This is a genomic window from Sediminispirochaeta bajacaliforniensis DSM 16054 (assembly GCF_000378205.1).
GTDB lineage: Bacteria > Spirochaetota > Spirochaetia > DSM-16054 > Sediminispirochaetaceae > Sediminispirochaeta > Sediminispirochaeta bajacaliforniensis.
Genome location: NZ_KB899420.1, coordinates 1 through 57671, shown reverse-complemented (window position 1 = coordinate 57671; position 57671 = coordinate 1). Strand labels below are relative to the sequence as shown.

56 protein-coding genes (1 of these 56 running past the window's edge) are annotated in these 57671 nt (G+C 46.6%); 35 read left to right on the top strand and 21 right to left on the bottom strand.

The features are described 5' to 3' along the window. Positions 1–852 carry the 3' portion of an FAD-binding protein gene (locus F459_RS0114775; protein ID WP_020613493.1) on the top strand. Its footprint begins 1482 nt before the window's first position, so only the last 852 of its 2334 coding nucleotides appear in the window; its start codon lies off the left edge, out of view; its stop codon occupies positions 850–852. Positions 853–949: 97 nt separating this feature from the next. Beyond that, entirely contained in the window at positions 950–2482 is a 1533-nt protein-coding gene (locus F459_RS0114770; protein WP_020613492.1) for a phage tail sheath family protein, read from the top strand. Here F459_RS0114770 and F459_RS23265 read toward each other — a convergent pair. Then, on the bottom strand, positions 2479–3258 hold the full coding sequence (locus F459_RS23265; RefSeq protein WP_020613491.1) for a GNAT family N-acetyltransferase: 780 nt from the start codon (positions 3256–3258) through the stop codon (positions 2479–2481). The two genes, F459_RS0114770 and F459_RS23265, sit on opposite strands and share 4 nt — an antisense overlap. 386 nt (positions 3259–3644) lie before the next feature. On the opposite strand from F459_RS23265, the gene F459_RS0114760 reads away from it, so the two are divergent. From F459_RS0114760 to F459_RS0114735, 6 genes are all read left to right on the top strand, one after another. Further along, positions 3645–4862: an ABC transporter substrate-binding protein gene (locus F459_RS0114760; RefSeq protein ID WP_020613490.1), complete on the top strand. Its 1218-nt coding sequence runs from the start codon at positions 3645–3647 to the stop codon at positions 4860–4862. Between the two features lie 215 nt (positions 4863–5077). After that, positions 5078–5866, top strand: a complete 789-nt coding sequence (locus tag F459_RS0114755) for a carbohydrate ABC transporter permease (RefSeq protein WP_211214015.1) — start codon at positions 5078–5080, stop codon at positions 5864–5866. Between the two features lie 267 nt (positions 5867–6133). After that, complete coding sequence (locus F459_RS0114750; protein WP_211214014.1) at positions 6134–6724, top strand: carbohydrate ABC transporter permease; 591 nt, start codon at positions 6134–6136, stop codon at positions 6722–6724. A 30-nt stretch (positions 6725–6754) separates the two neighbouring features. Continuing rightward, positions 6755–7606, top strand: coding sequence for an amidohydrolase family protein (locus F459_RS0114745; RefSeq protein WP_020613487.1), 852 nt, complete (start codon positions 6755–6757; stop codon positions 7604–7606). Between the two features lie 4 nt (positions 7607–7610). Continuing rightward, on the top strand, positions 7611–8039 hold the full coding sequence (locus F459_RS0114740) for a secondary thiamine-phosphate synthase enzyme YjbQ (protein ID WP_020613486.1): 429 nt from the start codon (positions 7611–7613) through the stop codon (positions 8037–8039). Between the two features lie 29 nt (positions 8040–8068). Next, positions 8069–8854, top strand: coding sequence for a PfkB family carbohydrate kinase (locus tag F459_RS0114735; protein WP_020613485.1), 786 nt, complete (start codon positions 8069–8071; stop codon positions 8852–8854). A gap of 42 nt (positions 8855–8896) precedes the next feature. Here the strand turns inward: F459_RS0114735 and F459_RS0114730 are convergent, their stop codons facing one another. The 4 genes from F459_RS0114730 to F459_RS0114715 form a co-directional block, all read right to left on the bottom strand. After that, the gene (locus F459_RS0114730) at positions 8897–9460 is read right to left on the bottom strand and encodes a class I SAM-dependent methyltransferase (RefSeq protein ID WP_020613484.1); all 564 of its coding nucleotides are present in this window, start codon (positions 9458–9460) and stop codon (positions 8897–8899) included. Next, complete coding sequence (locus F459_RS0114725; RefSeq protein WP_020613483.1) at positions 9447–9803, bottom strand: hypothetical protein; 357 nt, start codon at positions 9801–9803, stop codon at positions 9447–9449. The genes F459_RS0114730 and F459_RS0114725 overlap by 14 nt, the downstream gene beginning before the upstream one ends. After that, positions 9790–10335: an RNA polymerase sigma factor gene (locus F459_RS0114720; RefSeq protein WP_020613482.1), complete on the bottom strand. Its 546-nt coding sequence runs from the start codon at positions 10333–10335 to the stop codon at positions 9790–9792. Before F459_RS0114720 ends, F459_RS0114725 begins: the two co-directional genes overlap by 14 nt. A gap of 202 nt (positions 10336–10537) precedes the next feature. Next, positions 10538–11470: a dihydrodipicolinate synthase family protein gene (locus tag F459_RS0114715; protein ID WP_020613481.1), complete on the bottom strand. Its 933-nt coding sequence runs from the start codon at positions 11468–11470 to the stop codon at positions 10538–10540. A gap of 272 nt (positions 11471–11742) precedes the next feature. On the opposite strand from F459_RS0114715, the gene F459_RS0114710 reads away from it, so the two are divergent. The 11 genes from F459_RS0114710 to F459_RS0114660 all read left to right on the top strand — a co-directional run bounded on the left by F459_RS0114710 (position 11743) and on the right by F459_RS0114660 (position 21819). Further along, on the top strand, positions 11743–12486 hold the full coding sequence (locus tag F459_RS0114710) for a glucose 1-dehydrogenase (protein ID WP_281167848.1): 744 nt from the start codon (positions 11743–11745) through the stop codon (positions 12484–12486). Between the two features lie 18 nt (positions 12487–12504). Further along, complete coding sequence (locus F459_RS0114705; protein ID WP_026295047.1) at positions 12505–13449, top strand: Gfo/Idh/MocA family protein; 945 nt, start codon at positions 12505–12507, stop codon at positions 13447–13449. A 4-nt stretch (positions 13450–13453) separates the two neighbouring features. Further along, on the top strand, positions 13454–14344 hold the full coding sequence (locus tag F459_RS0114700) for a sugar phosphate isomerase/epimerase family protein (protein WP_020613478.1): 891 nt from the start codon (positions 13454–13456) through the stop codon (positions 14342–14344). A 40-nt stretch (positions 14345–14384) separates the two neighbouring features. After that, positions 14385–15356 carry a tripartite tricarboxylate transporter substrate binding protein gene (locus tag F459_RS0114695; RefSeq protein ID WP_020613477.1) on the top strand — a complete coding sequence of 324 codons (972 nt, stop codon included), beginning with the start codon at positions 14385–14387 and terminating at the stop codon, positions 15354–15356. 62 nt (positions 15357–15418) lie between these two features. Continuing rightward, the gene (locus tag F459_RS0114690) at positions 15419–15877 is read left to right on the top strand and encodes a tripartite tricarboxylate transporter TctB family protein (protein WP_013253375.1); all 459 of its coding nucleotides are present in this window, start codon (positions 15419–15421) and stop codon (positions 15875–15877) included. Between the two features lie 21 nt (positions 15878–15898). Next, complete coding sequence (locus F459_RS0114685; protein ID WP_026295046.1) at positions 15899–17416, top strand: tripartite tricarboxylate transporter permease; 1518 nt, start codon at positions 15899–15901, stop codon at positions 17414–17416. Then, positions 17416–17847 carry an HIT family protein gene (locus F459_RS0114680; RefSeq protein WP_020613474.1) on the top strand — a complete coding sequence of 144 codons (432 nt, stop codon included), beginning with the start codon at positions 17416–17418 and terminating at the stop codon, positions 17845–17847. Before F459_RS0114685 ends, F459_RS0114680 begins: the two co-directional genes overlap by 1 nt. A 3-nt stretch (positions 17848–17850) precedes the next feature. Beyond that, positions 17851–18810: a phosphoglycerate dehydrogenase gene (locus F459_RS0114675; protein WP_020613473.1), complete on the top strand. Its 960-nt coding sequence runs from the start codon at positions 17851–17853 to the stop codon at positions 18808–18810. A 175-nt stretch (positions 18811–18985) separates the two neighbouring features. Continuing rightward, positions 18986–19948 carry a LacI family DNA-binding transcriptional regulator gene (locus tag F459_RS0114670; protein ID WP_020613472.1) on the top strand — a complete coding sequence of 321 codons (963 nt, stop codon included), beginning with the start codon at positions 18986–18988 and terminating at the stop codon, positions 19946–19948. A 3-nt stretch (positions 19949–19951) separates the two neighbouring features. Then, positions 19952–20857 carry a PfkB family carbohydrate kinase gene (locus tag F459_RS0114665; protein ID WP_020613471.1) on the top strand — a complete coding sequence of 302 codons (906 nt, stop codon included), beginning with the start codon at positions 19952–19954 and terminating at the stop codon, positions 20855–20857. Next, positions 20854–21819, top strand: coding sequence for a LacI family DNA-binding transcriptional regulator (locus F459_RS0114660; RefSeq protein ID WP_020613470.1), 966 nt, complete (start codon positions 20854–20856; stop codon positions 21817–21819). Before F459_RS0114665 ends, F459_RS0114660 begins: the two co-directional genes overlap by 4 nt. Positions 21820–21977: 158 nt before the next feature. Here the strand turns inward: F459_RS0114660 and F459_RS0114655 are convergent, their stop codons facing one another. The 6 genes from F459_RS0114655 to F459_RS0114630 form a co-directional block, all read right to left on the bottom strand. Further along, on the bottom strand, positions 21978–22814 hold the full coding sequence (locus tag F459_RS0114655) for a carbohydrate ABC transporter permease (protein ID WP_020613469.1): 837 nt from the start codon (positions 22812–22814) through the stop codon (positions 21978–21980). Further along, positions 22807–23697: a carbohydrate ABC transporter permease gene (locus F459_RS0114650; RefSeq protein ID WP_020613468.1), complete on the bottom strand. Its 891-nt coding sequence runs from the start codon at positions 23695–23697 to the stop codon at positions 22807–22809. Before F459_RS0114650 ends, F459_RS0114655 begins: the two co-directional genes overlap by 8 nt. Then, positions 23690–25045, bottom strand: coding sequence for a family 4 glycosyl hydrolase (locus F459_RS0114645; protein WP_020613467.1), 1356 nt, complete (start codon positions 25043–25045; stop codon positions 23690–23692). Before F459_RS0114645 ends, F459_RS0114650 begins: the two co-directional genes overlap by 8 nt. Further along, positions 25042–25998, bottom strand: coding sequence for a carbohydrate kinase family protein (locus tag F459_RS0114640; RefSeq protein WP_020613466.1), 957 nt, complete (start codon positions 25996–25998; stop codon positions 25042–25044). The genes F459_RS0114645 and F459_RS0114640 overlap by 4 nt, the downstream gene beginning before the upstream one ends. 66 nt (positions 25999–26064) lie before the next feature. Continuing rightward, the gene (locus F459_RS0114635) at positions 26065–27345 is read right to left on the bottom strand and encodes an extracellular solute-binding protein (RefSeq protein WP_020613465.1); all 1281 of its coding nucleotides are present in this window, start codon (positions 27343–27345) and stop codon (positions 26065–26067) included. 107 nt (positions 27346–27452) lie between these two features. Next, positions 27453–28481 (bottom strand): LacI family DNA-binding transcriptional regulator, encoded by a 1029-nt coding sequence (locus F459_RS0114630; protein ID WP_154651700.1) that lies wholly within the window; start codon positions 28479–28481, stop codon positions 27453–27455. Positions 28482–28483: 2 nt separating this feature from the next. Here F459_RS0114630 and F459_RS23975 point away from each other — a divergent pair, with 2 nt between their 5' ends. Together F459_RS23975 and F459_RS0114625 are read left to right on the top strand one after the other, a co-directional pair. Further along, a complete protein-coding gene (locus F459_RS23975; RefSeq protein ID WP_154651699.1) occupies positions 28484–28729 on the top strand; it encodes a hypothetical protein in 246 nt (81 codons plus the stop codon). Between the two features lie 11 nt (positions 28730–28740). Then, on the top strand, positions 28741–30114 hold the full coding sequence (locus F459_RS0114625; RefSeq protein ID WP_020613463.1) for an aldehyde dehydrogenase: 1374 nt from the start codon (positions 28741–28743) through the stop codon (positions 30112–30114). 5 nt (positions 30115–30119) lie between these two features. Here the strand turns inward: F459_RS0114625 and F459_RS0114620 are convergent, their stop codons facing one another. Continuing rightward, positions 30120–30788: a GntR family transcriptional regulator gene (locus F459_RS0114620; protein WP_020613462.1), complete on the bottom strand. Its 669-nt coding sequence runs from the start codon at positions 30786–30788 to the stop codon at positions 30120–30122. Positions 30789–30965: 177 nt separating this feature from the next. Between F459_RS0114620 and F459_RS0114615 the strand changes: the two genes are divergently transcribed. The 5 genes from F459_RS0114615 (at position 30966) to F459_RS0114595 (ending at position 36242) form a co-directional block, all read left to right on the top strand. Continuing rightward, complete coding sequence (locus tag F459_RS0114615) at positions 30966–31886, top strand: dihydrodipicolinate synthase family protein (protein ID WP_020613461.1); 921 nt, start codon at positions 30966–30968, stop codon at positions 31884–31886. Positions 31887–31931: 45 nt separating this feature from the next. Further along, positions 31932–33098 carry a pyridoxal phosphate-dependent aminotransferase gene (locus F459_RS0114610; RefSeq protein WP_026295044.1) on the top strand — a complete coding sequence of 389 codons (1167 nt, stop codon included), beginning with the start codon at positions 31932–31934 and terminating at the stop codon, positions 33096–33098. A gap of 40 nt (positions 33099–33138) precedes the next feature. Beyond that, complete coding sequence (locus F459_RS0114605; protein ID WP_020613459.1) at positions 33139–34413, top strand: ABC transporter substrate-binding protein; 1275 nt, start codon at positions 33139–33141, stop codon at positions 34411–34413. Between the two features lie 183 nt (positions 34414–34596). Next, on the top strand, positions 34597–35418 hold the full coding sequence (locus tag F459_RS0114600; RefSeq protein ID WP_020613458.1) for a carbohydrate ABC transporter permease: 822 nt from the start codon (positions 34597–34599) through the stop codon (positions 35416–35418). Then, positions 35415–36242 carry a carbohydrate ABC transporter permease gene (locus F459_RS0114595; RefSeq protein WP_020613457.1) on the top strand — a complete coding sequence of 276 codons (828 nt, stop codon included), beginning with the start codon at positions 35415–35417 and terminating at the stop codon, positions 36240–36242. The genes F459_RS0114600 and F459_RS0114595 overlap by 4 nt, the downstream gene beginning before the upstream one ends. 87 nt (positions 36243–36329) lie before the next feature. On the opposite strand, the gene F459_RS22415 is transcribed toward F459_RS0114595, so the two are convergent. Then, complete coding sequence (locus tag F459_RS22415; RefSeq protein WP_020613456.1) at positions 36330–38774, bottom strand: tyrosine-protein phosphatase; 2445 nt, start codon at positions 38772–38774, stop codon at positions 36330–36332. A gap of 291 nt (positions 38775–39065) precedes the next feature. Between F459_RS22415 and F459_RS0114585 the strand changes: the two genes are divergently transcribed. Continuing rightward, positions 39066–40043, top strand: a complete 978-nt coding sequence (locus F459_RS0114585; RefSeq protein ID WP_020613455.1) for a hypothetical protein — start codon at positions 39066–39068, stop codon at positions 40041–40043. A 188-nt stretch (positions 40044–40231) separates the two neighbouring features. Here F459_RS0114585 and F459_RS0114575 read toward each other — a convergent pair whose 3' ends face one another. From F459_RS0114575 to ilvC, 6 genes are all read right to left on the bottom strand, one after another. Next, the gene (locus tag F459_RS0114575; protein WP_020613453.1) at positions 40232–41422 is read right to left on the bottom strand and encodes a mandelate racemase/muconate lactonizing enzyme family protein; all 1191 of its coding nucleotides are present in this window, start codon (positions 41420–41422) and stop codon (positions 40232–40234) included. After that, positions 41419–42528, bottom strand: a complete 1110-nt coding sequence (locus F459_RS0114570) for an iron-containing alcohol dehydrogenase family protein (protein WP_020613452.1) — start codon at positions 42526–42528, stop codon at positions 41419–41421. Before F459_RS0114570 ends, F459_RS0114575 begins: the two co-directional genes overlap by 4 nt. A gap of 71 nt (positions 42529–42599) precedes the next feature. Then, positions 42600–44069: a tripartite tricarboxylate transporter permease gene (locus F459_RS22410; protein WP_020613451.1), complete on the bottom strand. Its 1470-nt coding sequence runs from the start codon at positions 44067–44069 to the stop codon at positions 42600–42602. Between the two features lie 18 nt (positions 44070–44087). Next, on the bottom strand, positions 44088–44561 hold the full coding sequence (locus tag F459_RS0114560; RefSeq protein WP_020613450.1) for a tripartite tricarboxylate transporter TctB family protein: 474 nt from the start codon (positions 44559–44561) through the stop codon (positions 44088–44090). 74 nt (positions 44562–44635) lie between these two features. Further along, positions 44636–45610: a tripartite tricarboxylate transporter substrate binding protein gene (locus F459_RS0114555; RefSeq protein WP_020613449.1), complete on the bottom strand. Its 975-nt coding sequence runs from the start codon at positions 45608–45610 to the stop codon at positions 44636–44638. After that, complete coding sequence (gene ilvC, locus F459_RS0114550; RefSeq protein ID WP_020613448.1) at positions 45607–46620, bottom strand: ketol-acid reductoisomerase; 1014 nt, start codon at positions 46618–46620, stop codon at positions 45607–45609. The genes F459_RS0114555 and ilvC overlap by 4 nt, the downstream gene beginning before the upstream one ends. A 131-nt stretch (positions 46621–46751) precedes the next feature. On the opposite strand from ilvC, the gene F459_RS0114545 reads away from it, so the two are divergent. The 7 genes from F459_RS0114545 to melA all read left to right on the top strand — a co-directional run bounded on the left by F459_RS0114545 (position 46752) and on the right by melA (position 54906). After that, positions 46752–47453: a GntR family transcriptional regulator gene (locus tag F459_RS0114545; protein ID WP_020613447.1), complete on the top strand. Its 702-nt coding sequence runs from the start codon at positions 46752–46754 to the stop codon at positions 47451–47453. Positions 47454–47554: 101 nt separating this feature from the next. Next, on the top strand, positions 47555–48637 hold the full coding sequence (locus F459_RS0114540) for a GntR family transcriptional regulator (RefSeq protein ID WP_026295042.1): 1083 nt from the start codon (positions 47555–47557) through the stop codon (positions 48635–48637). Between the two features lie 243 nt (positions 48638–48880). Then, the gene (locus F459_RS0114535; protein WP_020613445.1) at positions 48881–50014 is read left to right on the top strand and encodes a sugar ABC transporter substrate-binding protein; all 1134 of its coding nucleotides are present in this window, start codon (positions 48881–48883) and stop codon (positions 50012–50014) included. A 77-nt stretch (positions 50015–50091) separates the two neighbouring features. Next, on the top strand, positions 50092–51048 hold the full coding sequence (locus F459_RS0114530; RefSeq protein ID WP_020613444.1) for an ABC transporter permease: 957 nt from the start codon (positions 50092–50094) through the stop codon (positions 51046–51048). A gap of 19 nt (positions 51049–51067) precedes the next feature. Next, positions 51068–52570 (top strand): sugar ABC transporter ATP-binding protein, encoded by a 1503-nt coding sequence (locus F459_RS0114525; RefSeq protein WP_020613443.1) that lies wholly within the window; start codon positions 51068–51070, stop codon positions 52568–52570. Positions 52571–52582: 12 nt separating this feature from the next. Next, a complete protein-coding gene (locus F459_RS0114520; RefSeq protein ID WP_020613442.1) occupies positions 52583–53542 on the top strand; it encodes an ABC transporter permease in 960 nt (319 codons plus the stop codon). 17 nt (positions 53543–53559) lie between these two features. Further along, the gene (gene melA, locus F459_RS0114515) at positions 53560–54906 is read left to right on the top strand and encodes an alpha-galactosidase (RefSeq protein ID WP_020613441.1); all 1347 of its coding nucleotides are present in this window, start codon (positions 53560–53562) and stop codon (positions 54904–54906) included. A gap of 384 nt (positions 54907–55290) precedes the next feature. On the opposite strand, the gene F459_RS24455 is transcribed toward melA, so the two are convergent. Continuing rightward, positions 55291–56256 carry an FAD-binding protein gene (locus tag F459_RS24455; RefSeq protein ID WP_020613439.1) on the bottom strand — a complete coding sequence of 322 codons (966 nt, stop codon included), beginning with the start codon at positions 56254–56256 and terminating at the stop codon, positions 55291–55293. Beyond that, a complete protein-coding gene (locus F459_RS24570) occupies positions 56225–56881 on the bottom strand; it encodes an FMN-binding protein (protein ID WP_020613438.1) in 657 nt (218 codons plus the stop codon). Before F459_RS24570 ends, F459_RS24455 begins: the two co-directional genes overlap by 32 nt. 628 nt (positions 56882–57509) lie before the next feature. Between F459_RS24570 and F459_RS24695 the strand changes: the two genes are divergently transcribed. Continuing rightward, positions 57510–57671, top strand: a 162-nt coding sequence (locus F459_RS24695; protein WP_020613436.1) for a DUF4372 domain-containing protein, incomplete at its 3' end; no start/stop codon positions are given.

The window sequence follows — 57671 nt, the reverse complement described above, 5'->3', positions numbered from 1 at the left end:
GGTATACCCCCGGTAAGCCATATTGGTGGGGCAAAGGCGGTTATGCATGAATACGAGATCAAAACCGTCGATGGTGTAGATTTTCTGACAGGAGCTCCAGCTACCCGGTCTTTGAATGATATTCCCATGATGATGGCTGTGGCTCCCAATGCCATGGCTGTCAACAGAGAGGGGAAGCGATTCGTCGACGAAACGATGCTTAATTCGTATGGAAACTGGCGGTCCGGTCCCTATTTCTATACGATCTGGTCCAACAACATGATCGACGAGATCAAAGAAAAGGGCCTGCGATTCGATACCGTGGGTATTTTTGTCAACCAGGGGGGCTGGCCGGCCCTGAGTCCCATCGACAACATCTATGAGGTTCTGGATAAGGCCGTCGAGCATAAGATTGCCCTGAAAGGTAATAGCCTTGAAAACCTCGCGAAGGAGATACATGTCGATCAGGCCGTTCTCGCCAAGACCGTACACCAGTACAACGAATACTGTGATACAAAGAAGAATCCCGCCGACGGCGTGGAAAAGAGTCAAAAGGTTCTTGATCTTTCCGGAACGCCGATTTCAAGTGATCAGGATACCTTTGAGAAGGTGGAAGGAGAGGGACCCTATTATGCAGTTATTGGAGCTCCATGGGTCTATTCCACCACCGGCGGACTGGATGTAAATAAGCACTTCCAAGTTCTCGACAGAGAGGGCTCTGTCATCGATGGACTCTATGCGGTGGGTACCGACTGTATGGGCGTCCTTTTCACGGAAAAAAAGGAATACGTCACCTACGGAGGTGCCGACCAGGGATGGGCCTTCACCTCCGGCTATCTTGCCGGTTCATATATAGCCGATGAGCTGAAATAACGATTCATACGAAACCGAAAAAGAGCCTGCAGGGAATATTTCTTGCAGGCTTTTTCATTTCTTTATATTTCATGTTACACTCTAAAAAGAGGTTTTTATGAGCGGTTCAATGAAAACACCGGGTGCCTATATCGTAGAAAACAATGACTTTCCGAATTCTGTCGTGGAGGTTGCCACAGCCGTACCGGCTTTTATCGGGTATACCGAAAAGGCCGTGAAGGACAATCGTTCTCTATTGAGCATGCCGACGAGGATTTCGTCGCTACAAGATTTTACGGCATATTTCGGCGGCGCTCCCGATTATCAGTTTGAACTGACGGAGACGGCGGTGGAAAAAGATGTCGCTACGGCCGGGGTGGCAGGAACGGTTTCGGCCGGAAAGAAGAAGTACGCCATTATGCCGAAGTCGACGGACTATTGTCTGTTCCGAAGCCTGCTGTTCTTTTTTGCGAATGGTGGGAATACCTGCTATATCGTTTCCGTAGGTACCTATAAAGACGAAATTAATGCAGAGTCATTGAAGAATGGTATTGGTCCCCTTCTCAAAGAAGAGGAACCTACCATGGTTCTCATCCCTGAAGCAATACAATTACCGTCAAAAGAGGCCTGTTACTCCCTGCAGCAGCAGATTCTTGAGCATTGCGGCGGCAAAATGAAAAACCGCATTGCCATACTGGATGTTTATGAGGGTTACAAAGACTTTCGGGCCGCGGAAGGCGATTGCGTAAAGAATTTCCGTGAAGGCATTGGCAACACCTATCTGGATTTTGCTGCGGCCTATTATCCCTGGCTGAATACCGAACTTATATCCGGTAACGAGCTTAGTTTTAAACAGATTTCCAACCGTGATGTTCTGGCGGCATGCATTAAGGAAGAAATGGGAGTCGCTGATGCTGCAAAAATCGATGAAAAGGGGAAAAAAATTCTGGAGCTTCTGGATGAACTTTCTTCAAAAAGTTTCACCGCCGACGAAGAAGCATTGATACACAAAACCCTGGTTCCGGCCAGTCCTGTTTATAACAATATTTTAGAGAAAATCAGAGATTATCTGAACAGAATGGCTCCCTCCGCGGCGATAGCCGGAATTTACGCTATGGTCGACTCTTCGCGGGGTGTCTGGAAGGCCCCTGCCAATGTGAGCATCGCTTCCGTGGTTTCTTCAACTATCGATATTTCCCAGGACGAACAGGAATATCTGAATGTTCCTTCCGACGGCAAAGCGGTAAATGCCATTCGTTCTTTTACCGGAGAAGGTGTTTTGGTCTGGGGAGCCCGTACTCTGGACGGCAACAGTCATGATTGGCGTTATATAAACGTTCGCCGAACGGCGATTATGCTGGAAGAGTCCATCAGCCTGGCTTCGAAAGCCTATGTTTTTGAAAGTAATACAGCGTCTACCTGGGATTCGATAAAACGTATGATTTCAAATTTCCTTGAAGGTATCTGGAAACGGGGAGGATTAGCCGGAGCTACTGAGGAAGATGCTTTCAGTGTCCATGTCGGATTGGGAGAAACCATGGCTGCCAAGGATATATTGGAAAATATCTTACGTATTACAGTTATGGTGGCGTTAGTCCGTCCGAAAGAATTTATTGAAATTACCCTCCAGCAGCACATGGAGAAATCTTAGCTTCTCGATAGCATGGTGCAACTGTATTGACTCTTTTCAATGAAGCCTAGTTTCTTGGCAAGTGAAGCTGAAGCTATATTCATTGCATCCCAGTGACATGCAAGGTTTCGTCTTCCGCATTCTTCCAGCATTCGTAGTGATAGTAGCGTTGCGATACCCCGACGTCGATATTCGGCCTGGGTGTCAATCTCAATTTCTATGCCATTACGGTAAAGCGTATAGCAACCAATCCCGCCTATGATCTTGGTTCCGATACCTGCCACAAATCCAAAGCCCTGAAAATCTTTTTTATTGTTCACCATGGTATTTGCAACCACATCGGATGACCATTCCTCTTCGAGCAGGACTGGAAGTAACTTTTTTTCGATCGGTTTTATTTCTACCGGATACCCCTCTATTGATAGTTTCTTCTCTTTTTTGAAAGCCGTTGCTGCTTTTGCTGCAAAAGTTGCAACCATTGGATGAAAGGACACCCTTGTGTATTCAGAAATTTTCCCGGAAAAACGTTTCTCTAAAGCTTTTTTCCATGTTGCAGGGGGAGCCATGAGATGCACTTCCTTTGGTTCGATGATCTTCTTATAAATTTCTTCATCGAAGGATCCAATAAGTTCGACAAAATCTCCTACGGTTATTGCAGAGTTGAGGAGATGTACATATGCATCTCCGTACATTCCATCGGTAAATGATGTTGAGATCTGATGTTGCGGAAATGGTAGATTGTTATCGGAGATGTAGGAGAGATATCTATTGGCTTTGCATGATGAAAAATGTTTCATGGTTTCTCTTTGTGTCCGTCGGTGATCGCTATTTTCGTTATTATTCTATCATCGAGTATAAAGTTTAGATACTGTCCTGAATCGTGGCGGGAAATGAATAAAATCTCTTTTCTTCATTGTTTAATAACACAGACTTATGGCTATCTCATTGAAAATGTACACAACCCTTGGTAATATCTTTATTTGTAATAGACAACTAAAGGTTGTTAAAAATGCTTGCAAATACAATGCTTGCATGATAGAGTGTTTGTATTAAAGGTTATATAACGTTATATAATGAATCAGAAGATCTAATGGCGCTCAGAGCGTCGTTTGTATGCTTTTTCCTAAATTGAATGGAATGAAGCATACGACAGGTATGCGGATTTTCATTAAAGGAGGACTGTATGAAAAGGGCACTGGGAATAGTAGTTCTTATAATGGTATGTACTTGTTTTATTTTCTCACAGGGAGAGACGGAAACCGAGGGGACGGGAAAGGCCGAACTGACATTGTGGCATTATTTCAGTACCGAGAATATCCAGGTGCGATTCCAGGAATATGTTGATATGTATAATGCACAATCGAAAGGATCGCATATAACGGTGACCATCTTACCTTTTGCCGATTTCAAAACTCAATTGTCGGTCGGAGCAGCGGCAAGTACTTTACCGGATATTGTCATACTTGATAACTGCGATACCGTCTCTTATGCCGCAATGGGTATGTTTGAGGATATTACCGATTATGTTTCCGACTGGGAAAGTACGAAAAATATTTTCCCTGAAATAATGGCTACCTGTACCTACAAAAATCGTCTGTATGCTCTTCCATGCGAATCGAATAATCTGGAAATTATCTACAACGACGATATGCTAAGGGCTGCTGGTGTTACTCCACCTACATCGTTTGACGAGTTGTTCGAGGCCGCAAAAAGGCTGACAACGGAGGATCATTACGGATTTGCGATTTCAGGAATTGAGAGTGAGGAGTCTACATATCAGTTCCTGCCTTTCTTTTGGTCTGCCGGCGGACAGACGATGAAACTTAACAGTGACGCCGGTGTCAGGTCTTTGGGATTGTTTACGCGCATGGTGGAAGCAGGCTACATGCCAAAGGAGTGTATCAGCTGGAGTCAGAGTGAGCTTTCCAGCCAGTTTGTTGCGGGTAACATTGCAATGGAAGTAATGGGACCTTGGCAGATTCAAAATTATCAGAATAAAGGGATCTCCTTCGGTATCTGTAAGATTCCGGCAGACAAATATCAAAGATCGGTATATGGCGGGGAAAACATGGCTATCGTCAAGGGAAAGAATGCTGGTGAAGCCGCAAAATTCCTTGAATGGTTTTTAGACTATGACAGAAATAGCGAGTGGAATCTTTATACGGATGAATTTGTTGCAAGCAAGTCTACTCTTAGCGATCCGAGCTACATCAATAATGAGTATTGGATACCCTTTGTTGAAATGATTCCCAATACTCGGGCACGGGATGTAACGACTGTTTGGCCTGAGATTTCCTCTGCATATCAATTGGCGATTCAGGGTGCCTTATCTGGACAGATGACGGTGGAAGAAGCCTTGAAAGCCGGCCAAAAACTCATTGATAAAGCTTTGAATAACTGAGACCGGATTCTTGTTTAGATGAAATAGTGGAGGAAAGCCTCCACTATTTCGTACCGCTTTTTTTATATCCGGCGGGGGACACACATGGACACTTTTGATGGAGGGATTGCATTTTGAAATATCTGGACGGAAATCGTGTAGGGTACCTGTATATACTACCGGCATTTGCATTCATGAGTGTCCTGATCTTTTATCCACTAATATATAATTTCATATTGAGTTTTCAAAAGGTTGATGTCTTTACCCTCATGGATGATGTAAAGGATTTTGTTTTTCTGGATAACTATAAAGAAGTGTGTACATCGGATTCTTTGTATAATTCGGTAAAGCTGACATTGATATATACCTTCTTTTGTATCGTTTTCCAATTTACGATTGGCTTTTTACTTGCACTTCTTTTTAAGCAAGAGACAGCGTCATATAGATTTATGCGAGCGCTTCTTTTAATTCCATATATTATTCCGCCAACGGTTACGGCAATTGTCTTTAAATTCTTTTTCAGCGTGAAAGGCGGCATTTTGAATGAGATTCTTTTGATGACCGGTGCCGTAGATTCTCGTATCGAGTGGTTACTTGCTCCAAAGATTGCTATGGCCTCGGTAATCATCGCCAATATCTGGAGCGGAATTCCTTTTAATATGATTTTACTTTCTACCGGTTTAACGAATATTCCGGATGAACTCTACGAAAGTGCGGACATCGATGGTGCAAATACTATTCAGAAACTGGTCCATATAACAATTCCATGCCTGGAAAGTTCAATTAAAGCTGTCTTGGTTCTTGGGGTCGTTTATACGTTCAGGTGTTTTGAATTGATCTATGTCATGACTGCCGGAGGACCAGTGAATGGAACCGAAATCATGACAATTTATTCGTATAAAACCTCTTTCGTCAAATACAACTTCGCTCAAGGTGCCGTGATCTCCAATATCCTTTTTGTCATCTTATTTTTTATCGGGCTGATATATATACAAATGATTAATAAAGAAGAAGAGGTTATGTAACACATGTGTTTCCATATACAATTGAATCATAGGAAATGTAAGAAACAAATAAATTTATTCTTTTCCATCATACTGTTTGTGCTTCTGATATTTCCTCTCTATTGGATGTTTATAAGTTCGCTAAAAACCGAACCGGAAATTTTCAAAAGCCCGCCTGATTTTATTGCAATGCATCCTTCATTTGATGCGTATGTTACACAGTTTGAGTCCTTAATATTCAACATTCCAAGAGCCCTGGGTAACAGCATGATCATCGCAGGAACGTGCATGGTTATTTCTGCAACACTAGCTATCTTGGCGGCCTACGGCCTTGCTCGATTTCGTATCAAGGGGAAACGGATTATTATCTTTCTTTTTCTTATCTCTCAGATGTTACCACAAATCTCAACCTTGGTCCCCAATTTTATCATCTTTAAAAAAATTGGAATTTATAACACGCTTTTTGCTCCTATCCTGGCAACCTGTACCCTCGGTATCCCCTTCTGCATTCTCATGATGCGAACATACTTTTTAAGCATACCGAAAGAGATTGATGAAGCAGCAAGGATAGACGGATGTAGTTCGATACAATCCTTTTTGCGGGTTATTCTGCCAATGAGTTCATCGGGTGTTGTCGTTTCTTTCGTTTTTTCTTTTCTCTTTGGCTACAGCGATATGATCTATAGTTTGACCTATGTAACCGATTCAACAAAGTGGCCGGTTACCACGGGAATTTATAATACCGTAGGACGGTATGGGATTGAATGGTGCCGGTCGATGGCCTTTGGCTGTATGGTTGTCCTCCCTGTTCTTTTTGTTTTCATCTTTATGCAAAAATATATTGTACAGGGATTAACAGCCGGAGCCGTCAAAGGATAAACACGTTCTTACAACCATGAGGAGATTGCTATGGTTATTGATATTCATGTACATCCAGGTTTTTACGAAAACGTATGTGAGAATAAGGATGACGTTGATTTTCGGAAGAAAGCAATGGGGTGGGATCTCATGTCACCTTTTCCTGTTGAACTAACGAGAAAACAGATGCAATTTGCCGGTGTCGATAGACTTGTTTTGCTGCCGCTGGATTTGACGACGCAAATGGGGGGCTGTGTTATTACAAATGAGGAGATCAGAGGCTTGGTCGATAGTGCTCCCGACCTTTTTTACGGTTTTGCAAGTGTTGATCCTTTCCGGAAAAATGCCGTCGAAATCGTTGAAAAGGCTTTTGAGGAACTACACCTCATGGGGCTGAAATTACATCCATCCAAGCAGGGATTCTATCCGCAGGATCCGATCATGGATGATATCTATCAAAAATGTTTGTACTACAATAAGCCGATTTTATTTCATGCCGGTATGTCGTGGGAACCCAAGACTCCCATGAAATATTCTCATCCCTTGTATTTCGAAGAGCTTGCCATCAAATATCCGGATCTGCGTTTCTGCCTTGCCCATTTTGGCTGGCCCTGGATATATGAAACGGTCGCAATCGTTTTGAAATATCCAAATGTGTATACCGATACGGCGTTGTTGTATATGGATTCCCCTGAAGACTTTTTTGACCATCTCATGCGGCATCATATGGGACCACTTTGGATAGAAAATAATATAAGTCGCAAGGTTCTCTTTGGTTCGAATAATCCCCGATTCCGAACTGCCAGGATAAAGCGTGGAATAGAATCGCTTAATTGGCGTCCGGAAACCTTAAAGGACATATTGGGTGAAAATGCAATGACATTTTTAGGAATAGAAGGGTAGGAATATGGTAAAAATAACAGAAGTAGAATACTTAACGGATAAAGAGTTTCAGCTTATCCCTGTTACAGATAAAGTTCGTGATTTTGTCAGAGATACCGGTATACAAAACGGCGTTGTTTTTGTCATTACTTCACATACTACCTCAGGTATCATGGTCAATGAGCGACTTGACTGCCTGGCTATCGATATCGAGGAGACTTTGGAGCGTTTGATACCAACCGAACATTCCTATGCGCACTCTCATTTTCTGCCTAGTTACGGTGCCACCGGGGGGAATGCACCGGGGCATCTAAAATCAATGTTGTGCGGTAATCATGCTGTTCTGCCCATTAAAGATGGCGTTATCCAGTGTGGATTTGCGCAGGATATCTATTTTGCCGAATTCGACGGTCCGCAGAAGCGGAGGCTTTTCATTCAAGTCCAGGGAGAATAGGCAGAAACAATGTACAAGGAGTGTTTGTCATGAAAGTTGCAGCCTTCGGCTTTTCTACAATCGACGTATATGAAGATTTGGGGCTTCACTACGCTACAGGAAACGGTATCGACTGTATAATTCAGCTTGCCCGGAGGGGGATCGCAACTTCTGCCGTTACCGTTGTCGGTGATGATGAATACGGCAGGGAAATGATCGGTACGCTGAACTCTTTTTCTATCAATACCGATCATGTACAGATTCGTTCGGGGTCGACTTCCATTTTTAAAATGGGCTTGAAGAACGGAAATGATCGAGTCCATTTGGAAAATATTCCCGGTGTTATGGCTGACTACACTCCGACGCGAGAAGACATTCTGTTTGTAAAAAAACATGAATATGTGCATATGGATCTTACCGGTCATGTGCTGTATCTAATGCCTGAGCTTAAGGCATCCGGTTGTAAGATCATCATGGACTATTCGGTTCAGAAAAATGAACAAACCCTTACCGCGACCCTGCCATTTGTAGATTATGCCTTTTTTTCGTATGGGAAAAAGGATTCGTTCGTACGTGATTTTTTGATATACACGAAAGGCTTAGGACCCCGAAGCATTATCGCTACCTTTGGCCCGGAAGGTAGCATGGCGTATGATGGAAACTCCTTTTATTCCCACGGTATTATGGATGTGCCTGTGATAAATACCGTGGGAGCGGGTGATGCCTTTATTGCCGGATTCATGTATGGGGTAATGCAGAACAACGGTATCGAATCTTGTATGCATAGTGGTACGAAATTTTCTGCGGAGGTTATCCAGAAGTTTAACCCATACTAATGGAGGGGGGCGTGCCCCCTCCATAATACTTACCTTATCGAATCAAACCGACTTTCGGAAAATTTGGAATGACTTTCCCTTGAGGACTTCCTGCGAACTTTCAAAAGAGAGTCCTGCCGCTTCCATGGCACTGCATATATCCTCCGGTGATGATGAGTGGCCCCAGTGTCGTCCTCCCTTTGCCTCCTTATTCCGGTCGATCACCACAAGGCGACCTTCTGATTTCATGGCCCGGCTGGCAGATTGAAAATAAAGCTCAGGTCTGGCAATGTGATGAAAGCTATTGTGCGAAAAGATCAAATCCTGGGATGCCGCCGGAAGGAGACAGCTATTTTCTTCTCCGAGAACCGCGATGATTCGGGATTCCATCCCTTTGTCCCGTGCATAGTCCATCAAAAAGCGGAGATTTTTTCCGCTGATGTCGACTGCGTAGACCTTACCGGTGTCGCCGATTTTTCTGGCGAACTCGACGGCAAAAAAGCCACCGCCCGAACCTATGTCCGCCACTATCGATCCTTCCCGAAGGGAGAGGCAGCTGAGAATTTCAGTTACCTCCTTTTCTGCCTTCAGGTTCAAACCCTGCAGGAAAAGCTTATTGAGGATCATGTTCCGCGTCCTCAAATCGCTGTCTGAACTTTTCTCTCCAGTCATTCCGATCATGATACGAGCCTTTGTCATAATGGCCTGCGTGATGTAATCCCCCTTTGAATAAGATGTGGCTTAGCAATACCAGCCCCCAGGCCTGCCAATAGCCGATGACGGAAAGACCGAAAAGCGGGGGCATAAGCCAATTCCAAAGCAGCATGACAACAAGGCCGAGGACAAGGGCAAAGGCCGCTGTGGCAACGATTCCCAGAATAACCCAGAGCCCTATCCTTAATGGGTGAAATTTTCTGTTATGGTAAAACATCTTTTTTCCTCCTGCATAGTAAGCCTCACATTTCCTCATGTAAGAGCTCCTTGATTTCCTTTAGTCTTTGTCGTAAAAACTTCACGGCGTAACGTTTACGGGCGGTAAGGGTATTGATCGACTCCCCGGTAAGCTCGGCAATTTCTGCAAAGGTGCGTCCCTCTATCGCCTGTAATATGAAAACCTCTCGTTGGGACTCGGGCAGTTCATCAAGACTCTCATAAAGGGTGTCCGCAATAATCCTCCGTAGGTACGCATGCTCACCCCCCGGCAGTTTTAGATCGGCCAGCAGGTCAAAGCCGTCGGTGCCGTCGTCGACGATAAGCTCTGTCTCTCGCTTCCGACGAAGAGCACGGGCACGATAGTAGTCGATCACGCGATTTTTTACGGAACACCATAGCCAAGCTACCAGGTTTTCGATGGGATCGAGAACATTCATATGCTCCGTCGCCCGGGAAAAAATTTCCTGAAGCATATCTTCCGCCTCTGCAGCATCATCGATACGCCGAATAATGAAGTGGAGCATTTCGCTGTACTGATCCCGAAAAACCTGCTCAAGCCGGTGTCCCATTCATCCTCCCTACGGTAAGCATAGACGAATAGATTAAGGTTTTGGTGTATGATAAATCGTTCTTTTGCGGAATATGATGCCAATGAAGAATTACAGATTTGTTGTAGAAATACTGAGTTTGAAGAATGAATGGTCTCTACTGTCAGGAATCCTGGTGATCTCTATGCCCGAGAGGGGATAGAGATCACCAATATTCGAAACACTATCCAAGGTCAGCGATTTTCTTCCTGTAAGCCTCGGTACCTTCAATGAGTTTATCCAGTATGGCTTCGACTCCCCATACCTTTTCATGTACGTCATAAGGAAAGGTTCTGGACCCTATAGCCTTAAAATTTCCCAAACGCTTGTGGTACATCTTTGCCAGTACGGGGTAGCCGTATGCTTCGGTGCAGGCGGCAAGGACCAGAAAGGTCGCAAGCTCCTGGGCAAGGGCCGGATGATCCTGGCTTGAGCAGTAAAGCCATTTATATAGATCGGGATGAAAGTTTGTGCTGACGCCGTTGAATCCTCTGGACCCTGCCTTCATTGCATCCCAGGCGATTGCCGCATTTGCATTGAGGATTGCCATGCCACTCTTTTTTGTGATGGCCACACGGCGTTGTACGGTTGGCAGATCACAGGAGACATCCTTCATGAAGCTGAACCTCCCACTATCGGCCAGGACTTTGAGTTCTTCATCGGAGATCAGGCGCCTGTAGGGGGCCGGACACTCATAGATTCCCAGGGGCAAGTCCGAAGGAAGCCGTTCCAGTAGCCATTTTAGGTTGCCGATAAAGGTATCTGTTCCTTTGCGGCCGGGGTCGAGGTGGTTTGAGACCAGGACGATACCGTCGGCGCCTGAATCAACCGCCACCTTTAATTCTTCGAGTTGCCCATAGGGATCGTCGCTTGTGTGTCCCGAGGTGACGACGGGAACGCGCCCTTTTACCGTCCTGACGACGAATTTCGCGAGTTCTGATTTTTCCTGAAGGCTGAGGTATTGCATTTCACTGGATTGGCAGACGGCGAATAAGGCATCTGCCCCATGGCTGATGTACCATTCGATTAAAGCCTCCAGACTTTCGTAGTCGATGCTGTCGTTTTCGGTAAAGGGTGTGATCATTACCGGAACAATGCCTTCTATTTTCTTTTTCATTCTTATAGCTCCTTTTTCTGTATGTCTCTGTCTTAAAAACGATAAAATATCATGAATAACTAAATTTATCATCCAAAATTAAGTTGATGTCAAGTGAAAATGCTATATTAGGAGCGTAATTAGTGGGTAAAACAAATTAAAATTGTTTTTTGTTGACACCTCACAAAAGCCATGTTAATACTATTTTCATACTTTTGATAACGATTACATATCGTGAAAAAATAAATCACAAAGATTAAGGAACTATAATGAAGGCTTGTGAGAAATTTAGCTTGGAAGGGAAGACCGCGGTGGTGACCGGGGCCACAAGAGGACTCGGCCAGGGCATTGCATTGGGGCTTGCCGAAGCCGGGGCCAATATTGTGTGTGTTGGACGAAGCGATGATTCGGGAACTCGTGAGAAAGTAAAAGCTTTGGGGCGTGAATACCTCAATATTCGACTCGATGTAGCACTTCCTGAAAGTCCAGATCTTATCATTGATAAGGCGGTGTCGGCCTTTGGGAAAATTGATGTGCTGGTGAACGCCGCCGGAATTACAAGGAGAGCAATGGCGCTGGATGTCAGTCGTAAGGATTGGCAGGATGTCCTGAATGTAAATCTGACTGGTTTGTTTTTCCTTTGCCAGGCTGCGGCACGGCAGTTCGTCAAACAGGGACATGGAGGGAAGATCATAAACATAGGCTCCATGACCTCGTATCAGGGAGGCATCAAGGTTATTCCCTATACCGCTTCGAAGGCCGCGGTCAGGATGATTACCATGCATATGTGCAATGAGTGGGCTCCCTACGGTATTCATGTCAACTGTATTGCTCCCGGATATATGGTTACCGACATGACTGCTCCCATGCGGGGTGAGGCTTCGCGCATGGCGGAAACAAATACCAGGATTCCTATGGAGCGCTGGGGAGTTCCGGAAGACTTGGCAGGGGCTGCCATCTTCCTCGCCTCAGAGGCTTCGGACTATGTGAATGGATTCACCATCGCCGTGGACGGCGGATTTTTGGCTAAATCCTAAGGAGACATGGAGAAACGCATGAAAAGGAAATTCAGAGTCGGGCTGGTGGGATGCGGCTCGATTGCAGAGAATGCCCATCTGCCGATTCTTTCGGAGATGGATAATGTTGAACTGGTCGGTGTTATCGCAAAACGTCTTGCCAGTGCCCAAAGCGCAAAAGAGAGGTACGGCATTTCCCATGCCGTAGAAAACATCGAACAGCTGATTGAGCTTGGCCTCGATTGTGCCTTTGTCCTCTCTCCCAAGGAATGTCACCATGAGCATGTGCTTGCGTTACTCAACGCCGGCCTCGATGTGTTCAGCGAAAAACCCATGGGATGCAGCCTTTCCGAAATGGAGGAAATGGTTGAGGCCTCGGAAAAAAGCGGCAAGGCCTTGATGATCGGTTTTAACCGCCGTTATGCTCCTGTATATCGAAAGGCAAAGGAAGTATACGGAACCTTGTCTCCCGATGTCATCATAGCCCAGAAAAATAGGCCGGCATCGGAATATCGTGCAACGTTGGAGAATGCCATCCATATGGTGGATCTCCTGCGCTACTTTTGCGGTGAGTGTGAGGATGTCCAGGCAATTTCTAAATTTACGGACCCTTATTATGAAACCCTTGCGACGGCGCAAATGACTTTTTCGAACGGTACCGTCGGTATGCTTGTCGCCGATCGCGCAAGCGGGCAATGGGTGGAGACATTCCAGATGCACGGCCATAACAAGAGCGTCCTTGTCAACTGTCCCGATACCGTAACTGTCGTGGACCATGAGGAGAGCCATACCACCGACATGACGCCTCTTGCCATGGGCTGGGCTCAGGTCGCTGATAAGATGGGATTTCGTGCCGAAGACGAGCACTTTTTCTCCTGCCTCGAAGCAGGAGAGACGATGCTTACCAATGCAGCGGATTCCTTTAAAACTCATCTCCTGATGCATAAAATTCTCAAGGCCGCTGGCCTCCCCGACCTGGAGTAGGCGAATGAAGATTGCCGGTCATACGATGGGAACCCCCGAGTATTCACTCGGGGATGCTCTTCGGCTCTTCAAGAAGATTGGACTCGACGGAGCCGAGATCATTGTTCAGGATGGTTACCGCTGTGCACTGGAGGAAAAGACATCCACTGATACGCTTCGGGAGTTATCCCGTCTTGCAAAAGATCTGTCCCTTGAGATTCCCTGTCTGACTCCCTATTTTTCCCGGTTCAACGATCTTGACGAGGGTATCCGGGAAAAAGAAATCGAAGGCATTTGCAAGGTTATCACATACGCAGAAATTCTGGGGGCCAAGTACATCCGCCTGTATGGTGGAAACTTCGGTCAGGACGAAAGGGATGAAGACGGGAAAAAGCGCGGCTGTCTGGTGGAAAGTCTTCGTTTCCTAGGGGAGATTGCCAAGAAGCATGGGGTCTCTCTGGTGCTGGAAAATCACTTTAATACCATGACCGTATCGGCCCGGGAAAGTGTTGATATTTCCTATGCTATTAACCATCCTTCGGTAGGTATTCTCTACGATCAGGCAAATCTGACATTTACCGGAAACGAAGAATACGAAACGGCCATTCCTCTGCAATTCGACAAGAGCTGGTATGTTCATGTTAAGGATTTTGTCTTCAGGGGAAATGACCACACCTTCTCATCATCTGATGTATCACACCCTCAGGAGGAGGAGCGGAAGGTCGTGACCCGAATTGTCGGAGAGGGAATCCTTGACTGGCCAGCAATCCTGCAGATGCTTAAAGATCGAGGTTACAACGGCTGGTTGTCGCTTGAATATGAGCGGCGATGGCATCCGCAGGATATTCCCGACGCATCGCTTGGAATGAAGCAGAGTGCCGCATTTCTGCGAAAGATCATTCGAGATCTGAAATAATCAGCAATTCTTTCCCGAAAGGGATACAAAGGAGCAATATATGAAGAAAAGAGTTTTCCTGGCCCTGATCGTAACATTCCTGCTGTTCTCCGGCGAGGTTTTCGCGAATGGAGAAAAGGAATACCCGAATCAGAACATCAACGTTATCGTTCAGTATTCTGCCGGCGGTGGAACGGACCTGTCCGTTCGTGGCGTTCTTGATGCAGCGAAGGAAACGCTTCCTTCCGGTACCAATTTTGCCGTTTCCAATGTTACCGGAGGTGCCGGCCTCATCGGACTGAACCAGGTTGTCACCTCTCCCTCCGACGGTTACACCCTCGGCGTGCTTAACACCGACCTCGTCATCAACTACTGCCTGGGGCGAACCAAGATTTCCGTAGAAGACTTTGAGCCTATTGCCTGCGCCCTGATCGATCCCTTTGTGCTGATTGCGGCTGCCGATGCGCCGTATACAACCTTCGAAGAGTTCATCGAATATGCAAAGGCTCATCCGAATGAGATTGTTATTGGAGAAACCGGAATGGGTGCGGCTCCCTCGCTTGCGGTCCTTGCCATCGAGCAGTTTTTCGATGTCAAGTTCAAGACGGTATCCTATGGAGGGAGTGCGGACTGCGTGACCGCCATCGTCGGCGGACATATCAATGCAACCATCGCCCAAACCGTCAATGCGGCATCGCAAGTTCAAGCCGGGAACCTCCGTTTCCTTGCATCGATGTCCGAAGAGCGGCTTTCCACCTACCCTGATGTGCCCACCATGAAAGAGAGTTATGCAGATATCGATTTCTTCATGCCCGGCTTCTGCATTATTTCTGCCAAGGCCGATGTAGATCCTGCAAAGGTGGAATATCTGCGAAACGTTTTACGGCCTGCAATCGATTCTGATGCATTCCAGAAAACGCTGAAAACCATGGGAATGCAGACAATCAATATGGATGGGGCGGAGACTAAGGCCTTCCTTGCCGATCAGCTGAAACTCTATTCGAAGCTTTGCAAGGATATCTCTGTCAAATAATCGAAACGAGTGAACGGTAGCCCTTTTTGCGCCGCCGTTCACTCCTCATCAAGGTGACGTACGTGAAAAAATATAATATCGGAACCGCGATACTGCTCATCTGTGTCGGGATCTATGTGATTCATTATTCCGGCGGATTTGACCCAATTGTAAATGGAACCCCGGGACCAGGCTTCTGGCCGAGAATTCTTGGTGTCTTGCTCATTTTCGTCTCCACGCTGCTTGCTGTAACGACGATATTCACACGGAAACAACTTGCCGATCATCTGATTGATTTCAAGGCGAAGGGCTTTCGCCAGGTCGTTAAATTGTTTGCCGTGATGATTCTCTTCGGTGTTGGACTTAATTTTATCGGCTTTCTACCTTCGTCATTGCTTTTTGTTGTACTGGTTATGTGGATCATGGGCGTGCGAAGTATACCAAAGATCTGCATTGCAAGCTTTGCAATCACCATAAGCATTTATGTCATATTCGCAGTGGCTTTGGGCTTGGTTTTGCCCAAAGGGAAGCTTTTCTATTAGCCAATTATATCGAGGAGAACAATGAGCGCTTTCTTCCAAGCTTTAGCATCGGTTATTAGTCCGGCGAGCCTTTTGTCGTTATTTTCGGGGGCTCTCTGTGGGGTCTGGGTCGGTGTCATGCCCGGCTTATCTTCTGTTATGGGCATGTCGATTATGCTTCCTCTTACCCTCTCGCTTTCCGGTTCAAACGGCATCATGATGATGCTGGGGATTTTCTGTGGGGCAATCTATGGGGGGTCGGTCACCGCAATTCTCTTGAATACTCCAGGAACGGCGAATTCGGCTGCTACCTGCCTTGATGGGAATCCCATGGCAATCAAATACAAGCAGCCCGGTCGTGCCCTTTCTATTTCCACTACAGGCTCTACCTTCGGGGGGATGTTTTCTTCCGTTATGTTATTGATAACGGCCCCCCTGTTGGCAAAGGTCGCTCTGAAGTTCAGTGCACCGGAATACTTTGCCCTGGCTGTGTTTGGCTTATCGGTGGTTACCAGTGTATCCAGCACGAGTATGCTGAAGGGAATCATCGGAGCCATCCTTGGTTTGTTGCTTGCAACGATCGGCATGGACAGCTTTACCGGAGATTTCCGATTGACCTTTGGGACGATCTATCTTTCGGGAGGCATCTCCTTTATTCCGGTTCTCATTGGTTTATTTGCATTTTCTCAGGGGCTTATTACCGTTGAAGAAACCTTCAATAAAAAGAAGGAAGAGGTACAAAAGACAAAGATAGAGCGGATCTTTCCATCCAGACAGGATATCAAGACAATTTTTCCGTCTCTTGTTCGTTCCAGCCTTATCGGTACCTTGATAGGTGCGATACCGGGGACAGGTGGCGATATTGCCGCCTGGGTCGGCTACAACGAGGCAAAGCGCTGGTCCAAGCATCCCGAGAAGTTCGGCGACGGAGCTCCCGACGGCATTGCAGCTCCGGAAGCCGCAAACAATGCCATAAGCGGCGGGGCCTTGATTCCCCTTCTCACCATGGGAATTCCCGGTGATGCCTGTACCGCAATTATGTTGGGTGCCTTGATGATGCAGGGTATAAGCCCTGGGCCGTTACTGTTCACCGAACAAACCGAAAAGGTCTATCTCATCATCGTGGGATTGTTCTTTGCCAATGTTTTCATGGCAATCATAGGCTTCAGCGGTATCAAGTTTTTCTCAAAGATTGTCAATGTTCCCAATCACCTGATGACTCCCATCATTTTCGTTTTCTGCTTTGTCGGAACCTTCGCGATCAATCATAACATTAACGATGTCTACCTGATGATTATCTGCGGTATCCTTGGATATTTCATCATCAAAATGGAATTTTCCATTCCTCCTATCATTCTGGGACTGATCCTGGGCGCGACAATCGAGAACAATTACCGAAGGGCGATGGCCCTGTCCGATGGAAATGCATGGATATTTTTCCAGCGGCCCATTTCCTGTGTTCTGCTGATCATCGGAATCGTTTCTTTATTCTATCCTCTCTTTTTCCCCATCATCAAACGTAAACTGGCGGAGCGAAAGAGCCGCAGGATTAATGCGTAATGGATACGAAAGATGTGGATCAATGCATCTGGTGTGACAGGGACGAGGCTCTGGAGAAAGTTGTCAGGGAGATCGCAAGTTTTCCGACGGGAACGCTCTATCTGCATCGTGACCAAACACACCGCGGAAGGTGCATCTTCGCTTACAAGGAACACCTACGGAAAATAACGGAGCTTTCACGTGAACAGTACATGGCGTTGATGGGAGATATTCATACTTCCGTTTTAGCTATCACCAAGGCCTTGAGCCCGGATAAAGTGAACATTCTTATTCTTGGAGACACCTCCGAACACATGCACATTCACCTTTGCCCGAAATATCGGGATGGGAAGCAATGGGGAGTTCCCTTTGCCGTGGATGAGGCAAAGCCGTTGCTGCTTGACGATGCAGCTCTACACATATTGGTCGATCGAATGAAGGAGTATATCTAAATTATGGGGAAAATACTGATAACGGCATCTCACTATGCGCAATTGTGTGCACCTGCAAAGGAGATGCTTGAAAAAGCGGGACATACGGTTGTTCTCAATAAGAGTGACATGCCCTATTATTCTTTCGAGCAGCTACGTCCTCTGGTGGCGGATATTGATGCTGCGATCATCGGAATGGATCGATGGGATGAGGAAATTTTCGCTCTTGCCCCGAGGCTCAAGGCTATAGCCCGCTTTGGTGTCGGAATAGATAATATCGATCTATCCGCGGCCCGGCAGCGAGGCATCAAGGTAACCAACGCTCTCGGCATGAACGCCAATGCAGTGGCGGAGCTTGCCGTTGGGTACATATTTGACATGGCAAGGAATACCATTCGCCTCAATGCTGATCTCAGCAAGGGGGTTTGGAGTCGGGCCGTGGGACACGATCTAAAGGGGAAAACCGTTGGCTTGCTTGGTTTTGGGGATATTGCCCGCCGTGTCGCAAAAAAATTGTCGGGGTTTGAGGTGAGGATTCTTGCGTGCGATCTGTTTCCGAACAGGGAGGCGGCAGCGGCGCTGGGCGTTACCCTTGTGGATGAAAAGGCTCTTCTTGCGGAAAGCGACATTGTCAGTATCCATATTCCTAGTACCAAGGAGACCCGCCATTATATGAATAGGGATACGTTTGCCCAGATGCGAAAGGGGGCCTATTTCATTAATACCGCGCGAGGTGCTTTGGTCGATAGCGAAGCATTGTGCGATTCCATTGAGGCCGGGCACCTCGGTGGGGCTGCTCTTGATGTTTTTGAGACGGAGCCCCTGCCGAAGGAGAGCCGGCTTATTGCCGTAGATAAGATTATTTGTACTCCCCATACAGGGGCCGAAACCTTTGAGACCTACACTGCGGTAAGTCTCTGTACGGCACAAGCCGTCATCGATGTTCTGAATGGAAAAGAACCCCAAAACTGGGTAAATACATGATGACGAAATTCCCGTAGGGTATATGTTTCGTCCGCCGCCGTTAAAAATTGATGATCGGGTGCTGAATGGGAAGCCTTTCAGCACCTGAAATGCTTCCTCAAGGTCTGCTATAGATGTATACGTTCTGATTGCATCTCATATTTGTTGTAGGTTACAATAGGCCCAAAAGGGGGGGATGTTTTTGGTTACACTCAAAGATGTTGCGGCGCGCGCTGGGGTAAGCATTGCAACGGCATCGCGAGTGATCAACGGAAATCAAAACGTTACGGAGGCTTCCCGAGAGCGTGTCCTAAAATCTATTCAGGATTTGGGGTACTACTCAAATGAGGTCGCCAGAGGATTACGGCAGGAGTACCTGAAAATCATCGCCGTTACTCTTCCTACCATCGCTAACCTTTTTTTTGCCGAAATGCTCCAAGGCATAGATGATGTGACTACCATAGCAGGCTATAGCATGCTCTTTAACGATACGACGAAAAATGACGAGGTGGAACGGCAATGCCTGAGGAATATCAGGAGTATGGGTATTGCCGGCAGCATTGTTTTTCATCTTGATGTTATGGACAACATGTTGGTACAACTTTGTGATGCCAATTTTCCGTGTCTGATCATTGGGGACACGGTGCAGGAGACGGTCGGAAAGGTTTCCTTTGTCCAATACGATGTGAAGGCCTTGGCCCAGTCGGCTTTCTTGCATCTCGCTCAATTTCAGCCGAACGATATCTGGTTTTTTTCCTCGCTGTTTAACGGAAACATCTACCTGGATGAGGCTTTAATTGCCCAATGCCCTGCAAAGCTTCATTTGGTGCTGACTACCGACGATCCTAAGGATGCAGAGCGGATGTGTCGAAAATATGATATACACGGGCAGGGACACGCATTTATATCTGTCAACGATTTTCAGGCTTTGGGTATCCTGAACTATCTGAGAAATCGGGGCGAGCCGATGCATCTTGTCAGTTTCGGTAATACCTCTCTTGCCCAGAATTTATCACCCCAGATAACCTCCGTTGCTCCTTCCGGATATCAGATCGGCGTTGCCGTGGCAAAGATGATTCTTGCGGAAATAGAGGGGCAGGCCGTCGATGAATCGTTATCCACATTACTTACCCCGGTTCTGATCCCCCGGGAGACCTAAAAAATGAAGGCCGAAGCCCTTTTCTTTGGTGTACTTAATATCGATATGGTCCTGGAGGCTGGTAGGCAAGTCATTGGGAACAAGATTATGGGGGAACGAGTGTCGACCCATGCCGGCGGCTACGGGTGCACCCAAAGTTTTGGTTGTTCCCGGTGCGGTATACCTTCCGCCGTGATGGGAAAAATCGGGGATGATGCCTTCGGCCGCGACATCATCGAAACCGTTCGGGAAGAAGGGGTCGATTACAGCTTGGTTCAGGTGGTAGCCAACGAAAAAACAGGACTGTCCACTATCATCGTCCGTGCCGATGAGCCCAATATGTATTTGGACTTTCTCGGTGCCAACTTTACTTTAAATAGCCAGTATATTGCAAGTTGTGAAGAGCAGATTAAGCAGTGTGGTTTTATAGGAGCTCATCTCGGAGTGGCTACCGTACAGCCTTCCCTTACGCTTTTGGAATTGGCCGAACGTCATCGTATTCCCACGGCAATCAATTTTTCCACGGTCGACATTCCCGAAAACGTGTTTTCAACAAAACCCGATTTCTTAATTTTGTCTTGTAACACGGCAAGCCTTTTGTGCGGATTCCCGGTGGATAATCTGAAAGGGGCAAGGATTGCGACGACCCTCCTCCTTTCTCGGGTAAAACAGGCGATTGTCTTTCAGATGGAAAATCTTGGAACGATCGTGGCTACCAGCCATTCCTGGGATATTATCGACCCTTGTCCCGAGCGAAAGATTATTGACCCGTCGGGTATGTCTGATTTCTTTACAGGAGTCTTTATTGCCCAAATGATCAAGGGGCACGGACTTTTGGATAGTGCAGCCAAGGCTCATGATGCCGCCATGACCTGTGCTCAGCGCATCGGCGTCTATGAATCATTGCCGACCAAAGAGGAATTGCAGTGAAAAAAAAGACGCTTAAGGAAATTGCATCGATCGCCCATGTCTCCCCTGCAACGGTATCCTTGGTACTTAACAACAAAACGGGAGTCGGAGAGGAAAAACGTAAGGCTATCCGGGAGCTGCTGGAGGCCAATGGTTATCCTACTGAGACGAGCAAAACGATCTTGTTTCTCAAGTACCGATACCATTGCAAATTAGTTGAGGAAAATCAGGGATCGGTTGCATCGATCTTCGAATACATCGTACAAGAATGCAAGGTCCATGGATACCGGGTTACCATGATCGCCTGTGATCATGCCTTGGAAGAAGCCTTGCAAGAGCTTGATATGGCCTCTTTCTGTGGGGTGATCGTTTTAGGGACAGAACTGCAGCCTGAGCAGTATTCACTTCTCGACATGATTGAAGCTCCTTATCTTGTTCTGGATAACAACATGAAGGGACATGTCTGCAGTACGGTAGGTATCGACAATGAAGAGGGGGTTCGGAGCGCCCTTTCCCTCTGCAATGAAGCGGAAATTGCCTATCTCAAAAGTAGTTCCTGGACGGCCAATTTCCAGGAGCGAAGTGATGCACTCTTCTCGGCAGCTGCTGAAATGGGGCTATCGGTAAAAACGCTTTTACTTGAACCGACCCTGCTTGGAGCCTATGAATCGATCAAGAGGCTCATGCCCTTTCAGTTGCCGAGGTTTGCATGTGCCGATAATGATATTATCGCTCTTGGTGCCATGAAGGCACTGCTGGAGGCAGGCTACGATATCCCCGGCGATTGTTCTGTTGTCGGATTTGACGATGTTCCCTTTGCAGCGATACATGTGCCGTCCCTTACTACCGTGCGGGTTCCCAAAAGCATGATAGGGATACAGGCTGTCGACCAGATACTTAAATGTATTGCAGATGCCGATTATCGCTATCTGAAGTCGCGAATTTCCGGACAATTGGTTATTCGCGAAAGTACGAGAGCCTGAAACTACCAGGATTCGTAACACTACCACCGCGTTAAGGAGACGGAGGGCGCCGCCAGGCGGTCCGAGGCGGGGAGCCGAGGACGGGAGCGAAAGCGCACCCCGGAGTCGACTGGCCCGTGCACTCAGGTGCACGGGCAACGCCCAGGAAAAGAATTCGATTATTCTTTTAATGCCCCTGCTGTTATTCCTGAGATTACATAGTGTTGCAGGAAGATATAGAGCAGAATAATGGGGGCCGTCATTAAGGTTGCGCCCATGGCGATCAAGGGGGTGTTGCCGACATACTTGCCCTGGAAGAAGGCCATACCGACAGGCAGGGTCCTGAGCGCTTCTTTGCTGATGATCACCAGGGTTAGAAGGAATTCATTCCAGGTCCAGGTAAAGAAGAATACGATGAGCGTGATGACCGATGGTCCTATCATTGGGGTTATGATCTTCCACAGCACTTGCGAGGTTCCTGCACCGTCGATTTCGGCAGCCTCGATGAGCGATTTTGGGATCTCTTTCAGGGTTCCCCGCATGAAAAAGGTTCCGAATGGAATGCCCATGGCAATTTGGGGGAGGATCAAGCCGGGAAGGGTATTGAGTAAGCCCATTCCCTTGAGGTGGTGATAGAGTTGGATGACCACGACTTCCATCGGGATGGTCATACCGAAGAGGACGATGCCCCACAGAAGGGTTTTTCCGGGGAAGCGAAAATAGGCAAAGGCATATGCATTTGTCAGTGACAGCATGATCGAAAACAGCACTACGGGAATGACGACAAGAACACTGTTTTTGTAATAGATACCGAAGTGCCCTTGCTCCCAGGTTTTCGCAATATTTTCCCAATGCATCTGCTGCGGAGGACCGAATACATTATGCACCAGTTCCGCTTTGGTTTTGAATGCGGCACTCCAGATTAATGAGAACGGAGCACAGGCAATGATTAAAAAAAGTACTAAGATCAGAAAACAGATGACGCGGGAGACGGGAATTCTATGGTGTTTATTCATCGGTGTGCTTCCTTCGTAATGTGGTCATGCCAAAAGAAATTCCGTAGATGATGAGCGCAAGTGTCACGGCAAGTGCTGCGGCGTAGCCGTACCGGTTGTATTGGAATGCGTTTTTGAAAACATAGAGGGAGATAACATTGGTTGCATATCCCGGCCCACCTTTTGTCATCACATAAACGAGATCGAAGGTTTTAAGCGAGTTGATAAAAAGAAAAATCGTTACAACGGAAATTTCGTGATTCAGCGACGGAAGGGCGATATACCAGAATTTATGCAGCGTATTTCCTCCGTCGATGGATATCGCCTCGTAAAGGGAGTGAGAGATTTTGCTGTACCCTGCCAAAAAGATGACCATCGCAAAGCCGTGGAATACCCAGGTTCCTGATATGCCGACGGCTGTAAGGGCGGTAGCGCTGTTGCCCAACCAGGCTTTCGTCATATCCGAAAGGCCTATGCCCCGCAGAAATGTGTTTATGACGCCGAATGAGGGATTGTAGATCCATCTCCAGATGACTCCGACAACAACGAGGGAAAGAATGTAGGGCATGAACAAAACCACTTCAAAGAGTTTACGTATTTTGTATCGATTAAGTTCGATTATCGATGCCAGCACCAGGCCGATGAGCGTGGGTAATACCATGATAAAGATGACTAATACCAGATTGTTTACCAGCGACCGGTAAAAGATGGGATCGGAAAAAAGTGTTAGGAAATTTTTTATTCCCACACATACTTTCGGCTGCAGTCCGTTCCAGGAGAAAAAGCTTAACTGGAGGGTCTGAAGCACGGGAATAAACAAAAACAGGCAATAGATGAAAAATCCGGGGAGGAGATAGAGATAGCCGCGAAGGGGTGAATCATACAGGGATCTATGTTCACTCATCATCACTTCCTATAGATGCAAAGCGCTTGTTCAGGTCGTCAATGATCTGCGGAACAAGATGCTTGGCGACCACGGGATTCTCTTCCAGGGCCGCGATTTGGGATTCCCGATCTCTCTTTCCTGCGGCGGCGATGGTAAGCCGCTCGAATTTCTTGACCTGCTTGATGAGATCGGTGGCACATGCGGGTAGTTCGGTCGTTGTTTCCGTTGCATGGCATTGGCCGTTTTTGCATAGGCATGAAGTTTCGATGACATCGCTATCTGTAAGATAGGGAAGGGTACCCCTGTTTGCGACATTCACAATCAGCTGCTTGCCTTGGTTTGTATCAACCAGGGCTTCGACAAGGTTGAATGCAACCGCATCATATCCCCACAACCCCGTGTGGGTAAGGATGTCGAAGCGTGGTGCTTCTTTTCGTGCATACCCGGTTTCCTGTGTCATGTACGATCCGTCGCGCTGTTGAATATAGTGGTTATACACATCGATAGGGTTTGTACCTGGAACCGATAGTGCTTCATAGTACTGCTTATTCAGCGTATGAATAACCTGTCCGCGTGTCTGTTTTACACCGGCCATTTTTTTTGCTATGGTTTCGTGATAGAGATAATAGTAGAGATACTCGTTCGGCAGTATATGGTAGGTTTGTATGTGATCGACCAGATCTTGATAAAATGGTTCCTGTTTGACAAACTCCTTTAATCGTTCGTGAACAAGTTCTTCCATTACCCCTTTCCCGTCTACCTTTACCGAGGTAACCCATCCGAGGTGGTTTAGCCCGGTATAGTGTGTCGTGATATGATCCTTGGACACTCCGTATAGCGTTCCGACGAATTTATCAATCATGATAGGTGCATCGCAGATGCCGATCACCTTTTTGTGATTGCTATTTTCCAGGATGGCCTGTGTGATCATTCCCGAGGGGTTGGTAAAATTGATGATCCATGCCTTGGGGTTTATGCGGTGGAGGATGTTTGCCTGCTCCACAACAACGGGAATGGTTCGGTAGGCCATGGAGAATCCGCCGATTCCGACGGTTTCTTGCGGGAGTTGTCCGAACTTTAGGGCTGTCGTTTCATCGGCAATCCTGCTTTCGTCTCCTCCTACACGAATTGACGAGAAGACGAAATCGGCCTGCTCCACGGCTTCCTGATACGAGGATGCGATTGTTAGCTTCAGCCCCTGTCCCGATGCTGCAATGATCGCCTCTATTACCCGTGCATTGAGCTCTAGTTTCTGCTGCTTTTTATCGTAGAGATACAGATGTTCAAGCTTCATGTTTCGGGAAAGCAGCCCGCGTATTAATAAAGGTGTTCTCGGGCTTCCAGCCCCTATTACGGCAAGGATCATGTATGTGCCTCCTCTGTTTCTTTTTCAAGTTCTTTTTCAAGATCAAATCGCTTTCGTACATCTTCGATAGTCAGATCGGAACTGCAGGATCGCAGATCTTCCGTCGACATTGCTCCCACGATATTTGCAAAGCGTATCGTATCGGCAATCGAAAAACCATGGGCCAGGCCGTACAATAGGCCTGCAGTAAATGAGTCACCGGAGCCGCTGGGGTTTACCGCTTTTACCTGCGGTGCGGGAATCTGAATTATCGTTTCGCTTTCGTCTATCGTCATTGCCCCTTTGGGGCCTAGCGTCACCACCGGGTGTGGGACGTATCGGCGTAAGTGATGCACCATGGCAGCCGGATCTTGTTCGTTTGTGATTAAACGAGCCTCTTGTTCGTTTGGAAAAAACCATGATACCTCTTTTAATGCACTAAAGTCGTCGCTTTTCCAGGCCAATGCCTCTTCATAGCCGATATCCGAGGTAATAATCAAAGAATCTCTGCGATCGGATATATATTGTTGAATTGTAGGATGCTGCAGTTGGGGAAAGTCGACATGTAAGAATCGAAATTCTTCTATATCTGCGGGTTTGAGCTTTTCGAATATGTGGGGAAGATAACGTGCAAGCTCCGGTCCCTTTTTCGATATAAAACTCCTGTCATTGTTTTTCGGAATGCAGATACTTACACCGGTTTCTTGTGTCGGCTCGTGGTGTATAAGTCTATCGGAGATCCCGATTTGCGTGAGGTAGTCTATGAGGTATGCCCCAAAGAAATCTGTTCCTATTGCCGATGCCAGTGATACGTTCATGTTAAGGTTTTTCAGTATCACGGTGGTAATAGCGGATCCTCCGGGAGACGTGATGATGCTATCTATATAGAGCTCTTCTCCTTTGTTGGGGTACTCAGAAAGTCCTTCACAAATGATGTCTACGAATACCGATCCGACTATGAGAACGTTGTTCATGCTGCTCCTCGTTGTGTAGGTATATGAGGGCCCCGAGAGAGTAGATAGGGCCCTGTACTGCGATTGTTATTTTGCCGGATAGTAGCTGTTGTAATCAGCCTGCAATTTTTCCACGAACTTCTGCGGGGTAATTTCAAGAGCGGTCAGCTGTTGTACGGCAGCTGCACATGTGTCATAAAAGGTAGGCGTGATCCAATCTATGTAATAGCCCATACCGTTGATTTTGTTTATATCGTTGTAGGCTCTTAAAATATCCTGATATAGTTGTGGCGAGTCCTGATAATCTGATGCCGATACGGTCTGTGCCGGCAACATCATTTGATCGGCCCATGCCTTCGCCGTCTGCTTGGAGGCTAGGAAGTTGAGGAATTTTGTAGCCTCTTCAGGGTGTTCCGACTTACTTGATATGACAAAGGGAATGCCGGGGCCGCCAATGGCTTTCAGATGGGCCGCATCATCGGCCGGAAAAAGGAAGAAGCCGACCTCGAAGGGGGCATTTTCGAGCATCTCCCCCATTAACCAGTTGCCGGTCAGCATAAACAGGGAATCTCCCATGAAAAACATATTTGCAGAGTCGTCATAGCCGATTCCTGAAAAATCTTTTGTAAAGTAGCCTGCCTTGACCCACTCCTGTAGTTTCGTTGCAGCCTTGCGGTTCGCATCGGCCGTCCAGAAGTTCCCGGTCTTCCCGCTCATCATATCATCAAGCTCCGTTCTTGTCGTAAACACATGCTGCAGCGCGCTGAATTCATGAATACCGGTCCATCCGTCAAGGTTTCCAAAATTAATCGGCGTATAGCCCGCTTTTTTTGTCGCGGCAAGGATATCTTCGAGCTCTTTGAAGGTCTTGGGAATAGAGAAACCAAGCTGCTTAAACAGCTTTTTATTGTAGAAAAATCCGACAACCTCTGCGGTCGTCGCGATACCGTAGTAGTCGCCCTGATATCCCATGGCTTTCAGCGTAGCCTCGGAGAAGATCTCCTCCCAATGCTCTTTTGCGGCTGTCTCGTTCATGTTGACGATGAGGCCGGCTTTTACGAATGCGCCCATGTCGGCCTCGCCCTGATTGAGCTGCATGATGTCGGGACCGGTCCCCGATTCGACAGACATCTTTAACACCAGTTTCAGGTCGTCGAGGGTTTTTGTCTCTCTGACAATATCAATATCGGGATTCTCGGCCTCGAATTCCTGTACGAGGCCATCCATAATCGTACTTTCGACTCCTCGGTAGTACTGGTCCCACAAGATAAGTCGTGTTTTCTCCGATTGTGCTTCTTGGCTGCCTGCGCCCCATACCGCAGAAGCGGTCAATAGGCAAGCTAAACATGCCATTCCGATCTTTTTCATAATGCCTCCTCAAAAGTTATGGTACAAGGGTATTGGGAAAACGTTTTCCTGTCAAGTTTTTCCTTCCTCCGTTTTTTGTCATTTTTTGTCGGCATGGATTATTCGGTTTAGGAGATGTTTCTACATGAGGAACGGACCCGTAACTGATACTTGAGAATTTCGTCCTGTTCGATTGTATTGCCCGATATCATTGTCATAAGTTTGTTTGCTGCAATGGTTCCGAGTCGCTCGATCGGCTGTTCGACGCTTGTGAGCTGCGGATTGGTAAATGCTCCGAGTTCTATTCCATCGAATCCGAGGATCGATATGTCATGGGGTATTGATAAGCCTGCTTCGCGTACGGCTTGAAAAGCACCTACCGCCATTTCATCGCTCATCACAAAAACCGCCGTGACTCCCTTCGTCGTATCCAGCAACTGACGCATTGCTGCTTTTCCTGCGCCAAAGGAGACTCGCGTGTATGCTGGTCCGTCTTCGCTGTAGATAATAAGATGCTTGTCGAACTGGATACCGTGGTCGGCAAGTGCCTTGCGATATCCTCCGATCCGCTTTTCGGCCATCGAATAGCTAACGGTGCTGATGACACCGATGTTCGTGTGGCCGAGTCCGAGCAGATAGGAGGTTCCGTCATAGGCCGCCGCAAAGTCGTCGATTCTGACCTGGGGATAGCCAATGTTGCGAATATCGATATTGCATTGCACCATCGGAATAGTATTGTCGTGAAGACGTGAATAGATTTCCGGGCGTGATGATTCATGCATCATGATGATCCCATCGGTTCTGCTTTTTACCAATACTTCCAGATATCCTGATTCGTTGTTTTGATGCTGTGCGTCATCCGGGTCTTTGACCAGGCACAGCAAGGCCTTATAGCCATACTGATCAAGTACCTTTTCTATGCTGTAAAATATTGCCTGGTGATATAATTCTGAGGTATTCGGCATGATGACCCCGACGGTGAAGCTTTTTTTCAGCACCATGCTTCGGGCAACATAGTCGGGAACATAGCCGACATCCTGGATTGCCTGCTCCACTCTTTCTCTCAGATCGTCGCTTACCGGCTTTGTTCCGTTGAGAACACGGGAGACTGTCGATACGGAAACTCCCGCAATCTGTGCTATTTTTCGTATGCCCATAGGTGATAGTATGGTATACATCGGACAAAGGACAAGTGCTTCTTTTTTACCACCAGGATTCGGAACACTATCCCCGCGTTAAGGAGACGGAGGGCGTCGGCGGTCCGAGGCGGGGAGCCGAGGACGGGAGCGAAGCGTACCCCGGAGTCGACTGGCCCGTGCACTCAGGTGCACGGGCAACGCCCAGGAGAAAAAAGGGAAAAGCGCTTGTACGAGCCGTGTGGACCGTCGTATGGTTAAGGATATAAGGAGCGTAGTCATGGGTGATATGAGTGGGGTTCTTGCCGATCAGCGGCGTTTTTTTGAAAGCGGTGTTACGAAGGATCCGGCCTTTAGGCGAAGGCAACTCCTGCGCCTGGGCAGGGCTATTGAGGCGAACGAATCTGCGGTGCTGGAGGCGCTGCGGGAGGATTTGAATAAATCCGCCTATGAGGCGTATGCAACGGAAGTTGGCATGGTGCTGGAGGAGATCGGCTTTATGGTGCGGAACCTCGGGCGTTTGTCGAGGCCGAGGCGGGTGAAGAGTTCGATTGTGCATTTCCCTTCCAAGAGTGTGGTGTATCAGGAGCCCTATGGCCTGGTTCTGATCATGTCTCCCTGGAACTATCCCTTTCAGCTTACCCTTGCACCCCTTGCAGGGGCCATTGCTGCGGGAAATGCGGCGGTGGTGAAGCCTTCAAACTACTCGCCTCGAACCTCGGCGGTGATCAGGAAGATCCTTGCGGAGAGCCTTGATGAGGGGCTTGTTTCGGTGGTCGAGGGTGGACGGGAGGTGAACCAGTCGCTTCTTGAGCAGCATTTTGATTATATCTTTTTTACCGGCAGCGTGGGGGTGGGACGGACGGTGATGCGATCTGCCGCCGAACATCTGACGCCTGTTACCCTTGAGCTTGGAGGAAAAAGCCCCTGCATCGTGGATGAGAGTGCGAAGATTGCCCTGGCGGCAAAGCGGATCGTCTGGGGAAAGCTTTTGAATGCGGGCCAGACCTGTGTGGCGCCTGATTATATCCTGGTGCACCGCACAGTGAAGGAGGCGCTGCTTGAGGAGCTTCGGCGTTCGATCGTAGATTTCTTTGGCAGGGAGCCGGAGCAGAATCCCGACTATCCGAAGATCGTCAATGAGAAGCACTTTGCCCGATTGCGGGGCTTGATGAAAAGCGGGTCGATTGTATTCGGAGGCGGAGTGAATGAGTCGACGAGACAGATTGCTCCGACGATTCTGGATGATGTGGATTGGGATGATCCGGTGATGCAGGAGGAGATTTTCGGTCCCATTATGCCGATATTGGTCTACGATCGTCTGGAAGATGTCCTTGCCAGGGTCAGCGAACGGCCCAAACCGCTTGCACTTTATCTGTTTACCGGTTCGCGGAAGATTAAGAAGCTTGTCACCGAGCGCTGTTCCTTCGGCGGCGGCTGTATAAACGACACGATTGTGCATCTTGCCACCTCCTACCTGCCTTTTGGGGGAGTAGGGGAGAGCGGTATGGGCGGATATCATGGTGAGGCAAGTTTCCGCACCTTTTCCCACAGTAAAAGTGTGCTGGAGAAGAGCAACCTCATCGATGTTCCCCTGCGTTATCCTCCCTATAACAAGGGGTTGGGGCTGCTGCGGCGGATGTTGAAGATGTAGGCGCTTCAGGTTTTTCCCGTTTCGCTGTGAAAGGAATTAATCGAATCGTTGTAGACTTCTTTTAGGTGGATCTCAAGCATCTCGATTCCCCGTTCCCGATTGTTATCGGTGATTGCTTCGATGATTTCCGTATGCCTTCGTATCGCGAGGCGCACCTGTGCCGGTATGAAGGTGTGAATTCTGAAGAATTCCACCTGATTTCGTGTGTTCTCAAAGAGCTCGAGAAGACGGCTATTATTGGTGTGTCTGGCTATGACAAGGTGGAAATTGCGGTCGTACAGGAGAAAATCTTCGAATTTGTTTTCTTCCTCTGCAACGAGTTTTTGATTTTCCCGAAGCTCCTGGAGAAGTTCTTTTCGTTCTTTTTTCATCGACAGCTTGAGGCTGTAGGTTTCCAGCATGAGCCGTATTTCCGTTACCTCGTTGATTCGCTGCAGGGATGGTCTGGCTACAAAACTGCCTTTGTTGGGAAGGATATCGATGAAGCCTTCCATCGAAAGCCTGTCGACGGCCTTTACAACGGGGGAACGACTGATACCGTAGTTGCTTGCAATCTGGATGATGTCGATGCGTTGGCCCCAGTCCATATGTCCCATGAGGATTTCCTGTTTTATTCGTTCGTAGCACTCTTGGTTGAGGGATTTTAATTCGATCTTGCTTTGATTTTCCTTCATCTCATTCTCCGATTTGGATTATATCATACATATAACAGGTTTTTTTGCAGAATGCTACATGTTGGATTGAAAATGTTGGTTGACAGCTGTGAAAAACGGGACTATGCTTATATCCAACATGTTGCATATCGGGTGTGTGCATGAAAATCTTACATATCTTGAGAGAGGAGAATGGCAATGAAGATTCCACATGGAATTATCCCGGCAATGTTATCGATCTTTAATAATGATGGCAGTCTGGATATTGAAGGGCATAAGGCATTCACTGAATGGCTCATTAAGAAGGGCGTGCATGGGCTTGCTCCCTGCGGAAGCACGGGCGAGGCCGCGGCAATGTCGGATGAGGAGCGGATTAAGATCGCCAAGGCGACCGTTGAGCAGTCCGCCGGAAGGGTCCCTGTATTCGCAGGTGTCGTTCACTATTCGACCCGTCTGGCCACCAATTTGGCAAAGGCCTACATGGATATCGGTGTAGACGGACTTATGGTTTTACTTCCATACTATTACAAGCCCACTATCCCAAGTGCTCTGAACTACCTTCGGGCGATTTCAAAGGCTGTGGGAATGCCGATCATGGTTTACAACAATCCTTGGTTTGCCGGATTCGAACTTACTCCCCAGCAGATCAAAGATCTTGCCGATGAGGGGGTTGTGAACGCGGTAAAGGCGGCCCATGGTGATCCTATGAGGGTCAACTACATCAAATATCTGTGCGGTGATTCGGTCTCCACCCTGTATGGCCATGATTATTCTCCCTTGGAGGCCTTTGTCGTCGGAGGAGACGGATGGCTTTCGGGGCTTCCCAACCTTATTCCCGATTTAGCGGTGGATCTGTTCAATGCCGTTACCGTAGACAAGGATCTTGAAAAGGCTCAGAAGATCTGGAAACGGATATTGCCGATTGCCTACTACTTTATGTATGAACGGGTGGGCGAAAATCAGTCTCCCCACTGGTTGACCGTTTTCAAGGAAGGCCTTCCTCTTTTAGGCCAGGATGTCGGAATCCCCCGGCTTCCTGCGGAAGCGATGAATTCCCATCAGAAAGAGGTTTTTCACTCCTATCTGTCACAGGTATACCCCGAAATCAAGAGCCTGTAACAGAACAATGTCAGACTGATAACCGGATAAAACGAGGATTTTGACATGAAAAAACTATCGAAGCGGAATGGTAGTATAACGCCATCTCCCATACGTAAAATGTTTAATCTGGTCGGTTCGAAGGCGAATACGATCAATCTTGTTCTCGGTGAGCCGGATTTCCCGACACCAAGACATATCATAGATTTTTCGTACCGCGCTCTTTGCGAAGGTAACACCCATTATACCCATAACTCCGGTATGGAGCTCTTGCGCAAAACCATCGCTCAGAAATTGAACAGGGAAACCGGTCTGGATTATCAGTTTGACAGTCAAATTATAGTAACGGCCGGGGCACAGGAAGCCTTGTTTCTGACCTTTCAAACGTTGCTGGAGAAAGGTGACGAAGTCATACTTTCGAATCCTTATTACCCTCCCTATGCGAATGAAATCGCTTTGGGAGGGGGAACTCCCGTATTTGTCGATGTCCATGAACGGGACGGCTTTGTTTTTACCCTTGCATCTTTGGAGAAGGCAATTACAAAACATACGAAGGCGATACTTGTAAACTCTCCTGCAAATCCTACCGGAGGGATGATTGCTCCGGAGGTATTGCAGGGAATAGCAGAGTTGGCCGTGCGGTACGATTTGTATGTCGTCACCGATGAGGTGTATAAAGCGTTTCGTTATGACGGCGAGGCCTATGTCTCCATCGCTTCTTTTCCCGGCATGAAGGAACGAACCATCATCCTGGACAGCCTTTCGAAGAGCTATGCCATGACAGGGTGGCGAGTCGGCTTTGCGGCTTGTAACGATGATATCTATGCCCACATGATGCATATGCAGGAAAATGTCATGTCCTGTGTCAGCACAGCCGCACAATTTGCAGCAGTTGAGGCCTATGCCGGCCCTCAGCAAGCTCTGCACGATATGATCGGCGAATATGGAAAACGACGGAGATTAATTGTCGACGGCTTGAACAGCATACCGCATATCTCTTGTATCGAGCCCAAAGGCGCATTCTATGCCTTTGCAAATATGTCGGAAACCGGCATGAGTTCAGAAGAATTTGCCATGTCGCTGTTCGATGATACGGGGGTCCTTCTTGTTCCCGGGTCCGGTTTCGGCAGCGCAGGAGAGGGCTATATACGAATATCATTTGCAACTTCACAAAAAATCATTCAGGAGGGTTTGAACAGGATCAATAGCTTTATTGCAAAGAAATGTCATTAAATTTCGAACGGGCATGCAGCCTGTAAAAGGAGGGACTATCATGAAAAGGAAAACACTCTTTAGTATCGTGGCTCTCATTGTCTCGATGCTTGCGGCGCCGAATCTTTTTTCACAGGGCCAACAGGATGAGGATGGCGTTGTTACGGTGAAAATGGCGAGTCAGTTTTGGGTCGAGCCGGGAAGGAAAGAGCTGTATGAAAGCTTTAAGGCCGAATTTGAAGCGGCAAATCCCGATATTGTCATTGAACCGGTGGCGATGTCGTATACGGAATACTTCGATAAGATCGATATTGTGCTGGCCTCGTCGAACGCTCCGGTCATCTTTTTCGGAACCGAGGCCCAGATAAAGCTTTGGAAGGAGATGGGATATCTTGAACCCCTGAATGAACACTTTGATATTCCGAAGCTGATGACGGAAGTTTCCTCTCCCGAATCGCAAAAGAAGGCCGAAATCGACGGAAACATGTACGGCCTTTATCTGGAAGCCTGCCCTTACGGTGGCCTCATCTATAATGAAGAGCTTCTTGAAAAGGCAGGGGTAAAGGTTCCGACGACTCCCGAAGAATTGTTACGTGCCGCAAAAACTTTGACGATCGGTAATCAGCAGTATGGGTTCATAACCGCTAATTCACCCGATAATTTGCAGCACATCATGCAGGAAGTGATGTTGATCATTAATGGTTTCGGCGGAAGAATCATCAATGCAAAGGGAGACTTTGGTGTTGCAGACCCTGAATTTATCGAAGGGGTAAAATTCTGGAAAGAGCTGAACAAGGCGGATGCTGTTCCCCAAAACATGGTATACAATACACAGCGTAAGCTCTTTTTTGCGGGAAAGGTTGCGATGTGCCTCGACGGCGGCTATTTTGTTACCTGGGCAATGTCCGAGAATCCCGAACTTGCTAAGAAACTGGATGTCGCTTATCCTCCCTTTGCGGATATGGGCAGTCAGACAGACATTACCTTCTTTTTTATCAACAAAGAGGCGACCGACAGGCAGAAAGCGGCGGCGGCAAGGGTTCTCCAGGCATATATGCAACCAAGCTTTCAGGAAAAATGGGTACGGCAGTGTGGTTACCCCGTGACAATGAAGAATGCCGTTACTCCTGCTTTTCGCGAGGAGTTTCCCTGGTTCAAGGTCTATGAGGATATTGCAGCTCACGGTGTATCGATGGCCGTAAAAGGACATGAAACGCAGTCGAGCGAAATCAGAAAGATTGTGGCTAATTACCTGCTTATCGCCCTGAACACGGATAGCCCGGTAGAAGAGGTAATGAAAGAGTGTAAAGAGGAGCTCATACAAGTCACCAGATAGAAACACATTATCATGATCCTTATGGCATGAGCATACATACACATGTGTTTGCTCTGCTATAGGGATTATGCCACCTTATAGCATACGCCACCGTGCAAAGGGAGGGATACCATCAAAACGTTTCACCTTGCCCGCGATAGAAGATACATCTATGCGACGTTTGTTTTGCCGGCGTTAGTCGTTTTGGGCTTCGTTTATGTATACCCAATTTTCAAAAACCTGCTTCTCAGTGTACACAACGCACGATTCATCGAACATGCTGATTTTGTTGGTCTGGCAAATTATAAGAGACTCTTAACCGACAAGAATTTCTGGAATTCCGTATTGGTTTTGCTGAAATACACCTGCCTCTATACCGTCGGTGTATTTCTTATAGGTTTCGTAACGGCGCTTATTCTTGACCGGAATGCTTCAACATCGAAATCGCTATTTAGAACCATCTTTGTCTTACCATATGCTATTCCTGATGTCGTGGCCGCGATGGTATTTCTTTGGATCCTGGATTATCAATTCGGCATTGCCAACCATCTGATACAGCTTTTTGGGTTATCTCATGGGCCTATTAATTGGCTGGGCCAGAACAGACATGTGAGTCTTCTCACGATTATCGGGATCGAATTATGGAGACAATACCCGCTACATACGCTTATCATATTGTCCGGTTTGCAGGATATACCCAGTGAATTGTATGAAGCTGCCGATATCGAGGGGGCTGGGTTCTTCTGTAAGCTTACAAAGATTACCATACCCTATCTCAAGCAGGTTTTATCGATTCTACTCACCATGACCATTATTTGGTGTCTGCGGCGTTTCACCATGATATGGCTTCTTACTCAAGGTGGGCCCAACAGAGGGACCGAGACGATCGTTATTCAGATATATTCGTATGCGTTTCAGTTTAACAAAATGAGCTATGCAGCCGCCATCGGAAATATGCTCTTGCTGTTTACGATCTGTCTTTTATTACTCTACTTCCACCTTATGCGAAGGAAGACCGAAGAATGAAGGTAAAAGGAAAATCAATAAGCCTGATAGTCGTCTCAATCCTCATCTCGATAGTAGTACTTTTTCCGGTATATTGGATGATTAATGTTTCCTTCAAGGATGAAGTGGATTTGTTCGCAAACCCCTATCGATTTATTCCGGTAGACTTACAGATGGGAGGATATGTCGAAAATTTTCTGAACGGGACTATCTTTTTATGGATAAAAAACTCAGTTTTCGTATCTGGTGTTTCGGTTTTTCTGAACATCACGCTGGCTTCCTTAGCGGCCTTTGGAATTTCCCGTTTCTCATACCGCTTCAATAAGGTTGTTGTTATTTCATCGATTGCTTCACAGATGATTGCTCCGGCCCTTATTATCACCCCCGTATACCTGATGCTGAATTCTCTGCACCTTATTAATAGCTTTGGTGGATTAATCATTGTCAACACCGGCTTATCGTTGGGGTTTTCAATATGGATCATGAAAGGATTTTTCGACAACATCCCGTACGAACTTGATGAAGCAGCGGAAATCGACGGATGCAATGCCTACCAGGCCTTTGGGTATGTTGTTTTGCCCCTTTCCATCCCCGCTTTGATTTCCGTACTTCTTATATCGTTTTTCGACATGTACAACGAATTTATGTTTGCATCGACTCTGATTACAGATACAAAGAAATGGCTGGGGACCACCGGAATCGCCTCGAATACCTCCCGTATCGGAGCGGACTGGGCCATGACCTTCTCTCAAACCGTCTTGTTCAGCCTGATCCCCCTGATCCTGTACTTCTTTCTGCAAAAGTATATTGTTCGCGGTTTGACTTCCGGTGCGGTAAAGGGATGATAAAAGGTGATCTTCTCCATTGAAGTCAAAAAGCACGGCGGCTCCCGAAAGAGCCGCTGTGTGCTGTAATCCATAACCCCTGCAATCCTATCGAGCAGGAATAACAAACTCCTGCCCCGCATAGATCAGCCGGGGATCCTGTATCTTTTCCTTATTTGCATCGTAGATCTCCTGATACCGGAAACCGGTCCCCAAAAGCCTGCGGGATATCTTCCAGAGACTGTCACCAGAACCCACGGTATAGATGGCGTGTGGGACTTCGCTTGCTGCAGGCTCTGAGGCCTCCGGTGCCGCAGCTGCATCGGGCTCTCCCGCCGCTCCCGTGTCGGCTGTCGTTTCTGCGACGGCTGCCGTTGCTTGAGCAGCTCCTGAGAGGATGCGTTTCAGCTGCTTTACCTCATCACCGCTCATACCACCTGAAATCAGATAGTCTGCCGCTCCTGCCGAAAGGTCTGCGCCTGCAATCTCGTCGCTTCCTGCGATGGTCCTGAGCATCCCCAGAATATCCTTGGTGATGACCGCGTAGGTATCGCCGTTCGGCTCGATCTTGTAGTAGTTGATGTAACTGGTCATATAGTCGGAAACAATTTCGTCGGGGGTGGCTCCCATGAGGGACTCCAGCAGGGCGCTTACAAAACCGGCCCGGTCCTTCCCCTCGGTACAGTGAATGAGGTAGGGAGGCTCGTGGCCGATGATAAAGCGGCCGGCCTCGGCAACGTCGGAGCGAAACTGCTCTCCCGCGTAGGCAAGGTCCATCCCAAGGGTTATAACCTGGCCCCTGTGAAACAGATCGGCATAATAGGGAGAGGCAAAATCCTTACCGGCAATATAGCCCTCGACTTCGCTCTCGCTGTCCGCCAGGTTGACCACCGTTGCTATCCCGTCGGCGGCTATGAGCTTATCCGCATAGGCCGCACGCCCAAGCTCCGGATTGATGGGGCTGGAACTACGATAGAGGATACCTGCGTCGATATCGCCCTCGGTGATGGTTCGGTAGTTTGCAAAAACCCGGTCCGAGTAATAGTCTTCCCGATCGTTGGTCCGCTTGAGGCTCCTGACCGAATATTCGTCGAGATAACCTCCCTTTTGGCTCAAGGTGATGGTAAGCCTGTCCCCCACCTTTACATCCGCAACCTGGTACAGTTTTCCGTAGTTGATGCAGACGGCGATATCCTCGTGGCCGGGATAGGCCCGAACCAGGGGCTGACCGTTTTCCACATAGTAGCCATCCAGAAAGGGAGCCTCCATGGCATAGCCGTTGTTGTACGTAACGGTCACCATATCGCCAAGCGCAAAGCCCTTGTCGTAGAAATCAGCGATTGTAATGTCCGTGGAGGTGTGACCGTACTTTTCGATTTCGCGGACCGTTCCCGATATGGAGACGGCATCCTGTTCGACAGCCGTGGAAAGCCGCGTTTTCAGGGCCGAGATCTCATCACTCGTCAGTCCGATACCGAGCAGGTAGGATTGTGCGGCTGTGGTGAGGTCGATTTCCGCAAGGTCGCTGCCCTTGGGCCGATCTGCGATGATGGTCGCGAGGGATGTTTTGATATTGCTTTCGGCAATGGCCTCGTACTGCTCGCTGCCTGGCTCCACCTTGTAGTAGTTCTCGTAGGTACGCATATAATCCCCGACAACCTGGTCGAGAGAGGCCCCCATGAGGCTTTCCAAAAGGGCGCTGACAAAGCCCGCGCGATCCTTCCCTTCGGTACAGTGAACGAGGTAGGGACCTTCGTGGGAGATCATGAAACGAAGCCCCTCGGCGAGCTTTGCACCGAAATCATCGGATGTCAGATCGACCCCCATGTCCAGGAAACTTACCTGGCCCGCATCGTAGAGCGATTTGTAGTAGGGCGAGGCGAAATCCTTTCCGGCGAAGAAGCCTTCCAGCTCCTCTTTCGAATCTGCGAGATTGATCACCGTCCTGATTTTAAAAGCCTTTGTCAGCTCATCGGCATAGGCCGCACGGCCGAGCTCGTTGTTCGCGGGGCTGCTGCTTCGAAACAGGAGTCCCGGTGCAATATCACCGAAGGGAATGTTGCGGAAATTTGCAAAAATAGAATCCGAGGCGTAGTCGGCCCGATCGTTGCTCCGCTTCAGCTGACGCAGAAGATACTCACTGAGATAGGCTCCCTTTTCCTCCATGGAAAGGGTTACCGCATCTCCCTCTGCTACCCCGTAGCTTGAGGCAAAGTTCCCCATATTGATGGCGATGATCAGCAGGTCGTTTTTTTTGTCGTCCCGTACCAATGGACTACCGGTATCCACATCACTGTAGGACGTACAAAACGGCGCCTGCACCGTCGCTTCTCCGATGGAAATGTTCAGCACATCGCCAAGCTCATAGCCCGCCTGATAAAGCGCCGAGGGCTTGATATCCAATTCCAAATTCCCATACTTGCTGATGCTCGCCACACTTCCCGCGACCTCTTGAAACTCGCTCTGGGGCGACTGTGCCGCCAAACCTGCGGTCAGTGCAAAGAAGAGCCATAGCGACGAAACCGCAAGCACCAGATTTCGACTTCTTTTCATATCAACCTCCTGTCTGTTCGATAACTCCAGTATGCTACTATCTTCCCGATTTGTGAATGACTTTGGGCGGCTCCTCGCTGGCCGCTCGGACCGGGCTTTGCGGGGCTCCGCTATCGCTCCGGCCTCCTCGGGGCCCGTGGCCCCTGCGGGGTCTGCCTGCGGCACCCCTCCAATCCCTGCCGCGATTGGGGTAGAAACAGAGCTGATCATCTATAAAAGAATTAGTATAGATGGTATAGTAAACGCACTGGATTGGTTTCAGAATATGTCTGTAGATTTAAGGAACCCCGTATGCCAAAAACAAAAATGCCTACTATTACAAAACCAGCGAAGAAAAAAGCTGCGAACCCTGTATCGGGTAGCAAGGGTAAACCCCTTTCCTACGTTCAGCGTGTAGCTGACAACCTAAAAGATGACGGATTCTATGAAAAAGATAACTGGCTATGCCTCAACTTCGAAGGGACGGACCTCCGATTTGGCTGGCGCTACGGCGTTATCAACGACTACCAGGAAAATAACGAATTGCAGGTGTTCAGCAGTGGTGGGGGGAAACAATATGCCGCTGATGGAACTATTGCCTATTATCGACCGCCTAAAATCTCTTCCAGGAATATTGTTCATCAAACCTTTATCCTCAAGGATTCCAGCGGCAAATGTATTCCCTACCACTACACAAATATGTCGGTCATCATGCGTAACGGCCATGAAATGAAAGATGTCTTCGGAGAAGGGGCTGGTGGGCGCTGCTTCTTAGCTCTGATCAACAGTACAACAGGGGAAAACTACCATACGGAGCTTGATAAGCCGGTTTTTAAAACCCTAGGCCTTCTTCCACCGAAGAAGTCCTTTCTGAAAATGCTCATAAAGGGCGGAATCCTTGGCCTTATTCTTTCCTTTCCTGATTTCTTGGCCCCGCCTTACTATGACAAAATTGATTCATTTCTGAGCACGTACCTGCCTTTTTTGCATGCACCCTACACCCACTTACATACCATATTTGAAGACGGTTGGTATTTCTTTCACAAGGTACAGGCAAGTGCGGCGGCCGGACATCAGGCACAGGCCGTTTTCTATTCGGTCATGGATCACATACACCTATTTATCATCAATCTTTATCCCGACCTTACTCCCAGGATGATTTTCGTACCTTTGCTAATTATTATGCTCCTCAGGCGATTGGTACAAAACATAAAGAGGGCTGCCAAGATGAAGAAAAAGGCAAGCCGTTTAGCCCCAACATTGTTGAGGATGTACCGTGCACTGGTATAACGTACGTATCGTAATCCGTTAGGATCTGTTTCTTAAACCTCTCAAGATTATCTGACAGAATGAATACGTATGCCAACCAAAAAAAGCATCAGGGAATCAATAAGATTCCTGATGCTAAAGATTAGCAAATCTTCCACGGCAATAAAAAGATACATGTTTTCAGAATTGCATCTTCACTTACTTTTCTGCTATTGTATTACCACTTTCTCTGACGCCTTTATTGTTTCTTCGGTAAGTTCCTGACCTATCCCTGGCAAATCAGGTGTTTCATAATAACCATCTTTCGGCTGATAATCATATTTGCAGCTATTAATATTATGTGGTAAAAGTGCTCCGGAATGATGCTCATGGATAACAAAATTGGGTATTACGGCTTCCAGTTGCAATGCTGCTGCTTTTGCAATTGGTCCACCGCAGATATGAACCTGAACTCCTATATCATATACATTGGCCATATCACAAATCTTCTTGCCTTCAGTGATTCCTCCGACTAATCCAAGATCTGGCTGAATAATGGAAAGAGATCTGTTTTCAAAGAATGGTCTGTAGCCCCATCTGCTGTATATTCTTTCCCCGCTTGCAAGAGGAATCTTCACACTATTTGCTATCTCTTTCATGAGCTCAGCATTCAAAGGCATTGTGGGTTCTTCATAATAGAAACAGTTGAACTGCTCCAATTCCCTACCCAGCTGGATTGCGGAATTTGTATCTGTAAGTGAATGGAGTTCTATTATCAGATCCATATTCTTGCCGCCCGCTTCTCTCATTGCTCTTACTCTGTCGACCGCAGTAGAAATTTGCTTGTTTTCCAGAAGGCCGGTTGTTTTCCCTTTCATCCAGTTGCCATCCAGGTCAAAACCAATCGGGTCGACCTTAACACAATCATATCCGTTATCCAGAGCTTTTTGCGTTGCCCAGGCATAATCATCGGGAGTAATCATAGCCTTGCTTTCCGTGCCCCATCCAAATTGCAGCTGGCTTGCATAGGCTCTTAACTTTTTATTTGTTTTACCTCCCAGCAGTTGATAAACTGGAACGTTTAAGGCTTTTCCCCTTATATCCCATAGCGCAATATCGATTCCACTAATACCGCCAAACACAACAGTACCGCCGCCCATTCCCCAGAACGTGCTTCTAAATATTTTTGACCATATTTCTTCATTATTCATTGGGTCCATCCCAATGATAAGCTTCGCAAAATCAACTGCCATACCAAATCCAGCATCCCCGGCATTTCCATATGCTAGACCGATTTCTCCGAAACCGGTTATTCCTTCATCGGTATGTACCATGACAACAATAGGATTCCATGGCACACCTTCAACCCTTTTGCTAACGCCGGTATTTACTTTCACAACCTCAATGCTTGTAATTTTCACTCGAAGACTCTCCTTAAAAAATCATGTAGTAGAACGGTCAAACGCTCAACATCAATATCTCCAGGGACCAGATGGGCATATTCAAGAGCACATGCTTTTTCGGCTATGTCCCTCATTTCGGCAGGCGATATATGTATGTCAGGAATACTTGATAACAGATCCATCTTGGTAATCATGTTTTCAACATCGGTAATAAAATCTTTTGTTGATGAATAACTACAAAAACAGGCCAATTCCGCCAAACAAGCGGGTTCGTTCGAAACTGCATATCTCATTACCGGTACAAGACTTAAGGCACAAGCTATCCCATGCGGAACATGAAAATAATCGGCAAAAGGAAAACTGAGCGCATGTACAAGGGTAGTCCGGACCTGGCCAAAAGCCCAGCCCCCAAGCATGGATGCATGACTCAAGGAAGAGCGTGCGGCCTTGTTTTGAGGGTCTTCATAACAGCTATAAAGATTTTTTAGGACATCCCGGCAGGCATACATTGCAGCACCCCGACATAGTGAATTGGAACTGGTATTCCAGTATGCTTCAAGAGCATGGGTAAAAGCATCAATACCTGTTGCCGCTGTTACCGAAGAAGGAACAGAATACGTAAGTTCAGGATCAATAATGGCGGTATCACAATAAAAGTAGGGGGTTCGGTATCCTGTTTTTCTGTTTTTTTCTGTATCGGTATAAACGCCGACGCATGTACACTCGCTTCCTGTGCCAGCCGTAGTCGGAATAAGAATAAGCTTTTTCCGTCTTTTTACGACTTGCTTTCCGTACAGATAATCTTCAAAACTCCCATCCTCAGATGAAATACAAGCTACGGCCTTGGCGGTATCCATAGAACTTCCTCCGCCAAGCCCGATACATAAATCGATTTTATTTTCTTTAGCTATCCTCAAAGCCTTGTTCACAGTATGAACCGAAGGATTCGGCTCAACATCAGAGAAAACAGAGATATCACCATTTTTCAAATTATCCGATAGTTTTTTTCGTACCCCCATCTGTTCAATAACCGGATCACATACAAAAAGTATCCTATCTTTCGGAGAGCAAAATTGATCAATGCGTTTTGCCTTACCCTCGCCGAATTGTATATTAACGGGCATATATATAGAATATCCCACACTAGGCCTCCGTAATCTTTTTAATTTCTGAGGAAAATAATCAAATGCTCTTGTCAACTTTTATTCTTTGTTTTCCTCAGACCTATCACTAAAAGGATACAGAGCCCATAGAAAAACAAGGCAACAGGACTTTGAAAAAACGGAATGATACTGCCTTCGGTTAGTATCATTGCTCGTCTTAAATTTTGCTCAAACATAGGCGCTAAGACGAGTGCCAGAACCATAGGCGCAATAGGTACCTTCACACTTTTCATCAAAAAAGCAAAGATTCCCAAGACGATTGCTATTTTGATATCAAAGATGCTGTTGTTTATTGCGTAACAGCCTATGAGCGAAAGGATCATTACAATAGTAGCCAGAAGGTGTTTAGGTATATGCAGCACCTTTGCAAAAAATTTCACGCCTATCAGCCCAAGAAGAACCATAACGATGTTCGAAAAAAAGAACGCAATGAATATCATGTACGCAGTATCAGCATGCTTAAGGAAAAAATTAGGCCCCGGGGTCAATCCTTGTATTATCAAGCCGCCGAGTAATACGGCGGTAACAGGATCTCCCGGAATTCCTAACGACAGCAAAGGTATCATGGCTCCCCCTGGGACTGCATTATTTGCTGATTCACTGGCAATGATTCCTTCCGCACATCCTGTGCCGAATTTGTCCTGATTTTTTGAAGCACGTTTTGCCTCTCCATAAGAAATCCATCCGCCGGTAGAGCTGCCTACCGCAGGTACGGCACCTATAAGAGTTCCGATAAGGGAACCTTTTATAAGCGTTTTTATATTGCGGAAAAACACTTCAGGTTTTGCATATGTAACCTTTTTTATTGGTTTTATATCATCTGTTGCTGTCTGTATGTTTGTTATCATGACAAAAACTTCTGATATGGCAAAGAGACCGATAACGGCAGGTATTAACGAAATTCCTTGAAAAAGATGGTAATTTCCGAAGTCAAATCTTGGCAGTCCAAGAATAGGATCCATACCGATAAAGGAAAGGACAAACCCCATCAATGCCGCAATTACGCTCTTGAATATGGAGTCGCTTGACAAAAAGCCAATAAGAACAACCCCGATAAGTATAAGAGAAAAATACTCTATAGGGCCGAATGCCAGTGCTATTTTGCCTAGTATCGGAGATAAAAAAGTCAGAACAATAACACTTACGATTCCGCCGAAACCAGAGGCTATTACAGCAATTGATAATGCCTTGCCAGGCTCTCCTCGTTTGGCCATTGGATATCCGTCAAGGGTTGTTGCTGCGGATGCCGGGGTGCCTGGTGTATTTAGCAGAATTGCCGTTATGGAGCCTCCATAGATCCCCCCACAATACACAGCAATAAGCATCGGCAACCCATAGTGTGCCGGCATGAAAAATGTAAGCGGCATCAACAATGCTACACCCATCACTGCGGTAAGACCCGGAAGAGCTCCGAAAACGATACCTACAAAGGTGCCGAAGAAAATAAATGCGAAGGTTTTTATATTAAAAACTAATAACAGTGCTTGTAAGAAATTACTCATTTTATCAACCTCCTTATCTCATGGCAGAGGTATTTTAAATAGATACCCGAAGACAGCATAACAAAGGAGTGTTATCAGTAATGAAGTGATAACACTCTTATACCATCTGGAATTTGATAGTATTCTAAGCAGCAAAAAAGTAAAAACAGATACGGAAATCAAAAATCCAGCTGGTTTTAATATAAAAGGAAATACTATCAGAATGGCTACAGTTAAAAATAACTTTTTATTTCTATCTATTATTTCAAGGATGGATATCGAATTATTGTTTTTTTCTATTTTTTTCGTTCTCGCCTTGATAATATTCGTTGTTATTAGAAGGATACTATCCAGAATCAGGAGTATCGATATAATGATCGGAAGAAATTTTATTCCAGGGTCAGTTCCTGCCACTACACCTTTGTAGTTTTCCAATAGTAAAGACTGTATGAGAAGGAACATTCCCAGGGAAAAAAAACCTATCCCGGTTACCAGATCTTTCTTATCTTCCACAATAACATCCTTGTTTGTTTATATTATGACGGTTGTTGTCATGGTGTTCCGACAACAACCGTACTCGGCTTGGTTTACTTGCTTAAGCCTGCTGCTTGTACAGCCTTACCAAAATTATCACGCATTTGATCATCAAGTTTTTTCAGATCTTCAGCTGGAGCCCAAACAATTTCCTGCTTTGTTCTTTCCATAACTTCAATGAATTTCTCATCCTGAGACATTTGTCTGAAAGCCTCAGCCAGAATATCTATTCTTTCCTGAGGAGTACCTTTGGGAACATAAAAACCTTTATAGGCAGAATTCACTATATCTATCCCTTCTTCAATAAAGGTAGGGATTTCCGGAAAATAACTTGACCGTTTTAATGATGGTATTGCCAGATACTTCAAAGAGCCAGCCTCCACATATTCCATCGTTTCTGCAGGATTTTGAATTATGACATCCACATCGCCCTTTAATAAAGCGGGAACCGTTTCTGCTCCACCGTCATACGGCACTTTTCCTATTTCAGCACCAGCTTCCATACCAATCATTGTAAAAACCAATGAAAGAGAGTTAGCTGCGCCCAATGTTCCGGCTTTTATCTTTCCCGGATTATTTTTTATTGCCGTAAGCAAGTCCCCAAGTGAGTTGTATGGAGAATCTGCCCTGACAGTAAGCGCCATAGGGCTGTCAGTCATGGCGCATACCTGTTGAAAGGCATCGTATTCATAATCTACAAGCCCTAAATGCGGTGCCAAAATATATGGAGACCATGTTCCATACCATAATGTATAACCATCGTTTTTTGTGTCGTAGGCAAATTCGTTTGCTGCAATCAATGCTCCTCCGCCCGGTTTATTAACAATTAAGAGCGGCTGTCCTAAGTACTTTTCCGCTACCACTGACAATGCCCTGGCATTTGTATCGGCGGTCCCACCGGCAGCGAAAGGAACTAAAATTGTAACGGGTTTTGAAGGAAATGGCTTTTCCTGATCCCCATTTGCAAAAGTGCTGCTGAGCCCCACAATGATAAAAAGACTAAACGAAAATAGTAGAAATTTTTTCATTTCTCATCCTCCTTTCTTTTGTTTGCATTCAATATTTTTAACAAATCCTGCTCGGATTTAATAAAAGGATGCTTTAGATTATCCTTCCATAATCGATTGAAAACAGGATATCCTGTTAACTGTTCCGTTTTCCATTCTTTGCTGAATTCGCCTGATTTTATATTCTCGACAATACTTTTGAGTAAGGCCCTGGATTCATCACTGGCCGCATATTTCCCTCTTGTCTGGTGTCCGTACTGACTGGTTGTGGAATGGTATCTAAGCTGTCCCCAAATTCCGACTTCCTGAGCATTCCGTAAGGTTTCAATACCTTCTCCGGAAAGATACAATTCAAGCAATACTGACTCGGGACTGAAACCGTATTCCTCAACAAGCAGTTCATAGGCCATTCTCAAATTATAGAGTTTGAATCCTCCCATAACCTGTTCGCCGAAAAGATCTACAACGGCTTCTTCTTCAAAACTTGATTCAAATGCTCCGATCTTTGTTGTGCCTATCGCTTTTGCCAAGGCAAGCATTGTCGCCTTTGCTTTTCCGGTGGAATCCTGATGAACTGCCACCAGACTCGGAAAACCTTCTCCGCTTACAAAACGGTCCCGAACTCCTTTTCCTATCATTCTTGGTGCAATGAGTATTATATCTACAGTTTCCGGCAGTTTGATAAAGCCAAAGTGTACATTGTATCCGCTTGCAAAATTGATTACATTGCCGTCCTCAATATATGGAGCAATGTCTTCATCGTAAACCGAAGGCATAATTTCATCTGGAATCAAGAGAAACAAAATATCTGCTCTTTTGCTTGCCTCTGAGATACTATACACCTCGAACCCATCTTTTTTCCCCTGTGTCCAGCTTGCTCCGTCCTTAATGTTGCCGACGATCACGTTAACTCCGCTATCACGCATATTTAAGGCTTGAGAACGGCCTTGATTACCATATCCGATAACCGCAACCGTTTTGTTTTTTAACTCATCCAAATTTGCATCATCATCAAAATAAGCCTTCGCCAAAGTAGTCCTCCTAAATTTAAGTAAAGATATTCTAAACTCGGTTTTGTCGTGTTGTCAACAAATTTCAAATTTCAAATTTGAAATTTCAAGATGTTATTGATTTTTTTCATCAATCACGATTAAATAACGTTATGGAAAATCGATTTGAGAATAATGCTTATCCGCTAAAAAAGATGAACAAGGCGAATATGGTTTATGATATCCTTTATGAAGGGATTATTTCAGGGACATGGAAACCCGGCGACCGATTAAATGACGAAGAATTATCACGACAATTTGGAACGAGCAGGAATTCGGTTAGGGAGGCTTTATCCAACCTGGTACGAAACCATCTTGTAGAAAAAGAGCATTGGAAGGGCTATAGAGTAAGAAGTCCTCAATGGAAAGAAATAGAAGAAGCCATTGATATTAGAAAGTGCCTTGAACTATATACTATCGATAAGATGAGAAATTTATCTGATGATAAAATTGATGAAGTTATAAAGCTGTTGGAAGTTCATTTCCAGGAAGCGGAAGAGAAGGTCAATACCAATCAAAATGAATATAAAAAAATTGACATGATGTTTCACCAGATAATCTATAATTCAGTATCGGAATTCTGGCTTACCGATATTGTCGAAAACCTTCATGCCGTTGCCGATATACAAACAAATCGTCTTTCTGTTAGTGTTCATCAGCATAAAGAGATTTACAAAAAGCTACTTGATAGAGATTTCGATGGCATGAAAACCGAGATGCAAGAACATATAGAATCATTCAAAAATCGTGCGCAAAAAACATATCAATCTAACTTACAGACAAGTAAAAATGAAACCATGGGAAAAAAGGCGTAAGCTCGCTTTTACATCTTCCCTCCAGAAGAACCAAACTTTTTCTTGACAATAGCAAAAAACGGCTTGTATAATAATTGTACGTACAAGAAAGGCTAATAAAATTGGACAACAAAATATTTAGCGGAACGAAAAAGGAGATGGTCAGGCACTACATCAAGCAGATACTGGTTGATGGGACCATTGGATTTGGTATGCGGCTCCCTTCGGAGAATGAGCTGGTGAAGAAATTCCAGGTCAGCCGTCAGACAATCCGGCAGGCCTTCAGTGATCTTGCCAACGAGGGGCTTATTTACAAACAGCAGGGGAAGGGGACTTTCAGTAAGTATAGAAAGAATGCAAGGCAGAAGCAGGTTATTGCCGTTATTACCACATATATTTCTGAGTTTGTTTTTCCGGGAATTGTTTCCGGTATTGAAGATGTTCTATCTGACAAAGGTTACATGATGCTTCTTGCGAATACAAACAACAGCAAGGAAAAGGAAGCTGAATATCTCAGGAATGTCATGGAACACAATGTTGTAGGTGTTATCATTGAACCGTCGAAAAGCGCTCAGGGAAATATTAACTTGCAGATTTTCAATGAAATGAGCAAGAAAGGTATAAAATTCGTATTCATCAATGCATATTATTCTGATTTCGACAGTTCCTATATAGTTATGGATGATCAAAAAGGTGCTTATCTCGTTGTTGAACATCTTCTTCAGCGGGGGCACCGGCGAATAGCCTGTGTTTACAAGACCGACGATAGACAGGGTGTGGATAGAAAAGACGGTTATTTGAAGGCTTTGGATAGTTACGGTGTGGAAATAGATAATTCACTGATTGGAGAGTATGATACCGCCGGGATGTATCTGTTTCCGTACATGTTTGCCCAGTCCTTGCTTCGTTCGGACAACCGGCCGACAGCCTTTACGTGTTATAACGACCAGAGCGCACTCATGGTTATCCAAGCAATAAAGGACAGCGGCTTGAGGTTTCCGGAAGATGTCTCGGTTGTCGGTTATGACGATTCGATTGAGGTCCTGTCTCAGGATATAGGAATCACGACGATAAAGCATCCTAAAAGGGATATGGGAGTCCAGGGGGCAAGGTTTATTATTGATATGATTGAAGGCCGTATGACAAGGCCGCAGTATATTTACAAGCCTGATCTTATCGTACGGGATTCATGTAGAAATCTGTAGGTTTTTTATGCCATCTTGTACGTACAAGAATAGTACAAGTTGCGGTTGTTTATAAGGACAAGCATGTGGCAATGGCAGCTGCGTTACCGTACACGATGCACTAAACATTTTCGAAAAAAGGAGGCAAAGGATCATACAAGAAAATTCGATGTGCTGAATCATACGCAAGCACGAAATTGAGAAGGACAGGGGACTAGTCCTTCTTATATAACGAATCACAATAGATGTAAGGAGGGTTATGCAATGAAAAAGAATCTTTTGGCACTTGTAATTTCATTCGTGGTAGTCGGAGCGGTTTTTGCAAACGGCCAGTCGGAAGGTGCTGCTTCCACAACCGCAAAGTCAGACTCAATCACAATCGGTGTTTCAACCTGGTCAATTAATGATTCTTTGGGAAGCCAGGTGAAGCGCATGCTTGATGCAGCAGCCAGTGAACTTGGTGTAAAGGTGGTATACATCGAGCAGTCTCACAAGTCGGAACAGGTCATTTCCTCCGTTGAAAACCTGTGTGCCTCCGGCGTTGACGGTATTGTCATCTGTAACTCCGCCGATGCCGAAATGGCACGTGTAATTCCCATCGCGCAACAGAACAAGGTATGCATTGCTCAATTCTTCAGGAAGATCGGTGATCCCGCGATTAACAAGATAGCACTAGACAGCTCATACTATATTGGGTGCACTCATGAGGATGAGACCGCGAATGGCTATGAACTGGGAAAAATTCTGGTCCAGGACAAGGGCTGCAGGAACATCGGAATTACCAGCTACCGTGTTGGCGATGCAACTGCTAATGCCCGTATAGCCGGATACAAACAGGCAATCGCGGATTGGAACAGCGCATATCCCTCCGACAAAGCCATACTTATGAACGTGGTTGACGACAAATATACCTCCGAGGAGGCCCGGCAGGCAGTAGAAGGGATGATCGACGCGAATCCCACGATGGACGGTCTTATTGTCGTAGGTGGCGGCGGTCAACCACTTGAAGGGGCTCTTGCAGCAATCAAGGCAAAAAATCTTGTGGGTAAGATCCACGTTGCTTCGACGGACTTTACGACGAATCTCGGACAGCAACTTGCGGACGGCGAAATGTCGGCAATGTCCGGAGGCCATTACGCCGATCCCCTCTTCTCCTTCATGATGGTCTACAATGCTGTCAAAGGTAACTACACGAAAACGCCAGACAAGTATCTTGAAGTCATCTTTCCGATGATGTTTGTCGCATCGGCGGAAGACTATGCAGCATTCGACAAGTATTTTATTCAGTCCTTGCCCTACAATCCGGAAGAACTCATGAAAATGGCCAACTCCAGCTTTGAAGAACTGAAGATGACCGCGGCATCTTTGAGCATCCAGGATGTTGCCTCCAGACATTAGGTCGCAAACTATATCCATGACATGAACAATACGGGCGGTGTGGTGCATACCGTACTGCCCGTACTACAGAAGGGACAATGAAAACAGATTTAATTCACAAGAAATCATCCCCTGGGAAACTCAACGGCGTGCTCTATCTTATTGGCGTTACGGTGCTCATTTATGCGGTCTTCAAAATAATGCGGCCTCACAATTTCGGTAATCTCAATAGCCTGTCCTCCTATTTTCAGCAGGCACTGCTTCCGACGGTCGCCGCTTGCGGATTCTATTTCATTATCGCTATGGGACTTTTCGATTTCAGTATAGGTGCAAATATAGTCTTGTCCGCAATTGTCGGCGTGCTACTGAGCCGCCGTTTCGGCTATCTCGGCTTGATCGTGGGACCAGTGCTTGTCGGCACTCTCATCGGTTTTGTCAACGGCGCTTTGTATGTAAGGCTGAAGATACCTTCTATTATTGCAACCGTCGGATTAATGATGGTGTATGAATGCATAGGAGCTCTGATAGCATCGGGAAGCGTGCTTACTTTAGGACAAAACGTAAGAGCATTTGGCAAAGCACCCTGGAATATCATTCTCGCAGTTGCCGCGTTTTTGCTCACCTTCCTTTTTCTGGAGCACACAAAAATAGGGACGTACACCTACGCAATTGGAAGCAATGAAACCGTAGCGAAGAATATGGGAATCGCAATCAATACATATAAGATTATAGCCTTTGTTCTCTGCGGTTTCTTTGCCGGCATCATGAGCATATTGACTATCAGTTATGGCAGCGCGATTACTGCAAGCACGAATATGTCTAGCATGGCGCGGAACTTTACCCCAATTATGGGTTGTTTTTTCGGGCTTGCCTTCAAGAAGAGCGTCAACCCTGTTATTGCAATGCTGGTGGGTGAGTTTATCATTACGATGATTTTGAATGGGCTGATTTCGCTGGGCGCTCCGACGACAATACAGAATGTGATCACAGGCTGCACACTGATCGGTATTGTCGTCCTTACGACACGGGTGCCCAAGGGCGCGGTGGTCAAGTGATGAAAAGTACGGAGTCTGCATGAATAAGTCGGTAGAGATCCTCAGGGCGGAGAACATCTCCAAAGCATTCGGAAATACCCAGGCGTGTAATAACGTCACCCTCTCCCTTGCACGAGGGGAGGTTCACGGGCTCATCGGTGAGAATGGCTCGGGTAAGTCAACTTTCGCGTCGATGCTGTGTGGTGTATACGCGCCGGACGGTGGAACGTTCTATCTGGACGGGGAAGAGTATAGCGCCCACACCCAGGTTGAAGCCAATGAGAAAGGTGTGGCAATTATCGTGCAGGAAATCGGAACCTTAAGCGGATTGACAGTCGCCCAGAATATTTTCCTGGGAAAGGAAGACAGGTTTACGCATTTCGGTATCCTTCGACCACATAAGTTGAACAGAACCGTCAATGAGATACTGAAACGGTACGGCTTCGACTATATCAACGCCGGCGATATGATAGACAGTTACGACTACGAAATACGCAAGCTGGTTGAAATAGTCAAAGCAACCCATTTCGGTCCGAAGATCGTTGTTGTCGATGAAACAACCACCGCGTTGTCCCAGGATGGGCGGGACATCCTCTATGACCACATAAAGAAGATTAGCGATAGCGGAAATACCGTGCTGTTCATTTCCCACGATCTTGATGAAGTGTTGCAACTGACCGACAGGGTGTCGGTCCTGCGGGATGGCCGTTACGTCGACACGGTTGTATCGTCGGAGAGCAGTACGGATCAGCTCAAGCTCCTCATGGTTGGCAGGGAAATCGACAGGAGGTACTACCGGACCGATTACGGTGGGGCAATAAGCGAAGAAGTAGTGTTGCGGGCAAGGAACATTAACGTTAAAGGCAAGATTTTTGACATAGACCTCGATGTTCATAAAGGCGAGATACTCGGTATCGGCGGTTTAAGCGATTGCGGAATGCACGATTTGGCCAAGGCGTTTTTCGGGGCGGCCTACGATCGTAGCGGAGAGATCGCGACTGCCGCGGGCGTTAAGATCAATTCGATACCGGATGCCATCAAAAATGGCATAGCCTATACGGCGAAGGACAGAGACAATGAATCGGTTGTTCTGAATGCCAGTATCAGAGATAACATCACCCTTCTCTCGTTGCCAAAGGTTAGGAAAGGACCTGTCATTTCGCGGACAAAGGAAAAACAATTCGCCCAGAGGCTCGCAGACCAGATGAGTGTCAAGATGCAGGGAATCGAACAATTCGTTGCGGGGCTGTCCGGCGGAAATAAACAGAAAGTAGTGCTTGCCCGTTGGTTGGGTACAGAGCCTCAAATACTGATTCTGGATAGTCCGACGCGTGGAATCGATATCAAGGTCAAGGCAGATATCTATTCCCTCATGGACAACCTGAGAAAAGAGGGAAGAGCCATTGTCATGATTTCGGAAGAGCTCATGGAGCTTATCGGAATGTGCGATCGCATTCTTGTTCTGAAGAACGGAAGAATTAACGGAGAGTTTTTCAGAAGCAAAGAATTGACCGAACACGACTTGATTCACCAAATGCTGTAGTAAGGGTATATGATGAAGAAAACATTAAGAGCAGCAAAAAAGCAAACATGTATCGGGGGGAACCTTTTCCAGGCACTGTTGCCCTATATCGGCCTTTTGGTACTGGTACTGATCTTCGGTACTATGACGAATTTCACCTCCGTTTCTCTGAGAAACCTGCGGTTGATTGTTCAACAGTCCTATGTCCTGGTCATCTGTTCCGTCGGCGTCTTTTTTATTATGACCATGGGAAGCCTCGATTTTTCCCAAGGCTCCATCATTGGTGTCGCTTCCATTGCTGTTGCCTTCTTGGCACAGTTTAATCTTATCTTGGCTGTCATTGTCTCAATAGCGGTAGGCGCGGTTATCGGCTTTATAAACGGATTTTTATTTGTGAAGTTCAAGGTCAGTTCGTTTATCGTCACGATTTGTACAATGTTTATCTTCCGCGGCGTATGTGCGTTTCTCACGACGGAAAAGCCGATGTCTGCCCCTATGTATATGTACTCACTTGACCAATTGTACATTATCGTGCCGGCGGTTGCCGTCATACTCGGGCTAGGCTGGTTTCTGTTTAGCGGGACCTCCTTTGGGAGAAAGATAAAGGCGATTGGGGCTGGAGAGACGGCGGCTAAATTTTCTGGAATAAGAGTCGCGAGTACAAAAATCTTTGTCTATACGCTGGCAGGTGCCCTCGCAGGGTTTGCTGCGACGATCAACACCATCCGCGTCGGCTCCATAACGGCTACTTCAGGTACATTACTGGAGACGAACATCATGATTGCGCTTGTTTTAGGAGGCATGCCGGTAGCGGGAGGTTCTAAGAATAGATTCAGCAGTGTCATTGTGGGCGTACTATTATTCGCCGTCTTAAATAACGGTCTGGCCCTGTTGCAGATTGATCCCAATATTCAGCAGCTGATACGGGGCGTCTTATTTTTGGCTATTGTGGTAGCAACAACCGATAGGAATGTTGCTATTGTCGTAAAATAATTTTAAGAGGTATTAACATGACAAAGGTAGTAATTATCGGTGCTGGCAGTGCAATGTTTACGAAGAACTTGGTTGGAGATCTCTTGTACTACGACGATATGGAGATCGACAACATTTCTCTGGTCGATATCGATGCGGAGAAACTGGCTGTCATGGAAAAGGTAACGAAAAAGATCGTGAAACAGTTCGGCAGAAAAACTGTTGTCGAATCTAGTACCGATCGGTGCAAAGTTCTAAAAGATGCAACATTTGTAACCAGTACAGTTGGCGTCGGCGGTGTTGAGATGTACGAGAAAGATCTTGAAATCCCCGACAAATACGGACTGCACCAGTGCGTGGGGGACATCATCGGTCCCGGGGGAATGTTCAGGTTTCTAAGGGCCTACCCAGTACTTCTCGATATCTGTAAGGACATGGAGAGGCTCTGTCCCGATGCATATTTCTTTAACTACACAAACCCAATGGCGCCTCTGTGTCTTGCTCTGAACCATGCAACTTCCATCAAGGTTTTCGGCTTCTGCCACAACGTCCAGAGTACCGCCTTGCAGCTGTCAGCCTATATGGGTGTTGACCGAAGCCGGGTCTCCTACTGGGCGGCCGGTATAAATCATATGGACTGGTTTCTGCAACTGAAGGTGGACGGCAAGGATGCATATCCCCAACTCAAGGAAATCTCCAAGGATAAGGAGAAGGTGAAGAAGCTCTGGCAGGTAGAACCGGATTACAGCAAGTATGAACTTGAACCCCACGTCAGGCTTGTCGACCTCGTCAGGTTTGAGGTCATGGACAACTTCGGAAAGTATGTCTCAGAATCACCCTTTCATATGGGGGAATACTGTCCGTATTTTCGCAAGAATCCGGACATGATCAAGGAATATCAGGTGGACGACAGATGGTGGCTGAGACATGAAAAATACACCGATGTCTACTACCATAAACTTGTCGGGATGCTGGAATCGGGCGAGGACATCGAGGTTGCGAAGACCTTTGAATATGCGCCGGAGATCATTCATGCCTATGAGACGGGCAAACCCTTCAGGGCAAATCTCAACGTGAAGAACACCGGCCTGATTCCGAACCTGCCGGCCGATTCGGTTGTCGAAGTTGCTTGTTACACCGACAGCGAGGGAATCCATCCCTGTTACGTGGGTGAAATACCTCAACAACTTGCGGCATTGAATATAACCAACATCAACATGCACAAACTCATGGCCATGGCAGGGAACGAAAAGAAGCTATCCATGATATATGATGCGGTGAAGCTGGATCCGCTAACCGCCGCTATGTGCACATTGGGCCAGATCAACGACATGGTTGCAGAGCTCATTGAAGCCAACAAAGAGTACTTGAAAGACTTTACCTGATTTCGTTTGCCTGTTGTCGCCGTCGACGTCATTCAAAACGTCCTCGGCGGCAATCGAATGAAGTATGTGGTGTAGTAGCATCAGATATCGCAACGGACATGTGGCCCATTGCTTGTTGAAAGACCGAATTGCTAACATGTCGCCATGAGTGGAAAGGAATCATGTTCGTTATCTATTTGCCGGAAAATGGAAAAGGATTTCACTTATCACCAGGATTCCGAACACTATACACTTCTTACGGATAGGAAGCCTGCTGTCCCTTTTTTGCAAAATCAAATTCTGCAGGATTCCAGCTTCCTATCCACATCAATTCATTCTTCAGCTCTTTTCTCCAAGAGGATCAACTTTTAAAAATGGAAACGCTGGAGCGTTTCAAAGCGTTTCTCATTTTGACACAACATATTTAGCGGCTTCCCTTCCTTCGATTCGTCCGCTTCCGATGGCATACATCATGCTCGTTCCGCAAATATCATAATAGGGTTTGTGAAACATACTCCCGCCATCTACCCCTGCGACATAGAGACCACGGATAGGAACATTGTCATTCGTCAGTGCTTCGAGGTTTTCATTGACTTTGACTCCTCCTGAGGTGTTGAATCCCGCTGGTAAAAAAGAAATGGCATAGAACGGCTCGGTACTTATATCGGTCAGGAAAATACTATTTTTATAGAGATCCTCATCTCGGCCCTGCTTAACAAGCTCTTGGTAACGCTCCACTGTTGAAACAAGATTTGGAAGTCCCATTTTATCGGCTAACGCTTCTATCGTGTCCGCTTTCCAGGCAATTCCCATGTCATACGCCTGCCCCATCTCTGCTTCAAGATTATCAAGGGGATGAGCAATCCCGGCAAACATCGGCGGCACACCGGATGTTGCTCCATACTGGCTCAGGCGCTCGTGCTGTTTTTCCCATTTTGTTTTTTCCGAATCAGGAATTAATTCGATAAGGCCTTCTCGTATTACCGTATCATAGGTCTTTTGGTCGAATACAACGAAATAAGGCCCTCCGTTTCCTACCGAAGCACCTCCAATATTCAAGGGTTCTTCCTTGAAAAGTCCTTCATTAAAATATCTGATGCCGTTCGTATTAACATGAAGAAGACCTGCAACCGACATTAAATCCAAATTCCATTTCGGATTTTCGGGAACTCCTGGTGTCATCCCGATTTCTGCAACTTCAACAAAGAGTTCCTTCGTAAAGGCTGTTCCTTCTGTCTCCAAGAGAATGGTTCCGCCATGCTTTTGTATGTCGTCAACGACAGGGGCGAATCGGCTCGGTCCGTAAGGATAAACAAGATGATAGGTCGCATAAGCCTCCTCACCCCAGATGTTGGGATATACAAATTTCACATCCCAACCGAATTCCTTTGCCGCCCAGTCGAGGTTCTTTCCTGATTCTCCGACGATCCGGCGCAAAAGCTGAAATGCCCCCGGCAAAAGCGGCTTTTTCAAGAACTATCACCTTTGCACCGGCCCGGGAGGCTTCAACTGCGGCCATTAAACCTGAACCTCCACCCCCGACAATGACAATATCAGTGTCGTACTTTTCGGCTTCCTGTGCCGTTTGGGCTACTTTGCGGTTGAATTGCTGAGGGTCGCCATTAGCCTGAACAATAGCGTCCTGAACGGCTTCTTTCAGCCCCCGGCTGGTATAGCTGGCGCCACTGATCTCGTCCACAGCAATTGATTGATGCTTCACGATCTCGGCGGGAATGCGTGAAAGCGCCGGATCGGACAACCCTTCCGTTTCATTTTGAGAAACCACCACTATCTTTTTGATCGCTCCTTCTTGAAACGTTACCTCAACCGTAATCGGTCCATTTTTTCCTTTGCCTGTTCCTGTGTAGACTCCATCTTTAATCGAAACCTTGTCGTTGTTGCATTCTGCAACTACCAACAGAAAAAGCAGAGTGAAAACAGCCAATAAAGCACTGCATAGTTTCCTTTTCGTTATTTTCCTTCCTGCTCCTCTCATTATTATTATTATCTATTCTCCGGTTTCCTTCAGATTGCATTGTAATAATCCGTAACACCGAAGACTTTTATTCCTCTGATGTTTTTCCTGTAATCATATTCCACACCATATCGAAAATATTTTTTTCCAGGGCTTTGATTGATTCAGACGTCTCTTCCGGATGCGACTGAATATACCTGTTGACGATAGTGAAAACATTTCCGATAAGAAAATTAATCAGGTCTGGGGGGATATTTTCCCGTATCGAATAGTCACCCGCGGTATCGAACTGAGTGTTTGTAAAAATTCCGAGAGGGAATATCGTAAAGGATTCTTTATTACAAAAATCTGTATGCATATAGAGATATAGAAATGCCAATCCCTCGGGAAACCTTCGCGGAAAGACGAAACAGTTTTTAACAACACGTTGAATATACTCCCGGTAACTCGGGATTCCTTCGGTCCCTTCATGCAATCCTTCGATAGCCCGTTTTTTTACATATTCTAGGCAATGCCTAAGCAAGTCGTCCTTTGAGTCAAAATCATAGCTGTCCAAAATAAAAGCTATAGAAACTATTAATTGCCTGAAAACCTGTTTATAATGAACATAGTTTGACGACTAAATCATTACAAACAAAGGAGATCAGGCATGAAAAATAATAACAGTATTTTCGGACAAATGCTACAGTTCATTTCGAGATATAAATTCCAAAAGTGCGTAAAAGAGTACCAGTCAGAAAAACACAGCAAAGGTTTTTCATCATGGAGCCACTTTGTTTCAATGCTATTTGGCCAGCTTTCCGGTCAAGAT

Bases quoted from the DNA above. Each gene is read 5' to 3' on its own strand.
- F459_RS0114630 (WP_154651700.1), bottom strand. From the start codon at position 28,481: ATGGGCATACGAAAAATAGCACAGATTGCGGGAGTTTCCGTATCGACA.
- F459_RS0114535 (WP_020613445.1), top strand. From the start codon at position 48,881: ATGAAAAAGAATCTTTTGGCACTTGTAATTTCATTCGTGGTAGTCGGA.
- F459_RS0114750 (WP_211214014.1), top strand. From the start codon at position 6,134: ATGGTTATTTCTGCAACACTAGCTATCTTGGCGGCCTACGGCCTTGCT.
- F459_RS22415 (WP_020613456.1), bottom strand. From the start codon at position 38,774: ATGAAAAGAAGTCGAAATCTGGTGCTTGCGGTTTCGTCGCTATGGCTC.
- F459_RS0114520 (WP_020613442.1), top strand. From the start codon at position 52,583: ATGAAGAAAACATTAAGAGCAGCAAAAAAGCAAACATGTATCGGGGGG.
- F459_RS0114685 (WP_026295046.1), top strand. From the start codon at position 15,899: ATGAGCGCTTTCTTCCAAGCTTTAGCATCGGTTATTAGTCCGGCGAGC.
- F459_RS0114650 (WP_020613468.1), bottom strand. From the start codon at position 23,697: ATGAGTGAACATAGATCCCTGTATGATTCACCCCTTCGCGGCTATCTC.
- F459_RS0114695 (WP_020613477.1), top strand. From the start codon at position 14,385: ATGAAGAAAAGAGTTTTCCTGGCCCTGATCGTAACATTCCTGCTGTTC.
- F459_RS24570 (WP_020613438.1), bottom strand. From the start codon at position 56,881: ATGAGAGGAGCAGGAAGGAAAATAACGAAAAGGAAACTATGCAGTGCT.
- F459_RS0114675 (WP_020613473.1), top strand. From the start codon at position 17,851: ATGGGGAAAATACTGATAACGGCATCTCACTATGCGCAATTGTGTGCA.
- F459_RS0114640 (WP_020613466.1), bottom strand. From the start codon at position 25,998: ATGAACAACGTTCTCATAGTCGGATCGGTATTCGTAGACATCATTTGT.
- F459_RS0114655 (WP_020613469.1), bottom strand. From the start codon at position 22,814: ATGAATAAACACCATAGAATTCCCGTCTCCCGCGTCATCTGTTTTCTG.
- F459_RS0114730 (WP_020613484.1), bottom strand. From the start codon at position 9,460: ATGATCCTCAATAAGCTTTTCCTGCAGGGTTTGAACCTGAAGGCAGAA.
- F459_RS0114545 (WP_020613447.1), top strand. From the start codon at position 46,752: ATGGAAAATCGATTTGAGAATAATGCTTATCCGCTAAAAAAGATGAAC.
- F459_RS0114725 (WP_020613483.1), bottom strand. From the start codon at position 9,803: ATGAGGAAATGTGAGGCTTACTATGCAGGAGGAAAAAAGATGTTTTAC.
- F459_RS0114615 (WP_020613461.1), top strand. From the start codon at position 30,966: ATGAAGATTCCACATGGAATTATCCCGGCAATGTTATCGATCTTTAAT.
- F459_RS0114595 (WP_020613457.1), top strand. From the start codon at position 35,415: ATGAAGGTAAAAGGAAAATCAATAAGCCTGATAGTCGTCTCAATCCTC.
- F459_RS0114665 (WP_020613471.1), top strand. From the start codon at position 19,952: ATGAAGGCCGAAGCCCTTTTCTTTGGTGTACTTAATATCGATATGGTC.
- F459_RS0114715 (WP_020613481.1), bottom strand. From the start codon at position 11,470: ATGAAAAAGAAAATAGAAGGCATTGTTCCGGTAATGATCACACCCTTT.
- F459_RS23265 (WP_020613491.1), bottom strand. From the start codon at position 3,258: ATGAAACATTTTTCATCATGCAAAGCCAATAGATATCTCTCCTACATC.
- F459_RS0114625 (WP_020613463.1), top strand. From the start codon at position 28,741: ATGGGTGATATGAGTGGGGTTCTTGCCGATCAGCGGCGTTTTTTTGAA.
- F459_RS0114760 (WP_020613490.1), top strand. From the start codon at position 3,645: ATGAAAAGGGCACTGGGAATAGTAGTTCTTATAATGGTATGTACTTGT.
- F459_RS0114645 (WP_020613467.1), bottom strand. From the start codon at position 25,045: ATGATCCTTGCCGTAATAGGGGCTGGAAGCCCGAGAACACCTTTATTA.
- F459_RS0114555 (WP_020613449.1), bottom strand. From the start codon at position 45,610: ATGAAAAAATTTCTACTATTTTCGTTTAGTCTTTTTATCATTGTGGGG.
- F459_RS0114745 (WP_020613487.1), top strand. From the start codon at position 6,755: ATGGTTATTGATATTCATGTACATCCAGGTTTTTACGAAAACGTATGT.
- F459_RS0114635 (WP_020613465.1), bottom strand. From the start codon at position 27,345: ATGAAAAAGATCGGAATGGCATGTTTAGCTTGCCTATTGACCGCTTCT.
- F459_RS0114605 (WP_020613459.1), top strand. From the start codon at position 33,139: ATGAAAAGGAAAACACTCTTTAGTATCGTGGCTCTCATTGTCTCGATG.
- F459_RS0114620 (WP_020613462.1), bottom strand. From the start codon at position 30,788: ATGAAGGAAAATCAAAGCAAGATCGAATTAAAATCCCTCAACCAAGAG.
- F459_RS0114585 (WP_020613455.1), top strand. From the start codon at position 39,066: ATGCCAAAAACAAAAATGCCTACTATTACAAAACCAGCGAAGAAAAAA.
- F459_RS0114680 (WP_020613474.1), top strand. From the start codon at position 17,416: ATGGATACGAAAGATGTGGATCAATGCATCTGGTGTGACAGGGACGAG.
- F459_RS0114570 (WP_020613452.1), bottom strand. From the start codon at position 42,528: ATGCCCGTTAATATACAATTCGGCGAGGGTAAGGCAAAACGCATTGAT.
- F459_RS0114700 (WP_020613478.1), top strand. From the start codon at position 13,454: ATGAAGATTGCCGGTCATACGATGGGAACCCCCGAGTATTCACTCGGG.
- F459_RS0114610 (WP_026295044.1), top strand. From the start codon at position 31,932: ATGAAAAAACTATCGAAGCGGAATGGTAGTATAACGCCATCTCCCATA.
- F459_RS0114530 (WP_020613444.1), top strand. From the start codon at position 50,092: ATGAAAACAGATTTAATTCACAAGAAATCATCCCCTGGGAAACTCAAC.
- F459_RS0114740 (WP_020613486.1), top strand. From the start codon at position 7,611: ATGGTAAAAATAACAGAAGTAGAATACTTAACGGATAAAGAGTTTCAG.
- F459_RS0114705 (WP_026295047.1), top strand. From the start codon at position 12,505: ATGAAAAGGAAATTCAGAGTCGGGCTGGTGGGATGCGGCTCGATTGCA.
- F459_RS0114670 (WP_020613472.1), top strand. From the start codon at position 18,986: ATGTTTTTGGTTACACTCAAAGATGTTGCGGCGCGCGCTGGGGTAAGC.
- F459_RS0114525 (WP_020613443.1), top strand. From the start codon at position 51,068: ATGAATAAGTCGGTAGAGATCCTCAGGGCGGAGAACATCTCCAAAGCA.
- F459_RS0114770 (WP_020613492.1), top strand. From the start codon at position 950: ATGAGCGGTTCAATGAAAACACCGGGTGCCTATATCGTAGAAAACAAT.
- melA (WP_020613441.1), top strand. From the start codon at position 53,560: ATGACAAAGGTAGTAATTATCGGTGCTGGCAGTGCAATGTTTACGAAG.
- F459_RS0114735 (WP_020613485.1), top strand. From the start codon at position 8,069: ATGAAAGTTGCAGCCTTCGGCTTTTCTACAATCGACGTATATGAAGAT.
- F459_RS22410 (WP_020613451.1), bottom strand. From the start codon at position 44,069: ATGAGTAATTTCTTACAAGCACTGTTATTAGTTTTTAATATAAAAACC.
- F459_RS0114720 (WP_020613482.1), bottom strand. From the start codon at position 10,335: ATGGGACACCGGCTTGAGCAGGTTTTTCGGGATCAGTACAGCGAAATG.